This is a genomic window from Sungkyunkwania multivorans (assembly GCF_042675645.1).
In the GTDB taxonomy this organism is placed as follows: Bacteria; Bacteroidota; Bacteroidia; order Flavobacteriales; family Flavobacteriaceae; genus Sungkyunkwania; species Sungkyunkwania multivorans.
In genome coordinates this window covers 114,598-172,268 of the sequence record NZ_JBHTJH010000010.1, presented here as the reverse complement: position 1 = coordinate 172,268, position 57,671 = coordinate 114,598, and the positions used below count along the sequence as shown (strand labels likewise).

The window sequence follows — 57,671 nt, the reverse complement described above, 5'->3', positions numbered from 1 at the left end:
TTTAGATCTTTGATGGTCGCCAGAGGATCTGCACTACCAAAAACAAAACTTCCCGCGACCAGGACATCAGCACCAGCATTAACCAGTGCTTCGGCATTGTCGGCATTGACGCCACCATCTATCTCAATTTTTGTAGTGGCATTGTGCTTTACGATGATCTCTTTGAGCTTTGCAACTTTGTCATAGGTATTTTGAATGAATTTTTGCCCGCCAAACCCTGGGTTTACGCTCATGATACAAACCAGGTCGATATCTTTGATCACGTCTTCCAATAGCGACACATTGGTATGAGGATTTAAGGCAACACCCGCTTCCATCCCTGCGGCCTTGATCGTTTGCAGGGTTCTATGCAAATGCGTGCAGGCCTCGTAATGAACGGTGAGCACATTGGCTCCAAGATCGGCAAAGGTTTGAATATATCGATCGGGGTCTGCGATCATCAGGTGTACATCGATGGTCTTTTTGGCGTGTTTAGAAATGGCCTTTAAAACTGGCATCCCAAAGGAAATATTAGGCACGAAAACACCATCCATGATGTCGATATGAAACCAATCGGCCTCACTTTGATTTACCATTTCGATGTCGCGTTGAAGATTGGCGAAGTCTGCCGCCAGAATGGAAGGAGCAATCAATTTTGTCATTGTCGTTGTGTTGTTAAGCGACAAAAATACAGCAAATTTATGAGTTGCATTAGGCATTTTGAACCTACATTTCAATGGCTTGCGATCTTATGCCTTTTTGGTGATGGAAAATGTGAATGGAACTAAAGGGAGATTTCTGTCCCTAATCGCCGACAGGCGGGTTCACAGGAATGAAAGCAAAAGTTTCTATTAAAAAAGAACCCCGGTAATCAGCCGAGGTTCCATTCATCAATCAAAAAACGAACAGTTATGATAAACTGTTGTTGCTGTAATATTTTCTATGCACAATATACAAATTCGAAATGAATTTATATAAAATGCCGTGTGATTACCCTAAATAGGTCTTCAAGATCTTGCTTCGAGAGGTATGCTTTAATCTGCGAATCGCTTTCTCTTTTATTTGACGAACACGCTCGCGAGTAAGATCAAAAGTTTCTCCAATTTCCTCCAATGTCATTGGATGTTGATTGCCAAGACCAAAATACAGGCGGATCACATCAGCTTCTCTAGGAGTCAATGTTTCTAAAGCGCGCTCTATCTCTGTACGAAGTGATTCGTGTAACAGGTCCTTATCTGGGTTCGGTGATTCACCAGAACGCAATACGTCGTACAGGTTAGAATCCTCACCTTCTACCAATGGGGCATCCATCGATACGTGACGACCAGAATTCTTCATGGATTGTTTCACATCAGAAACGGTCATATCCAACTCTTTCGCGATCTCTTCGGCACTTGGTGTACGTTCGTGAGCTTGCTCTAGGAAGGCGAAGGTCTTGTTGATCTTATTGATAGAACCGATCTTGTTCAATGGTAGGCGAACGATACGAGACTGCTCAGCCAATGCTTGAAGGATCGATTGACGGATCCACCATACTGCGTACGAGATAAATTTGAAACCACGCGTTTCGTCAAAACGTTGTGCTGCTTTGATCAAACCTAAGTTTCCTTCGTTGATCAAATCGGGAAGTGTCAACCCTTGATTTTGATATTGCTTAGCAACAGATACCACAAAACGAAGGTTGGCCTTGGTCAATTTCTCCAATGCACGTTGGTCGCCAGCTTTGATCCGCTGCGCCAATTCCACCTCTTCATCGGCGGTGATCAGGTCAACTTTTCCAATTTCTTGCAAATATTTGTCTAGCGATGCAGTCTCCCTATTGGTTACCTGCTTCGTAATTTTTAGCTGTCTCATCTAATTTTTCTCCTGATTTTTGTTACGTGAATACTTTTTAATTCTCATAGCGTATGTGGTTATACGTATAAGTCGAAGAAAATGTTACAAGAAGTTCACTTTTTTATTTTTTTATATGGTCGGTCGGGTTTTGGATGTCGCATCAAATGACCCTAGATTTATTAAAATGATGTGCGGTTTTACTGCGCAAGGTTGATTTAGAATTCTTAAAACCTTATACTTGTTATTTGGTTGTGATTATTTTAGTACATCGGTGCAATAATAGAAGAGATGGTGATCGATAGATATAAGCGTTTTTCTTTGGTTGTCCCATCTAAGCGGTAAGAGCACTATTTATGATTAATTCTTAAGGATGACCTCTTTTTTTAATTTTCTTCTTATTGCAGGAGCCCTTCAGGGTTTTGTTTTTATCATAGCCACTTTCTTCTCTCGAAAAAAAGTTGAGAAGCCGATCATCTTCCTCAATTTGATCGTCTTGTTTTTATCGTTGAACAATCTACAGGCCTGGTTGATAGACAAAGGCCATATGGAATCGTTTTATTTTACCAAGCATTTGATGTTACCTTGGTACCTGCCGATCTTTCCACTTTTCCACGTGTTTGTGTTGTATTATTTTCAAATTGAAGAGAAGTTAAAGACGTACTTGAAGTTTTCCTTTGTGCTCTTTGGGGTAGAGATCATAATACATTCGGGCATCATCTGGTATATGTATCACTTTCAAGAGGATATCAACGATGCACATTTGATCAAAGCATACGACAGTTTCGAAGAGATGGTTAATTCGGTGTATTGCGTCTTTATTTTCGTCAATACCTTTTTGGTGCTCTTCAAACATGAAAAGCTTCACAAGTTCATATTGGGATATGATGATATTCTTTGGATCAAACGATTTATGAGCATTGGGGCGATCGTTGTTGCCTGCTGGTTAATTGCCATAGTGATCAACAACGCCACCGATTTTATTAAGTATCCTTATTCGTACTACCCAATGCGACTTACAAGTTCGATATTGCTATACTGGATATCCTATCAAGGGTTCTTTAGATATATGGTGGTAAGCGATCGCATATTACTACGAAAAAGCTTGGGGGAGACAGATGGGCCAAAACTGCGAGTCACCTCTAAAAAAGAAAGCGACGACATCATTCAGCGAACCTGTAAGAGTGATAAGCAAGAGCAAACCTTTCTTGCCATAAACATGCACGTGGTTAGCGAACAAAAGTATCTCGACCCCAATCTAAATCTTGAGTCATTGGCTGAAGAATTGAATATGAGTGCTGGACAGCTATCCGCGCATATCAATAGTTGCAGTTCCTATAACTTTTCGGACTATATCAATAATTTTCGAGTAGAGCAGGCCAAGCGTTTCTTGGGAGACGAAGAATTTGAACAATATACTATTGTCGCCATTGGATTGGAGTGTGGTTTCAACTCGAAATCCGCCTTTTACGCGGCTTTTAAGAAATTCACGGGTGAGACTCCTACGGATTACAGAAAGGCCCACACCTGAAAATGATGTCCTGATTCTTAGTCATATGAAGATTCAGGACATCCAAAACAACTGGGGAACTACTTTAGCGGGGTCTAATAAAATAAAATATTATGAAACCAACATTTAGATGTGTCATCCTAGGCACTATGTTCTTGCTCACGGCGCAAGCTTTTTCACAAGATATTTCATCAAATAATTCTCTTCAGTTTCGAGGGGTGAAAGTGGGGCTTGGTTTTTGGCAGGCACTTCTTAGCAGTGAAAGTGATGACAATCAAGCTGGGTTATTTTTTAATCCTGAATTCGAGGGAATCCATTTGAACGCTAGTGTAAGTGTGATACGCAATAAAGATATTTTTTCCCTATCCTATCTGTACGGTGAAGGTGACTGGAATGATCAAGGTTTTAAGGAGCTCTCAGTTTTATGGGGCAGGGAAGTAGGAACTGACAAGGTGAGTTTAGAGTATCAACTCGGTCTTGCCTATGTCGATATCCGAGAGCAAATACGCAAAGATGGTGAAAGCAGCTTTGACTTTACAAAGACCATTGGGCTACCTTTGAAGGCCAAGATTCATCTGATAAAGCTAAGAAAGCTCACTTTATTGGGAGTGGAAGGCGGATTTATATTTACACCCGAAAACATCTTTTTTAATGGAGGGATTTTCTTAGAGTATAATTTTCAACGTTCAAAGGGAAGACAGAAATAAATGTGGCCTCGATGGATAAACGCCTTATCCAGTATAGCAAAGAAACGCTCAATGAACCATTGAGCGTTTTGCTTTTCAAACGAAAATCTATCCGATGGAAGTTCATCATAGTTTAAAGAATTCATCTTTTTAAAAATCCTATTTTTATGGTGTAATAGCCAACTATGACCTCTTTCTTTAATTTTCTTTTGCTCGCTGGAGTTATACAAGGGTTTATATTTAATATTGCAACTTTTTTCTCCAAGAAGAAAGTTGATGTTACCATCGTTTATCTCAATTTTGTGGTCTTCTTCTTATCACTGAACAATCTTCAGGCTTGGTTGATCGAAAGCGGTCATATTTTTTCGTTTTTCTATTTGAAACATCTGCTTGTACCGTGGTACATGCTTATATTTCCTATGTTCTATGGTTTTTTGATCAATTATCTTAAGATTCAAGAGCGTTTTAACGACTTCATTAAAATTTCGTTGAGCATCTTCATCATAGAAATAATGGCCCGCACCGGTATCATTGTTTATTCCTACTATAATCAGGGTCAAAATACCAAGTATATAGCTATCTACAACAATATTGAGGAGATCGCAAATGCCGTGTATTGTATTTTCATTTTCGTGAAGGCCTTTATAATTCTTTTTAGGTACCAGCAGACCTACAAGTTTATATTGCAATACGATAATATTGCATGGATAAAACGCTTCATGTATTTGGGGTTGGTGGTGGTAGCTTTCTGGATAGGGGCCATTTTACTGAACAATTTTGTCAAGGCCATTCCTCAGCCATACACCTACTATCCATTACGACTTAGTAGTTCGATTTTGCTTTACTGGATTGGTTATCAGGGTTTCTTTCGATATCATATGGTCAAGGACAGAATCTCTTTACGAAGTCATTTGGCAGGTTTAAATGCAAATAATTCGAAAGAAGGGAAAAAAGATCTTACAGAAATGACAAGGTCAGCATCGAGTTCCGATAAAAGCCTGCTCTTCAAAAGAGTGGATGCGTATGTTTTGAATGAAAAGAGATATTTGGACCCATCTTTGAGTTTGGAGATGTTGGCCAACGAACTTAAGATAAGTGCCAGCAATCTGTCGCTACAGATAAATAGCCACAGCAACTATAACTTTTCAGACTATATAAATCACTACAGAGTGGAAAAGGCAAAAAGACTATTGGCCGATCTAGCGTTTGCTCAATACACGAATGTGGCCATCGGTCTTGAGTGTGGATTCAATTCACGATCAACCTTTTACGCCTCGTTTAAGAAATTTACTGGAGAAACTCCCTCTTCCTTTAGAGAAAAGCAGTCCTGAATATTCTTAAAGCGTCCAGATTTCAATAGATCGGATAATCTCGGACATTCCTTTCAAAGATATGAGGTAGCTTTAAATTGACTTTTTTGAGGTACATGCCCATAAAAGATCAACCAACCTATTGAATAACATAAACCAACCAATTATGAAAAAATTATTATCATTCAGCTTGCTGCTTTGCTGTTTCGCGATTTCATTTTCCCAAATAGAAATAGAGGATAGGTCGTTAGGCAATATCGACGAGATGATAGAGAATCTTGACAAGTCGCGTTTAAACTCTGGAATTCTATTGAATAGGTCCGGTAATTTTTCTAGTTTGGAAAGATTCAATTCGGAGATAAAGGATGACCCTGTCACTTATGATTATTTTAAACAGGCGCTATTGGATCTTCATATCGCCTCGAATAGGAGCCAATTTATTTCAGCCAAAATGTTGAAAGACGATCTGAGCAGAAACACATCTGCCGATGATATTGTTGACTTTGGAATCATTAGTGCCGACTATGAGGTACTGAATTATAACCCTGAAGACGAACAGGCAGGAGGACTCCGATTGAAGAAGGGTAAATTTGAACAATCTAAGGATAAGCCTCCGTTTTTAAGTCATACAAGCCTTATTGTTTCACCGTTAAAGGAAGCAGCTAAAGGGAGTGTGATAACCTTTCGTTTCTCAGCGAGATTTTGGTTCAATAATTCGATGAAAGAAGTCAAAAGCTTCTCGGCCGATTTTGGAGATGGTATTCCCCATAGCATCATTGAAAATGGTAAAATCGTTAAGAGTGAAGTCAAACAAAAGTATGATCAGACGGGCGAAAAAATTATTAGACTTTCGGCAATACTCTCTGATGGGTCTCAAAGACATTTCAATACAAAGATCTATGTGATTTCAGAAAGCGATGCGTCTCTAATGTCAGATTCCAGAGTCACAGGAAAAATTGAAAACGGATTCAAGGTCGCAGACCCTAACCAAGCTTTTCAAGGATATGAGGACTCCCAAGAAACCAATGCAATACGAGGAAGGATAGACTACAGAATTCATTTTAGAACCAACCAGGGCATTGATCCAAAATTGAGAAAGCCTGTCATTATCATCGACGGTTTCGATCCAGAAGACAAAAGGCGCATAGAGGATAGTGACTGTGAGAACGACCCGGATTGTGCCCAGCACTATGTAAATTGTGGGACGTATAGGCCCGAGCGCCACAGATCGATCAGAGAATTGATGCAGCCTACAGATGGAGGTCAAAATTTGATTCCGAGGTTGCGTGGACTTGGATATGATGTTGTGATAGTGAATCACCCAAAATATCAATCGGGAGGTAGAACTATCGATGGAGGAGCAGATTTTATAGAACGCAATGCGCTCGCACTTACAAGGCTTATTCGCGATTTAAATGTGCGTGTTCAGGCAAATGGCTATAATGAAGAGTTGGTCATCGTAGGGCCTAGCATGGGAGGGCAGATCTCTAGATATGCACTGGCATATATGGAAAAGAAATATCAACAAACCGGACAGTCCCAGTGGCAACACAAGACACGTTTATGGATAAGTGTGGACAGTCCTCATCTCGGAGCGAATATCCCATTAGGGCTACAGGCTGTCATCAATCAAATGTACAGCAGTGGGGTGGAAGCTGCCGAAGATTTTGTTGAGAAACAATTGGGGTCGCCTGCCGCCAAACAACAATTGATCGAGCAATATCACACCTTGCCCATAGGGCCTTTCAATACCCCGTTGCCCGTCGATACTCATTTAAATGCTCGTACGGTGTCCCAAGGATATTCGTATTCTAGAGGCGCGCCATCATTTATCAGGTTTTACAACAATCTCTTCAATAATGGCCTTAGCGGGTCCAAGGGATATCCGCAGAATTTAAGAAAGATAGCGTTGGTCAATGGGGCGATGAACAACTCGAAAAGATTTTCGAATCCATATACTGGTTATGTAAATGATAAATATGCTTATAATGGTGAAAAGACATTGGAGCTTAAAGCGTTTCAAAATCCTTTCAATACGCATATTGGAAGCATAGAAACTTACTTTTTACCCGGTACGGGGAATCGAAGTAAGATCTCCAGATTCAAAAAAGCGTTCAATGATAAAAGTATCTATATGACCAACAACAACTCTCGCGGAAATATGGACAATGTTTCTGGTGGATGGTTCAACGGGCAGGAGGAATTGCATTATGGCGCAGCATGTACATATCCGCCAAATGCGCAAGGAAGTTTTTGGACAAGCTTTTCGGATGCTTTTGATAATATTATCGAGGGAATCTTAACACTTCTAGGAGGGGCTGATTGGGAGACTAGAAAACTTAAAGAGACCCATTCTTTTATTTCATCATTTTCCGCAATAGGCCATTCGAGCCCGGATAGAAGTTGGGATCAGGCATTGAATAGAAATTTGGTCTGTAGTAATCTAACGCCATTTGATTCTTATTTTGGTCACGAAAAGAACACTCAGCACACTAGTTTTAATGCTCAGAGTGTCAACTGGTTATTGGCCGAGTTGGCAGGTAATGAACAAGAACCGTATTTTCCTGTAGACCCCAATGTTTTAGAGGGACCAGAATTATTATGTAGTTACAGCACCACGACCTACAGCGTTGATATGGGTACCAATGGTTGTGCATTGCCGGGAGCGGTCAGCTCTTGGAGAGCATCATATAACTTACAAGTTATCGGTTCAACTGGAAATTCTATCAGCGTAAAGCGACGTGCAACTGGTCATGGCGAGGGCTGGATCAAAGGTACTTTTTCTAATGGAGCGACTTTCACAAAGAAATTTTGGGTTGGCCATGCTACCGTGGATCAAATGGTATTTGAAAATGGATTCGATGGGGAATATTATTTTTGTACAAGTCATAATGGAAACAGGTATGAGTTTTTCCCAAAACTTCCCGATAGTAGATATCAGTTCAGGTTAAGAAAGTATCCAAATTTGAACGTGGTTTACACCTCCCCCTATTATAATGGGAATCTCGGAACTTTGAGTTATACTCCATCGCCAGGATGGTATCTTTTTGAAGTTAGAAGAACCAACTCTTGTGGCACTTCCCAATGGTATGGTGAGGAGGTTGAATTTGTTGATTGCTCTAATGGCAATGGTGGGGGCGAAGGTGAGGGGTCCGATACCGGCGAAATGAAGAGTGACATGAAAGAGTATTCGGTGCATCCAAATCCTAGTTCCGGACATTTCACTATAACTAAAAACAATGCGAAGGACACTGGTGACATTTCAACTTATGTTCTTTATGATATGTATCAAAAAGTAGTGCTAGAGGGAAGTGTTGAAAGTATGACCAATGTAAGGACGTCCAAGCTTGTCAAAGGAATATACATTCTAAAGATAGTCTCTGACCGTAGAGAAGAAACTCATAAAATTGTACTTAATTAAATATAGATAAGAGTTTCTTAAAAACTAAGGCGGGCGTTTGATTTTCAAACGCCCGCCTTTACAATTACAAGAAAGATCTAATCCTCCTTATTTTCTCCCTTTGGTCTGCGATCATCACGACGGTTGTCACGCCCGCGATTGTCACGTCCCTTATTGTCGCGTCCGCGATTATTGTCTCTGCGTGGTCTATCTTGATAGCCCTCAGGTTTTGGCAACAATGCCTTGCGCGATACCTTATCCTTGCGTGTCTTAGGGTCGATTCCGAAGTATTTCACCTCGAAGACATCACCCATATTCACCACATCGGTCACCTCGTTGGTCCGTTCCCATGCCAATTCGGAGATATGAAGCAACACTTCATTCCCAGGAGCTTGCGTATATTCTACGACCGCACCAAATTCAAGGATCTTGATCACCTTCACTTCGTACGTTTCACCGCGTTCTGGTTTGAATAGCAATGAATCGATCTTCGCCAATACCGCATCGATACCATCCTGACCGGTTCCTAAGATTTCCACAACACCTTCTTCGGTAACTGGGTCCTCATTGATAACGATCGTCGTCGCTGTTTCTTTCTGAAGTTCTTGAATGACCTTTCCACCAGGACCGATCAAGGCTCCAATGAACTCATTTGGAATACGACGGGTGATCATTTTAGGAGCGTGGCTCTTCACATCTTCGTTCGGCTCAGCAATGGTATCAGTTAGTTTCTCCAAAATATGAAGACGTCCATCTCTAGCCTGTTTAAGTGCATTCACAAGAATTTCGTACGACAATCCTTTTACCTTGATATCCATCTGACAAGCCGTAATACCATCGGCAGTACCAGTAACTTTAAAGTCCATATCGCCTAAGTGGTCCTCATCACCAAGAATATCAGAGAGTACTGCATATTTTCCAGACTCTGTATCAGAGATCAACCCCATGGCAATACCAGAAACAGGTTTTTTCAATTGTACACCGGCGTCCATCAACGCCATGGTACCAGAACAAACGGTCGCCATAGAAGAGGATCCGTTGCTTTCGAGTACCTCGGACACCACTCTTACGGTGTAAGGACAATCTTCAGGGACCATGCCTTTTAAAGCGCGTTGCGCTAAATTACCATGTCCTACTTCACGACGTGATGTTCCACGAATTGGTCGCGCTTCACCAGTAGAAAAAGGAGGGAAGTTATAGTGCAAGTAGAAACGCTCTTCACCTTCAAACGATGGCATATCTATTTGATTCGCCTCTCTCGAAGTTCCTAGGGTAACTGTAGCCAATGCTTGAGTTTCCCCACGGGTAAATATCGAAGAACCATGAGTGGATGGCAAATAATCTACCTCACACCAAATGGGTCTAATTTCGTCGGTTTTACGACCATCCAAACGCAAACCTTCATTCAATGTCAGATCACGAATCGCAGCTTTTTCGGCTTTTGCGTAATATTTGGAGACCAAACCTCCGATGTCTTCTAGTTCTTCTTCGGTAAAGGTGGCTAGGATCTCTTCTTTGATCTCAGCAAACGCCATACCGCGCTCTTTTTTTGAAGAACCTGCTTTGGCCACAGCATATACCTTGTCATATGCCATTTCATGAATCTTCTTTGCTAACTCCTCATCTTCTCTTTCACCTTCATACTCACGTACCTCTTTCTTGCCTACGGCTTCTGCTAATTTTACTTGAGCGGCACATTGTACCTTGATGGCTTCATGGGCAAACTTAATAGCTTCGGTCATTTCCTCCTCAGAGATCTCATTCATTTCCCCTTCTACCATCATCACTGAATCAGCAGAAGCACCGATCATCATATCGATATCGGATTCTTCTAATTGACTCCGTGTTGGGTTAATGATAAACTCCCCATTGATACGACCAACTCTTGCTTCAGAGATCGGGCACTCAAAAGGGAAATCTGACAATTGGATCGCAGCGGAAGCTGCCAATCCAGCCATCGCATCTGGCATCACATCATCATCATGAGACATTAACTGAATCATCACCTGTGTCTCTGAATGGTAATCTTTTGGAAATAATGGACGCAATACGCGATCCACTAAGCGCATCGTGAGTATTTCGCCATCACTCGGTCTCGCTTCTCTTTTAAAGAATCCACCAGGATAACGCCCGGCAGCAGCAAATTTTTCACGATAATCAACCGTTAAAGGTAAAAAATCGACATCTGATTGTTTGTAATTGGAAACTACTGTACATAATAACATACACTTTCCGGATTGCACCACAACACTACCATGAGCCTGTTTTGCTAATTTTCCAGTTTCGATAGAGATTTCTCTACCGTCACCTAGGTCTATGACCTCTCTAAAAACTTGTGGAATCATAAATTTCTTTTGATTAATTAAACAAAGGGCGTTGTGTTGTTGTGTGTAGTTGTTGTGTACCCAATGAAAAACTAATAAAATTGCTTTTTTTCATATGACCTGACCCTTGTCTTTGCATGAATCAGGTTCAATTTTTTTAGTGAAGGACTTCTGCTAGAACAATTCTATTCTAGTTGATGTCCTTAAAAAATCTATTTATAAAAATAAAAAAGGGGCGTGAAGCCCCTTAAAAAGTTATTTTCTTAATCCTAGTTCCTTAACAATTGCACGATATCTCTCAATATCTTTGTGCTTCAAGTAATCTAGTAAGCTACGACGCTTACCTACCATTTTTACTAGCGAGCGCTCGGTAGCGAAATCTTTGCGATTTCTTTTCAAGTGCTCGGTTAAGTGATTAATTCTGTGCGTAAACAACGCGATCTGACCTTCTGCCGACCCAGTGTCTTTCTCAGACTTCCCGTGCTTTTTGAAGATTCCCTCTTTAACTTCTTTAGTTAAATACATGCCAATATTATTTAAATGATTTTTATGTATCTGATAGGCTTTCTATCAAGGCGCAAATATAGAACTTTTTTTACAAAGGAAATTATTTTGAACATGGAGATTTTTTTTGAAACATTTTAAACCTTTTGTAACAATAGTTGTCATAGAACCATAACATTAAAAACCATGAGTTATGAAGACAAGTTTCAAAAAGCAAAGGTCTATTTTTTTGACTTTAATGGCCATCGTTGCACTTTATAGTTGTAGCAACGAAGAAGTGGCGATGGAAGATCCAACAGCGGCAACTTTGGATCAAGAGCTTACCGCACGTGATGCACAGATCGATATTGCTACCGATGAGGTGAACAGTATCGTAGAAACCGTGTATTTCAATGATGAATTAGAAAGTACCGATCCTGCTTCGAGATCGGGGATGTCTCCTTCTAATTTTCTTCCAGATTGCGTGACCATAACAACGGTGGTAACTGCTACCACTAGAGAAAAGACCATCGACTTCGGCGATGGGTGCGAATTGCCAAACGGTAATGTGCTTAGCGGAATCATTTATATGAGCTATGCAAAGGATATGGAGGCTGCGACCAAGACGATCAGTGTTTCTTTTGAAAATTTCTTTGTTAACGAGATCAATATCGCTGGAAGCATGAGCCGTTTGAGACAGCGTGCTAATGATGCCAATAATCCCCAGTCTACCATCAATGTAGATATCACAGTCACCTGGCCAGACCAGAGTTTTGCAAGTCGTTTGGGGACAAAGGTACGCGAATGGGTCGCGGGTGTAGGCAGCGGAACTTGGGGAGACAACGTTTATTTGATCACGGGTAGCTGGACCTCGACCTTTAGAAATGGAACCGTCCATTCGGGAGAGGTGGTCGAGCCATTGCGAAGAGAATTGGCTTGCTTGTTTCTTGTGAGTGGTACGATCGACCTTCAAAGAAACGATGCCACGGCTACCTTGGATTTTGGAGATGGCAGTTGCGATAACACGGCTAGCTTGACACTTTCCAATGGTGAGGTACTAGAGATCACGCTATGATAGAAGTGTAAACAAATGAAAAACGCCCTTCATTTTTTGAAGGGCGTTTTTTTATTATGCTCTCAATGGCCTATTTAAGATAAGATCGAGATAGAGATTTATTTTGTTCTTCAGATGCTTTCGGTGTGATATAAAATCCAAGAACCCATGTTCCAAGACAAATTCTGAAGTTTGGAAACCATCGGGCAGATCTTTACCTGTAGTGTCCTTTACAACACGAGGTCCCGCAAAGCCGATCAACGCTCCTGGCTCTGCGATATTGATATCGCCAAGCATGGCAAAAGAAGCTGTGGTGCCACCAGTGGTAGGATCGGTACACAAAGAGATATAAGGAATCTTAGCATCGGCAAGCTGCGCTAACTTGGCGGAGGTCTTGGCCAGCTGCATCAGCGATAAGGCAGCCTCCATCATACGAGCACCTCCAGATTTTGAGATGATCATAAAAGGCAACTTATTCTTCAAGGCATAATCGGCGGCACGGGAGATCTTTTCTCCAACCACCGAGCCCATCGATCCGCCAATAAAGGCAAAGTCCATCGCTGCGATCACAATTTTTTCGCCTTTAGAATTACCCACTGCCGTGCGAACAGCATCTTTCAGTCCTGTTTTTTCCTGTGCGGCCTTCAAGCGATCAGGATATTTCTTCGTATCCTCAAATTTCAAAGGGTCTTTTGAGCTTAGACCCTTATCCAATTCTTCAAATTCATTATTGTCAAATAGGATCTCGAAATATTCTTTGCTGCCTATTCTAACATGATAGTCATCCTCTGGGCTTACAAAATAGTTTTTGGCGAGTTCTTCAGAATCAACAATTTTTCCAGTAGGAGACTTGTACCACAGTCCTTTAGGAGTGTCTTTTTTCTCCTCGGTTGCCGTCTGAATGCCTTTTTCTTTTCTTTTGAACCAAGCCATATGATCTTCAATTAAGAACTAAAAGCAACTTTTAGCTCAGGGGTTTGTTATAAGGTGTTTACATTGTTCAAATCTTCAAAAGCTTGCTTTAGCCTTGCTCTGAAAGTATCTTCTCCCAAACGTAACCATTTGCGAGGGTCGTAATATTTCTTGTTGGGTTGGTCATCGCCTTCCGGATTTCCTATCTGTGAGCCAAGATAGGCTTCTTTCTCCTTCATGTAGTCCCTAATACCGGTCATAAAAGCATATTGAAGATCCGTATCAATATTCATTTTGATGACACCATAACCGATCGCCTCTCTGATCTCTTCAAGTGTAGAACCAGAGCCACCATGAAAGACAAAGTCGATGGTATTATGCGGAACGTTGTATTTTTTAGAGACGTATTCCTGTGAGTTTTTGAGAATTTTTGGAGTCAATTTTACGTTACCTGGCTTATACACGCCATGCACATTTCCGAAGGCAGCAGCGATAGTAAATTTTGGACTTACCTTCATCAATTCCTCGTAGGCATAGGCTACTTCCTCGGGTTGTGTGTATAATTTAGAATCATCTACATCGGTGTTATCTACGCCGTCCTCTTCGCCACCGGTAATTCCTAACTCTATTTCTAAGGTCATGCCCATCTTGCTCATGCGCTCAAGATATTCTTTGCAAATCGCGATGTTCTCTTCGATGGGTTCCTCAGAAAGGTCGATCATATGCGAGCTGAATAGCGGTTTTCCAGTTTCGGCAAAATGCTTTTCACTGGCCGCTAGCATACCATCGATCCATGGTAATAACTTTTTTGCACAATGGTCGGTATGAAGTATTACAGGCACGCCGTAGGCTTCTGCTAAAAGGTGCACATGCTTGGCCCCTGCCACGGCACCGGCAATGGCAGCCTTTTGTCCTTCATTGGAAAGTCCTTTTCCAGCGTTGAATTGTGCACCTCCATTCGAAAATTGAATGATCACCGGAGCATTTAACGCTGCCGCAGTTTCAAGAACACCATTGATGCTATTAGAGCCGATGACATTGACAGCAGGAAGAGCAAACCCTTTTTCTTTTGCTAATTTGAAGATCGCTTGTACTTCATCACCTGTGGCTACGCCTGGCTTAATGTTGTGATTCATAGTTTGAGTAGTTTCGTTGTTTGTTAGGCAACAAAAGTAATAAATTTATGATTGTTGGATAGCGTTTTGTTAAGTTGTTTATGAAGAGAACTTTGGGGTGGTCTTTACGGTCAAGAGAATTCTAAAAGGGATAGTTGATTCCAATATTTAGTGTGGAATTCCCAAAATTATAATCCCTAAACCATCGATTTCCAGACGGTAAGGCGGGGTCGTACGTCCTAAAGCCGAGATCGAATCTTAGAACAAAGAAGTCAACGTCGTATCGCAAACCGAAACCAGAGCCCAATGCGAGTTCATCCAAGTCAGGGAGACCGTCGAATTTGGAAGCGCTGTCTTCGACATTATCAAAGATATTCCAGATATTGCCAGCATCGGCAAATAATGCGCCTTTTAGATTTCCGGCGATATCGAATCGATATTCTAAGTTCATCGCCAATTTAAAATTGGCCTCGTTAAATTCATCGGGAGCACCGCTACTTCCGGGGCCAAGTGAATAGGGTTCCCAGCCGCGGTTATCATTAGAACCGCCGGCAAAGTAACTGCGATTGAAAGGAATACTGCTAGAGTTTCCGTAAGGGATCGCGATGCCTGCAAAGGATCTAAAAGCCAAAACCTGATCTTGAGACAAACGAAAATGCTTGATGTAATCTAACTCTGTCTTCACATATTGTGTAAAGGCCACATCAAAAATCTGTTTGTTGCCATCACGGTTCTCTTCAAATTTGAAGAGGTCCGAAGTTGCAGAAAGTAGGTTCCCTGCCAGTTCTAGCTTTGCTCTGAACTGTGAAAATTCTTTATCCAGTATGTTTTCTCTATTGTTTCGTATGAACGTATAATTGGACGCAAAAATGAGATTGTTCTCTGTCAATCGCGTCTTACGTTCGTCGATGACCCTGGCAACTTGAATGTCATCTGCGGTGAGCTCTGGATACACTCCATTGATGGCATCCTCCAAGAATGTATTCGCCTGACCGGGAATTTCTAGTCGTCCATCTGGGCCAAGGTCAATAGTGGTCAATACGGCCAGGTCGTTAAGTCGATCAAAAGAATTGAGGTAAATGTTAAAGTAGTTGTCAGGATTTTTATTGTTGATGAATTCTATATTGATCAATTCTAGATTGTTGTTGATCCATTTCGAAGGCGACCACTTATAGCTGAGAAGGCCTGTAAAGCTCTGTTTGTCAAGACCGATGTTTTCCTGAATGCTCGTTCCCAAAGCAATACTGGTAGTCGGCGACATATATTTTGGAATCAACTTCTCTGTATTGAAGGGAAAGAAGAAACGAGGAAAATTAAGTCGTATGTCACCTCCAACCTCTGATAGGTTAAAGAAACGGGAGTCGTCTGCAGCAACATTTCTAGACGAGCCCAATGTTCCACGTAGTGACACTTCCAAGGTTTCTGCACCTCTAAAGATATTTCTACTCACCATCGAAGTGATAAAGGATACTCCGATGTCTTGAATATTAGAATGGCTGAGGTCAAAATCAAAACCTAGAGAAAACCGTTTCCTAGGTGTCAAAAGAATATTCGCAATGAGCTCGTTGTTGGTGCTATCGGCGTACTGATAGTTGATATTTGGATATTTGAAAGTGCGAAGGTTACTAAATTGTTTATAGGTCAAACTTCGGTCAACGTCGCTATATACATCGCCAGGATTAATAAAGACGGCATCTGTAAGCGCTTTGGGTCTATAACGAAGCTTACCCTTGGAATAAATATTGAACTTGTTATAGGTGGTCGAGTCGGTAAAGCTGCCTTGTTCGTTGATGAACGAGTCGTCTGTGTATATATTTACTTCTTTTATCTTGTGAATGGTATAAGGTATTTCCTCAGTGCTTCCGTCCAAACTACGCTTTTGAATATTGCTGATGATCAAGTCTACAGGCATTTTGTTATTGCTCGCGGTAGAATCTATCTCATACCGAATAGAGCTTGGCTGAAAATTATAGACACCCGAATTCCTGAAAACGTTACTGAGCCTTCTACGCTCCCCCTCAAAATTTGACCAGTCAAATTGATCACCGGGACGCAGCAAAGTCCCTCTTTTTCGAGCCTTGTACAAGGAGTCTATTGCCGGGGACACGATCAAACTAGTAATGCTATCGATAAAATAAGGTTCGCCCGTAGTTATGTTGTAGTCGATACTTGCTCTTTGAGGCCGCTTACTGGGAATGATCTCATATTCAGCTTCCGCATTGAAGAAACCTCGGTTAAAATAATAAGCCTCGAGACGCTTCAAAGTCTTTTGCGCTTTGGCCTCATCGATAATGGTCGGGGCTTCGCCAATTTCTTTCAACCATTGGTGTTTGCCATAAAACCAAAATGACTTGCCCAATCTCTTCACCTGTTTTTCGGAAAGAAACTTGTTCCACCGTTCTTCGCGCTTCGGTTTCCTATGAAGCCATGCGGCAAAACTGGAATCTGGATTTGGTCTGGCCAAATTATAGAGATTCAACCTAAATGGATATCCTAGAATAGTGGTGTTGGGTTTTTGGGCGATTTGGCTCTTAACGGCTTCACTATTGATTCGTTCCCCATTTTCGAAAATACGATTTTTGGTGAGGAGGCGTTCGTCTTCTGCAACTCTTTTGACAGCGTTACAGGATACTAAAAGTGATAAAAGAATAAATAATGATATTTTTGTGAGCGGAGTCCTCAAATACTGTTAGGTTTAGATTTCAAAAATACAACTTCATTTTAATGGTGAGCAAAAACGAAATAAAGATTATAACAAGTCTCCAGCAAAAAAAGTACCGATCTTTACACGGTCTTTTCGTCGCCGAAGGTCCAAAGGTGATAACCGAACTCCTTCAGGCTAATTTTACACCAGAAAAAATATACGCTACAGCGACCGACTTGTTTGCAAACCATCTCGATCTACTGCAAATCATTACTGATACCCAATTAAAAAAGATCAGTAGCTTAAAAACGCCAAATAGATGCTTGGCATTGTTCCGAATACCAGAAATGATCCCACAGGAAGATGAGGGGCTTACTGTGGTGTTGGATGATGTCAGAGATCCAGGGAATCTCGGGACTATCATCCGATTATGCGATTGGTTTGGGGTGCATCAATTGGTCTGTTCAGTCAATACCGTAGATTGTTACAACCCCAAGGTAGTTCAAGCTACGATGGGTTCATTGGCGAGGGTTGCTGTGATCTACAGCGAGCTCTCGACTTATTTAGAGCGAACCAAGCGACCTGTTTTTGGGGCTTTCATGGATGGTGATAATGTTTATCGAACGACATTGCCGACAGCGGCAAATCTCGTTATGGGAAATGAAGCCAACGGGATCTCCACTAAAATTGCTGCGTTGATCGATAAACGCATCGCTATTCCTAGATTTGGATCTGTTCAGAAAACGGAAAGCCTCAATGTGGCAACCGCTACAGGGATTCTTCTAAGCGAGTTTCGAAGGTCTAATTAGCAACTATTCGAAGGTGAAGTTCACAAATATCCCTCTCGTGTATAGAGCGTCGATACCGCTGGTCCAAGGACTGTTAGGGTCGTTATCCCTAACCAATTCATCGTTAATTGCGAAAACACCACGGACCGATGGAGTGAACTTAAAGTAGTGTGTATAAAAATCGATGCCTATTCCGACTTCGTAGTAATAGGTGTTCTTTTTCATACGGAAGGTACCGCTATCATTGTCCTCGGGATTATCTTGATTACTAGAAAGATTGAGCGAGGTCGAAACCCCACCTACCAAAAAAGGTTTCCAGTTATAATATCGCTTTGCGCTGACCTTTAATAAAAGCGGAACGTGAATATAGGTTGATTTCACTTCGCGAATTTGATCTCTTTCACTTGAAAATAATGGGTTGAATGGAAATCCAATGGTCCTTGTAGTAAAATAGAGGCCAGGCTCTAGTCGCAAGTCAAAATGCTCGTGAAGTCGCACTTCTCCCACAAGTCCTACATTGAAACCTGAGGTCTTTGCGGTTTGAAAAGAATCTGTCGTGTTATTCTCTATCTTGAAATCATATTGATTGAACCCTAGAAAGTAACCCCAACTAAGCGGTTTCTTGTCGATATTCTCTAAATTGATGATGCGGTCCCTTCGTTGTGAAAAGGCCACTGTGCACATGGTAAATAGGAGGGCAAAAGCAAAAGTCTGTTTCATCTGTTCTTCTTTATTTTTTAGTTGTCAGATGGAATTCGACATTGAACATTATGTAGGATATTGACTTCATTGTTATGCTCATTTCATAATTATTTAGATGCGGTATAGATTGTGGCAACCCCAAAAGTTTGGGGCCTATTCTCAACATTAATAAACCCAATTTTTTGTAAAATATTGTTGAAACGTTCGCCATAAGGAAATGTTGCGGCAGATTCCGACAAATAACCATAGGCATCACGGTCCTTTGAGAACAATTTGCCGATAGCTGGTAGAATGAATTTGGTATAGAAAGCATACCCCTGTTTATAAGGGGTTTTAGTGGGGACCGAGGTTTCCAATACGATAAAGATACCTCCTGGATTAAGCACCCTATATATTTCTGACAATCCTTTTTCGAGCGTCTCAAAATTCCTGACGCCAAAGGCTACGGTGATTGCGTCAAAGCTATCGTCATCGAAAGGAAGTGCCTCACTATCGCCGATGATCATATCTACAAGGTCCGTAAGACCCTTTTCTTCTACCTTTTTTTTGCCAACTTTCAGCATTCCAGGAGAGATGTCGAGACCAACGATTTTCTCTGCTCCTGTTTTTGCTAGATTTATTGCTAAGTCGCCTGTGCCTGTAGCGATGTCCAATATCGTTTTTGGCCGGGTACGTTCTACAAGTTTCACCACTTTTTTTCGCCACTTAATGTCAATGCCAAAAGAAATAACTCTGTTAAGGCCGTCGTATTTGTCCGAAATAGTGTCGAACATCTTCTGCACCTGTTCTTTCTTGCCTAGCTCTGAATCCTTGTAGGGTGTAACTTGTTTGGGCATTATTTTTTCTTTTTTCGACAAACCTTTTTTGTATGGATGACGCTGCAAACTTACATAAGAAAGATGATTAATTGGCATGGGGAGTCGACGAAATAGAAATTTGGAAGCCTATTTTCGTGTGAAGCGCAATTTTGGCATGTATTAGCACTTCTTTCTGAAGATTCCTGAAAAATAAGATCTTTATATAGGACTTTGGTTTTTGCTGTATATTTGCACTGCGGTTTCTTAAACCATTTTATATGAAGATCATCATTGCGGGCGCCGGGGAGGTAGGCTTTCATCTTGCGAAACTTCTCTCTTTTGAGTCGCAAGATATTACCCTGATAGATACGGATAAGGAAAGCCTTGCCTATGCTGACACTCATTTGGACATTCGCGTATTAAAAGGAGATGCAACTTCAATTGCGGTGCTCAAAGATGCACGTGTCTCAACCAGTGAGCTCGTGATCGCAGTTACGGCCTCAGAAACGACGAACATTACCGTTTGCGCCTTGGCAAAACAATTAGGCGCACAACGTACCATAGCTAGAATTTCCAATACAGAATTCATTGATGCAAGTGTTGAGGTGGATTTCAGTGGATTTGGAATCGACGAGTTGATCTCGCCAGAAAAGTTGGCCGCGGAAGAAATCCAGCAATTACTGGATCGCTCGGCATTTAGCGACACCTACGAGTTCGAAGGAGGTGCCTTGACCATGGTGGGAACCACACTTTCTCGCACGGCTCCATTTGTTGGGAAGTCTGTAAAAGAAGCGGCGGCCATCTTTCCAGGGTTGCATTTTGTTCCGATAGCGATTCAGCGATTTGCCACTCAGTATACGTTGATTCCAAGAGGTGACACCTTGTTTAAAGAAGGTGATCAGGCCTATTTTATCACGTCGAGAGAAGGTGTTGAGGAATTATATAAACTTACAGGGAAGGAGAAAGAGGAGATTAAGAATGTCATGATCCTTGGCGGAAGTAAGATAGGATTTAAGGCTGCACGAGACCTTTGCTCCAACAAATTCAACGTGAAACTTATAGAAAAGGATAAGACCAAGGCCTTTGACCTTGCCGATGATCTGCCCAATGCCTTGGTGATCAATGGGGATGGTCGAAATGTAGAATTGCTCGAAGAGGAGGATATTGGAGAGATGGATGCCTTTATTTCTGTTACTGGCAATTCAGAGACCAACATTATGTCTTGCTTGGTTGCAAAATCAAAAAATGTGAAGAAGGCGATCGCCTTGGTCGAGAATATGGATTATTTTCAATTGTCACACTCCATAGGAATCGATACGTTGATCAACAAGAAATTATTGGCGGCCAATAATATCTTCAGATATATAAGAAAAGGAGAGGTAGTAGACCTTACGAAGCTGAACAATATGAATGCGGAAATACTTGAATTTATTGTAAAGCCGAATTCTAAAGTTACCGATAAGATCATAAGAGACCTCGAATTTCCCCGTTCGGCCATCATCGGTGGTGTTATCCGCAACGATGAGGGTTTGATAGCGCTCGGCGACTTCGAGATCCGAGAAGGGGATAGGGTTTTGGTGTGTTGTTTGCCCAGATCGATAAAGAAGGTAGAAAAGCTATTCTTATAAGCAGTTGCTATTGCCATGAAAAAGTTAAATCACAAAATTATTTTTCACTTCATGGGGCTGCTTTTGTTATGCAATGGCGGTTTTATGTTGTTGGCGGCACTCGTTAGCGGACTATATGAAGATAATGTCACCGTTGAGATCTCGCTGGCGGGCTTCGTTACGCTTTTAGTGGGAGGGCTGTTGATGTTTACCACCAAGGACCATCAAAAGGAAATCAAAAAACGAGAAGGATACGTCATCGTCACCTTCGGTTGGTTGTTTATGTCCCTTTCGGGAACACTACCATATATTTTTTCTGGGGCAATGGGCACCTTTACAGATGCCTTTTTCGAAACGATGTCCGGGTACACTACGACAGGGGCAACCATATTGACAGATATCGAAAGCTTACCAAAAGGAATATTATTTTGGCGAAGTATGACCCATTGGATAGGTGGGATGGGAATCATTGTGCTTGCCATCGCAATTCTTCCATTATTGGGTATCGGAGGAATGCAACTTTTTGCTGCCGAGGCACCAGGACCAAGTGCCGATAAATTACACCCGAGGATCACAGATACTGCTAAAAGACTTTGGTTGATATATTTTGGCTATACCATGGCCGAGACGGTCTTGCTAAAGCTAGCTGGGATGAGTTTCTTCGATGCCATAAACCATGCGCTCTGCACCTTATCTACAGGCGGTTTTTCTACTAAGAATGCCAGTATTGCACACTGGAACGGTCAGCCGTTGATACAATATATTATCATTGTATTCATGTTTCTGGCTGGAAGTAACTTTGTACTGAGCTATTTTGCTTTCAAGGGAAGGTTCCAAAAGATACTTCAAGATGAAGAGTTCAAATTCTATGCTCTAGGGATCCTTACTTTTACGGTCGTTGCCACGCTCATCATTTTCTTTCAGGCAGATATATCAAAATCTAGTGTGAACCATCCTATGGTACTGGGTGAAGCAGAGAGTTCTTTCAGACATGCGCTTTTTCAAGTGATAGCGGTAGTCACGACCACGGGTTTTGTCACTGCAGACTTTACCATGTGGACTCCTTTTCTCACTGTGATGTTCTTTGGACTGATGTTTATGGGCGGATCGGCTGGCAGTACCGCTGGCGGAGTAAAAGTGGTAAGGCACCTGATGATGATAAAGAACGGGCTGTTAGAATTTAAGAGAACGCTTCATCCAAGCGCAATAATTCCTGTTAGGTATAATAATAAAACGGTCACAGAGCATATCGTTTATAACATTTTGGGATTCTTTATCCTGTACATGCTTGCCTTCATTATCGGAGCCTTAGTCCTTGGTGCTTTAGGGTTGGACTTTGAGTCTGCAGTAGGAACCGCCGCGTCTTCACTTGGGAATGTCGGTCCTGCGTTGGGGGATCTTGGGCCAGTAGATAATTATAGCATATTGCCTACCAAAGCAAAATGGTGGTGTACATTCCTAATGTTGTTAGGGAGGTTAGAATTATTCACTGTACTTATTTTGCTCACCCCTTTCTTCTGGAAAAAAATGTAAGAAATAACTTGCAATTTTCACTATTTGAAGTGAGACAAAAAATACCTATTTAAGCGATTGACTGGCTTGCTTTTTTATAGGACTTTTAAGCCATATAAATTATCTATTTGTATGGCCATGTTCAAATATTCTAGAGCAGCAGAAATTCTATGGCTGTTGTTTGTTTTTTTATTGACCACCATCATCGTAGTTTGGCTAGGACTTAGTTTCGATAAAAAGGCGGGTTCGCAGTTATTCGGATTATCGATACCGGTGTGCGTCTTTGTCTTCTTTTCGTTAAATACCTTCGTGTTCTTTGGAGTAAAAGAGTTCTTTAGAAAATATACGCAGCGTTTGCCTAATGTCATCATCATCGTCAGCGGTATCTTGGTAGTATGTTCGCTGGTCTATCTCAACATGATCTAGTCCGATATCACGGTCAAACTAAAAGAGCATCATTTGGATCCAAATAATGCTCTTTCGTTATAAAGTATGAATCAGTATTTTATTGTAAGGCGCTCTTTATTCGTTCGATTGCCTCTTGCAGCTCCGCTACCGAAGCAGCATACGATATACGAATACAATTGGGTTGGCCAAATGCATCGCCTGTAACCGTTGCAACATGGGCCTCTTCCAATAGATACATCGCAAAGTCTGAAGCATTCTCAATGGTAGTGTTTCCAAGGGTCCTTCCGAAATAACTGGAGACATCTGGAAAGATATAAAAGGCGCCATCTGGTACATTCAAAGTGAGGCCCTCTATTTCGCTCAGTAAATTCAGTACCATATCCCTACGTTCCTTGAATTCGTCCACCATATATTTGATCTTGCTTACCGGAGCGTCAAGAGCTGCGATCGTTGCACGCTGCGCGATACAATTGGCGCCGCTGGTGATCTGTCCTTGCATTTTGGTACAAGCCTTCGCGATCCAAGCGGGAGCACCGATATAGCCAATTCGCCATCCTGTCATTGCAAATGCCTTGGCCACTCCATTCACCGTGATGGTCCGGTCATACATTTCTTCGATGGCAGCAAAACTAAAAGGTGTTTTGCCGTAATTGATATGTTCATATATTTCATCCGAAAGGATAAAGATGTCCGGATATTTTTCAAGCACTTTTGCCAATGCCCGATACTCTTCTTCAGAATAAATGGTGCCGCTAGGATTGTTGGGCGAATTAAAGAAGATCATCTTGGTCTTTGGGGTGATGGCCGCTTCGAGTTGTTGAGGAGTGATCTTAAAATCACTCTTGATATCTGAAGGAATTTCTTTGTAAGTCGCTTCACATAATATAGCGATGGCCGAATAGCTTACCCAGTAAGGTGCTGGAAGCAATACTTCATCTCCTGGATTCAGCAATACCTGCGCGACATTTGCAATGGATTGTTTGGCCCCCGTAGACACAACTACCTGATCGGGCCGGTATGTTAATCCGTTATCTCTTTTGAATTTCCTGCAGATAGCCTCTTTCAGGTCTGCATAACCATCAACTGGTGTGTACGAATTATAATTGTCATTGATGGCCTGTATTGCGGCCTCCTTGACAAAATCGGGCGTGTTAAAGTCGGGCTCGCCTAGGCTTAATCCAATGATGTCTTTTCCCTCTCCTCTTAATTCTCTGGCTTTTGCGGCCATTGCCAACGTTTGCGAAACCGGCAAACTGTTGATACGGTCCGATAGTGGGTTCATTTGTTAATTTAGTTGCTTGATTGTTGTTTGGTTAATTAGAAAGCTGGTTTGGCTCCCATTGACTTGAGATATCTAAAATGCGAGGCAATTGCCATTCTTGTGCTTTTGTATTCGTTATAAGGTAGTTGAAATTCCTTTGCTGTCTCCTTAACTATTTGAGCGATCTTCGGATAATGAATATGGCTGATATTTGGAAACATATGATGCTCTATCTGAAAATTGAGACCGCCAGTGAACCAATTTACAATTCGGTTCTTTGTCGAGAAATTCACTGTTGTGAAAAGCTGATGAATGGCCCAAGTATTTTTCATACTGCCATCTTTTTCAGGCAAAGGCATCTCGGTATCCTCTACAACGTGTGCCAATTGGAAGACAATGCTAAGGATAAGCCCTGCGGTATAATGCATTACGAAGAAACCGATAAGCACTTTCCACCAAGCAATGTCTGATATAAGGATGGGTAGCAATATCCAAATGCTTGCGTAAATAAGCTTGGTGATTATCAAAAGACTCCACTGGCCAGCAGGATTTGGGAATTTCCCATATGAAAGCTTTTGCTTCATATAACGCTTCATCTGTATAAAATCGGTGGTGATCGCCCAATTGATGGTTAGTAGCCCATACAGGAATACCGAATAGTAATGCTGAAAACGATGGAAACGATGCCATTTGGCATGTTTTGAGAACCTCATGATCCGCCCCGCTTCTAGATCTTCATCATGGCCGTGTATATTCGTATAGGTATGATGCAACACATTGTGCTGTACTTTCCAATTGTAAACATTGCCAGCAAGAATATAGATGCTGCTGCCCATAAGCGTATTCACCCATTTCTTGGAGGAGTAAGAGCCATGATTACCATCATGCATTACATTCATCCCCACACCTGCCATGCCCACTCCGATGACCACAGTTAATAGTAACTGTACCCAATGGTTCATGTCCAGTGTTAAAATTAGGAAATACGGCGTGAGAAAAATGGAGAACATGACAATGGTCTTTAAATGGAGTTTCCAATTTCCAGTTCTCTTGATCTTATTTTCGTTAAAATATTCATTGACCCGCTTGTTCAATGTTTTAAAAAAGCGCTTTGAGTCGGTTCGGGAGAACCTTAATTGTGGGGTATTCATAGTTTCCTTTTCATTAATGAACGACAGGTTGCGTTAATTTTGTACACCTACCGTGCTTTTTTTCAAAAATAACCAAAAATAAGTTGTGGCTACCCATCAAGGAGATGAAAAAAATCTTAATCAAAAGCCTATTTTTGTTAAAAATTTGGCAAGAGATGGAGATCATCGAAAAATACTTCCCGGAAATAACCGAAAAACAGCGACAACAATTTGGGATGTTACAAGCGCTTTATGAGGATTGGAATGCAAAGATCAACGTAATTTCAAGGAAGGATCTAGATGAATTATATCTCAGGCATGTGTTACACTCATTGGGGATAGCCAAGGTGCTCACCTTTAAACCAGGTGCAGCTATTTTGGACGTCGGAACAGGAGGCGGATTCCCAGGAATTCCCTTGGCGATTCTTTTTCCGGAGACAACATTTTATCTCGTCGATTCTATCGGGAAAAAGATCAAGGTGGTCAAAGCGATCTCCGAAGCCATTGGCTTGGATAATGTGGAAGCGCATCAACTTAGGGCCGAGAATGTGCAAGGTGCGTTCGACTTTGTGATAAGCAGGGCCGTGACCAAGATGCCCGATTTTGTAAAATGGATAAAGGGAAAAGTACATAATGATCAAAAACACTCCTTGGCGAACGGTGTTCTCTATCTCAAAGGAGGAGACCTCTCAGAGGAACTTAGCACCTATGAAAAGGCAACTCTCTATCCGTTGTCGCATCACTTCGAAGAGGCCTTTTTTGAAACCAAAAAAGTGGTTCATCTTCCAATTAAAAAAAGGGCTGGTAAAAATACTTGAACCTATCAGAGTCGTAACAAACTTTGATGGGTGTTCTTGCATTTAAGACAATATAGTCTTACCGAATGACTAAATTTTTGAAATAGGTGTGTCCTGGCTGTAGATTTCTTCTGACCAATGGACTCTTCAATAGCTCTCATCTTTGCTTTCACCCGTTCTTTTTTCGTTCTCAAGTAAGGGAATTCGAGGTCTGCAATGTCTTTTTTCTGTAGTGTTCTCATAATTTGAGGGGGTCTTTAATAACGCTAATGTAACAATTAATTAACAATAAAGCAATTATCACGTAACATTAATTTAACATTGGAATTATTCACATATTTAAAAACCGCTATCATACACCTTGATAGCGGCCTCCATATATATTCTTGTAGATGTTTGGGAGAGGGATGTGATCGAATTATTTCACCACAATTTTCTTCATCGTACTACCTGCTTCGGTGGTCAATTTCAGTAAATAAATTCCAGATGCGGTATTTAATGGTATGATATTTCTAACTGCTGGATCATCTATGGTGTTTTTTTGAATCTCTTTTCCCATAACGTCATAGATATTAACAGACAATTGTTCGAAGGTCTTGCCGGATAAAATCACCAATTGCTCTTTGATAGGGTTATTTTCAACAATTAAGAGATCGTCCAAAATAAAGGTTTCATTACTTAATAAGGAAGGTGCGATTTCCGATAGGGCAAAATTCGCATGATCTTCAGTGACCAATACATGTTCCTCGTTTGTAGGAGGCATATACCAGGCATCAAATATGGTCTCGTTTGCCGTATCTCCATTATTTGGGTTGGGTGTTGCATACCAATCTGGTTGATTGGTAAGTGCCATTCCGCTTGTGGTTGGTATAAAAGAAAAGAAGTCTGTTTGAAGTGCATCGAAAAATGCGGTGATCAATGGGTCGGTACCTCCAAAACTGTCGGCAAGCGCGGTCATATTGAACAACCCTCCAGGAGCGGCATCCACACCATCGGTAGCGGCCGGTGATTCTGAATCGGCATCAGCTCTTAGGTCACAGAAGCACAAGAAAGGCGCATCTATAAACAAGTCGCTGACCTCTAGCGTCTGGCTAGCGCTAGGAGTAAATCTTGCGATAAGAGTGGCGTCGGTAGAAGGACCAACATCCTCGATCGTTGTATTTAACACCTCTCTACCCGGAACTATGTCAACGCCCATCTTGTCTTGAAACGCAGCACTTAGACCACTACCATTGATCATTGATATATTCCTTGTATTCTCTGGAAAACCAGAAGTAGTGAGCGCATTGACAGCATTGAAAAAGGTGATGAAATACGGATGCGGTTCGGGCAGTAACTTGGCAGGGTCGAAATCTACATCACTCCCAGCCAGTAAATGAGCTTCCAAATGATCGACCAACAATTGTCTGGAGGCGGGTGATTTTATAAGACTATCGATCAGCGGCTGCAAGATAACAATACTCTGATCACCCCCAAGTCCACCTAGGTCCAAACCGAAAGCCAGGTAATTGAACAGGTGTTGAAAACCGATAGGTAAATTAGAACCTAAATGCGGGGCGTCGAACGACAACCACAAACGGGAGTCATGGTCCATGGTCATATTCTCCATATAGTTCAACGCATAGCGAGAGATAAGTCCGCCCATACTAGGACCGATGATCACGTTTTCTTCGGTTCCTACTTTCTGTGCGTTGATCGTATTTAATAGTTCGATAAAGATCATCGCATTGCGCTCCATAAAGTCTGCGCCTCCATCTACCAGCACGCTGCCCGCAGGATAATCATTCTCGTCTATGATCATATCACCGTTGGTGTCAGTGACATTATCGATATTCAGCAAAGAATTATCGGCAAGTCTCAAATACTGAGGGAGATTAAGGATCACCAGATCAAAGCCCCCATTGTTCCTAGCTATATCGGCGAGATTTTGGGTGGCTCCGCCACTATCGGTATAACTAAATAGGTCATAGACGTCGGCAACGGTTCTCGTATCACCAGGATCATAGCCATCGATGACCAACACGGGTTTGTCCAAAACACCATCTGCTCCTAGAAAGATCTCATATTCTCCCAAGCCGGCGAAATTGACCGCTCCAGAATAAGCGGAAAGATCGGCTACCCCTGTGGATATGATATCCTGTGGCGCTCTGCCAAAAAGTTGCATCGTATCATGCCTAGAATGACTGATGTTGAGCGTTGCAGAACTACTAAATTCCTCTCCGTTCTCAAAAAGCAATTTGAAGGTCAATTCCTTTTTTCCCTTCGATACATAATGCACATCGATAGGAGTATCAAAACGAATATCTATAAAACCTTGACCATTATCGAAATCGGCTGAGATACTTGAAAGTTGCTTATCTGTTGTATTGACGAAAAAGGAGCTTTTAAAATAAAAACTAGTTTGTAGCCCTCGTTTGTTCACCGTTAAAGGAACGATGATCGTTTTTTGGTGTTTCTCAAAAATCGGTTCTTCGCTCGTTCTTATCGCATTTCCAGCTTCATCAATAATGACACGATTCTCTGAGAAAGCTTCATTGCTTATAGTTTCGAAGGCCGAATGAAGCCCGGCGATCATCACTGTTTCGTTGTTGGTGTTTAACCTTGACGCTGACACTATAGCTTCCAATTGTTCAAATCTATTTTGCGAATCGGCGATCGAAAGTTCTTTATAAGATTGTTGAAAGCTGAACATTCCATAGTGATCATGGTCCGCCTTCAGTACAGAAAATGGAGCCACATTCTTCAATAAAATAGTCGTTTCTAGGTCAGACTTATCTAATTGATCATAACTGACTTGTGCAGTGGTAGTGACAGAAAAAATTCCGATCAGGAAAAATAGGAGGTAATGTTGTTTCATGATGGATTGATATAGGTTGGTTTATACTCAAATATACAGTTTTAAGGTTGTTTCTATGCATAGCTTATCGGTCAATGGCAATTTTTGGAGACAAAATGCAAAAAAAAAGGCTGCCGATTCGGTAGCCTTTTTATAAAATTTATAAGGGCGCTAACCCAAAAAAGGATATCTATAGTCAGATGGAGATACAAAGGTTTCTTTTATCAATCGCGGGGACACCCAACGTAACAGATTTTGTGCAGAACCAGCCTTGTCGTTGGTTCCTGAAGCTCTGGCGCCTCCAAATGGTTGTTGACCCACCACGGCTCCTGTAGGCTTATCATTGATGTAAAAGTTGCCGGCGGCATTTTCTAAAGCCTTTGTAGCTTCGTCAATGGCATATCGGTCGGTGGAAATAACAGCACCCGTCAAGGCATATTCCGAGGTTTCATCGACCAATTTCAAGGTTTCGGACCATTTGGCATCTTCATATATATATACAGTGACCACAGGACCAAATAGCTCGGTTTCCATGGTCTCATATTGAGGATTGGTCGTCAAGATCACGGTCGGTTCGATAAAGTAGCCCTTAGATTTATCGTACCCTCCTCCTGCAAAGATCTCTGCGTCCTTGTCCGCCTTGGCCTTGTCGATGTAACTGGCTAGTTTATCAAAAGATCCTTCGTGAATCACCGCAGTGATAAAGTTGCTCATATCGGCAGGGGATCCAGGCTTGTTGAAGGATTTGATATCTTCTTTCACAAAACTCAAAATATCGTTGGCCAATGATTTTGGTAAGTATACCCGAGATGCAGCACTACATTTCTGGCCTTGAAATTCAAAGGCTCCTCTTGTTATGGCGGTGGCCACTTGTTTTGTATTGGCGCTTGGATGGGCAATGATAAAATCTTTACCTCCAGTTTCACCAACGATACGAGGATAGGTTTTATAACGATGGATATTTTCACCGATCTTCTTCCAAATTCCCTTAAAGACGTCGGTAGAGCCTGTGAAGTGAATCCCAGCAAAATCTGGACTTGCAAGTACAGTATCGGTGATCATCACCGGGTCGCCATAGATCATATTGATAACACCGTCTGGTAGCCCAGCTTCTTTAAATACATCCATGATGACTTTAGCTGAAAAAACTTGACTGTCACTTGGCTTCCAAACAACTACATTTCCCATCATGGCTGCACTCGCTGGTAAATTTCCGGCGATGGCTGTGAAGTTAAATGGGGTGATGGCATAGACGAATCCCTCCAACGGACGATACTCCACACGATTCCATATCCCTTCGGCAGAATCGGGTTGCTCGTTGTAGATCTGTGACATATATTCCACATTGAAACGTAAAAAATCGATCAATTCACAAGCTGCATCAATTTCGGCTTGGTGGATGGTCTTTGATTGAGCGATCATGGTGGCAGCATTGATCTTTGCACGGTATGGGCCTGCAAGCAATTCTGCCGCTCTCAAAAATATAGCTGCGCGCTGTTCCCATGTCAATTCGGCCCATTTTTTTCTGGCATCTAAGGCAGTCGAGATCGCTTTTTCGGCATGACTTTTATCGCCAATATGGTAGTGTCCAACTTTGTGTTGGTGATCATGCGGTGGTGACATGCTACGGGTATTTCCTGTACGAATCTCTTCCCCATTGATGTACATTGGCACGTCCTCGTTGCCATTAAAGTAGTGCTCGTATTGTTTTAGAACTTCTTCTCTTTCAGTGGACCCCGGGGCATACGACTTTACAACTTCGTTTACCGCAATTGGGACTTGAAAAAACCCTTTTCCCATGATGATGATTTTATTAGAATTTTAGTGATTTGTTTAAAGAGCCTCAAAGGTAATGATTTTGAAAGGCTTTTTTTTAAGGATTTCATAAAAAGAGCAGTGGCATTTATGATTATTTTGTAAGTTGAAGCCTTATTTGCAGACTTACAACGCCATGTGTACAGTAACATTTATTCCAACCAAGAAGAACGACTTTATCTTAACCTCAAATAGAGATGAATCACCCATGCGCACCAGTCTGCCGCCCGACTTTTATAAGATCGAGGATGTGGAGGTGCTTTTCCCTAAGGATGAACTCTCTGGTGGAAGTTGGATAGGCATTACAGAATTAAATCGAATGGTCTGCTTGCTCAATGGTGCTAATAAAGATCACAAAAGAAAACTCCCTTACCGCATGAGCCGAGGAGAAGTGGTGAAGTCGGCGTTGACCTCAAACGATATTGAGCGTCATCTAGAAGATCTTGACCTTTCAGGGATCGAGCCTTTTACGTTGATCGTTCTAGATTGGAATAAAGAATTGACGCTATCAGAATTGGTTTGGGATGCGAATCATCGCCATCTGTCGCGATTACCTTTGTCGCCTCGAATATGGAGTTCTTCCACGCTCTATACGGATGAAATGAAGGTTATGCGGAAGCAGTGGTTCGAAGCGTTCAAATTTAAGAATATCCTCAGTGCAGAGAATATATGGCGCTTTCATCATGAGGCAGGGATAGGGGACAAGAATACGGATGTGGTTTTGGATAGAGGCTTTGTGAAGACGACGAGTATCACTCAAGTAGAGAAGAAAGATCGGGCTGTGCAGATGACATTTGAAGATGTTAGGACGAATGCTATCACATCAAAGACCTTTGAATTGGAGAACGTTTGAGATATACAGGCAAAATAATCATCTTGGCGTATCCAGATACCTATGTAAGGATCTCGGATGATTGGATATGTAAGATATTGCCTTATGTTGGTATTGGAACTAGACAGTATCTTAAAGCGGGTCATGCTGCGCTGGTCCTTATCGAAAATGCTACGGGTCTTGCCAAATATTATGACTTTGGTCGATATATCACCCCAAATGGGAAGGGCAGAGTCCGAAGTGCCGTGACCGATATAGAGCTTCAATTACCATTTTCCGCGACCATCGACAGGTCCCATCGGCTTTCCAACCTTGAGCAATTTTTACTTTGGCTGGAGGCCAATCCTAAAAAGACACATGGCGATGGCCGTTTGATAGCTTCCGTTTGCGAATTCATCGACCATGAAAAGGCAGAGAAGTTCATCTTGGAATTGCAAGGTCGTGGAAGTGTTCGATATTCTGCATTTAAGGACGGGAGCAATTGTTCACGTTTTGTGACCGACACGATTCTACAGGCTACAGACAATTCGAGAATTATATCGGCCTTGAAAAGAAATAAGCGCTTTACTCCCAGTACCGTCGGTAATGTTGAAAAGGCGGCCACGGGGCAGATATTTATGGTTCAAAATGGGCAAATAGAATATTACAATGGAAGTGCATTCAAAGAGAACATAACCAATTATTTTCATAGAAGACCAAACAGGCGGGTACAAATTAGACCGATATGGACAGCAGATAAAAGGCCCAAATTACATTTCCTATCGGGAATCGGAAGCAGCGCCTATTTTTCAGTAGAATTGCTTGAAGAAGACCATGGAATTTTTAGTATCAAGCGTTATGACGAGGAGAGGATACAGGATTTTGAAGGTTGTTTTAAGGTGGATGACAACTCATTTAATATTCATGCCTCTCATCAATTTGTGTATGATAGCAACTGTCAATATTGTCATATCGAGCAAAATAATAAAGTTTACCGATTTGATAAAATTGAAGAAAATACAAGCAAGATGGCTAGTTTAAAGCGAAGGGTGCGTTTAGCCTAAAGACCGGAATGTATACTTGAAAATTTCGGGTAGTGGTAAAATTTACCATGTCATAGTAACCGCACATGGCACCGATGGGTGATGTAAGCAAACAACCCGAATTGTAGGTGTGAGATTCTCCAGGTCTTAGGACGGGTTTTTTACCGATGACGCCTTCACCATCGACGACTTCCGTATTATTCAATGCGTCGAATACTTTCCAATGGCGCGCAGTTAGTTGCACCGAATCCTTGCTCTGGTTTTCAATGGTGATCTGGTAGCCAAAAGCATAATGGAGCTTATAGTTTTTGAAGAAAGTGCCTTCAAAACTGGTCTCTACAGAGATCTTTATGCCTTTTGTAACCTGTTGGATCATCTTCGGATGCGTGAGAAACTTTGGTTTATACTGCTTCGCAGCTGCCGTTATTGGTTGCAGCTAGTTCAAAAATACGAATTTAACCACAGCTACTGCACAAAATTCGACCAACTGCGCCTTAAGAGTGGAAAAAATCGTTTTACCACTCAAAAAGATCGTTAATTGGTTAGTGTCGAGGAGTTTCCACTGCCAATTCCAATGAGTGTATCATATAGTGCACCAAACTTTCTGAAATAAACCAGAACAAGATAGTTATTCTCTGTAGGTAAAAAATTTCCGCAGATCGCATTCTCGTCAATGGTACCCTTCTTGTCTACAACAACATATTTATAATTATAGAATCCTTGTTTTAATAGGAGTTTAGCGTGATAAAGTCCTGTTTCATCATCATATTCCATTCTCGTACTATCGTCAACAGCATAATTATTGAATTTCCCATAGATATGAACACTCTTGGAATTCGGGACTTTTGGGTAATCTAAGGAGAAATAGATAAACGCATAGTCAGCTTCGATAAACGGGTCTCTATTAAGAACCGTGATCAAAAAATCGCCATTGATATCTGGAAAATAGGTATATGGTTCATCTTTTCTGCTTTCGTTGGTGTACAGGTAGTTGTGATATATCGCGTCGATCTTCACGCTAGCTATGTTTACTGTAGCGCCTCTTATGTCCTTGTTCTCAAAATTGAAAAATTCGTTACCTGCCCAAAAACTTGAGGCCTTATCGTACCGATATGTCAATTGATTGCCTAAGACAAATTGAGGTTTCAGGTCCGTGATGGCCGAGTCCCAATGATAATTCTTGAGCACGGCGACCTTTACCTCTTGATTTGGATTTCGCAATTGAAGATCACCAGCATTGATTATGAATTGCACAGATTGCTTCTCGTTAAAGACACTTAGGTCTCTTGGTCTGGCAATAGATACACCTACAGTGGCTAAATCTTCATAAACGACAAATCGGCGGGAGAACATCAGCTCCTGTTGATTGTCAAAAACTTTTAATATATAGTTGCCGGAAAGCAAGATGCCAGTTTGGTTATTTGGTATTTGTAAACGAAAATTGGAGTACGGCTGTAGGGTGTTGAACGAATTTTGGTAGTTCAATATTCTTACATTGTCCACACCTCTTAGGTATTGTTGCTTCACAAGGTTGGATGGGGTCCAATCGTAATTGCAATGTGTAAGGGTGTAATAGTAATCTGGTTCGGTCGCAGTAAGGTCGTCAAAATTCAGCGTGACAGGCTCTCCAAGCTTGATAATTGGAAATTGATCTCCTTCTAGCGGACCTTTAAAAACAATGCTTTTAATATATTCAGGAGGATTTACCTCATGCTGAACTTGTGCAAATAAGATGAAGCTTACGAGGAAGAAAAACAGAAAATGTTGAACGTTTTTTCGCATTTCGGTTGATATAAGTGACAAACACTAAACAAAATGTATGCCTTTTTTATTGTGTGATCTCAAAACTATGGAAAATAAGGGTTCGAAACCTTATTTAGAATGATTATTAATAATTTTTCATCGTTGAAACACCTTTTACAAACGTACTTTAATTAGTAAATTTGCACGAATTTTTTGTTAATCAAAAGTCTATTATATATGTCAAGCGACATTAGAATTAAGAAAGGCTTAAATGTTAACTTGGTTGGTGAGGCAGAGAAAGTGACTTCAAAAGCTGTCCCAAGCAATGTATACGGCATCAAGCTTTCTAACTTTCACGGCGTCACTCCTAAGATGCTGGTCAAAGTGGGCGCAGAGGTAAAAGCTGGGGAACCACTCTTCTTTAACAAGGCTAACGAATCCATGAAATTTGTATCTCCCGTAAGTGGAGAGTTGGTGGAGATAGAACGAGGAGAGCGACGAAGAATCCTTACGCTGAAGATCTTAGCCGACAAAGAGCAAGAATATCTTGATCATGGTAGTTTTGATACTTCTAAGGCTGATGCGGATGAGGTCAAACAACATTTGCTAAAAGCAGGTCTCTGGCCTTTTATTAAACAACGTCCGTACGACGTGATCGCCGACCCTAATAAGTCACCCAAAGCGATATTCGTTTCTGGTTATGCGACTGCACCTTTGGCAGCGAACTATGAATACGTCTTGGGGGGAAAGGAAAAAGAGATGCAAGCGGCAATCGATGCATTGGTGAAACTCACCCAAGGTGGTATCCATGTGTCAATTCCTAAAAAGAAAGATTCTCCACTTGCAGCTTTAACGGGAGTCTCGTTGTATAGTGTTTCTGGGCCGCACCCGGCGGGCAATGTTGGAACACTCATCAACAAGATCGACCCGGTAAATAAGGGCGAGGTGGTATGGACATTGACACCACATGACTTAATCGTAATTGGCGAGCTGCTCCTTACAGGGAAATTCAACGCTGAGCGCACGGTCGCTCTGGCCGGGTCGTCTGTAAAATCTCCAAAATATTATTCTACCAAGATCGGAGCAGAGGTTTCTACCTTTTTGTACGATGCGGGAGTGAAAGAAAAGAATATTCGTGTGATCAGTGGCAATGTGCTAACAGGAGACAAAGTAAATCCTGATGGCTATTTAGGATATTATGATAATACAGTGACAGTGATCCCAGAAGGAAATGATTATGAATTCTTCGGTTGGAATAAACCTGTTTTTGATAAAATATCGACCTCTAGAGCCCTCACATTCTCGTGGCTGTTTCCCAATAAAAAATATGACCTCGACACCAACACTAATGGGGAACATCGAGGTTTCGTGGTCACAGGAAGTTACGAGGAAGTATTTCCCTTAGATATTTATCCATTACAGATCCTTAAAGCGTGCTTAGTGGAGGACTTGGACGAAATGGAACAGCTCGGGATGTATGAAGTGGCACCAGAAGATTTTGCGTTAACAGAGTTTATCTGTGTATCAAAGCAACCTCATCAGCAGATCATCAGAGACGGTTTGGACTTAATGTTAAAAGAAATAGGATAATCCATGGGCTTAAAAAGTAAACTACATAATCTAAAGGAAAAGTACAGCGGCAGCAAATGGGCGCCAGCGTTTAATGCTATTCATACGTTTTTGTACTTACCAAATGAAACAACGCATTCCGGTGCGCACGTCAGAGCGGCGGACGACCTGAAGCGAACTATGAATATCGTCATATTGGCGATGGTTCCCTGTTTGATCTTTGGGATGTTCAATGCTGGATATCAGCACTATTTGGCATTAGGCGAAATCGAAAAAGCCTCCAATGGCTTCTTCAGCTCGGTTTTTTGGAGCTTCGATAACTTGGTCATCGGCTTGTGGAAAGTATTGCCGCTGGTAGCGGTTTCCTATGGTGTCGGATTGGCCATCGAATTTATGTTCGCTGTCATCAAAAAGCACGAAGTAGAAGAGGGCTATTTGGTAACAGGGATGTTAGTGCCATTGATCGTTCCTATCGACATCCCATTGTGGATGCTAGCGGTAGCAGTTGCCTTTGGGGTTGTCATCGGAAAAGAGGTTTTTGGTGGAACTGGAATGAACATCTTGAATATTGCGTTGACCATCAGAGCCTTTTTATTCTTTGCTTATCCAACTTGGATGAGTGGAGACAAGGTATGGGTACACGGTGCAGTAGAACGCGATAGAATGATCGCTAACGGTGCCGAATTAGATGCCATATCAGGCGAAACCATCTTAGGCGCGTACGCTCAAAACAAAACTATAGACTTCGATTACATGGACATGTTCCTTGGGTTCATCCCGGGTTCGGTGGGGGAGACCTCTAAACTGCTGATCATTTTTGGTGCACTATTTTTGATATTCACCAAAGTTGGAAGTTGGAGGATCATCTTCAGTGTACTCGTCGGTGCCTTGACGATGGGACTTATATTCAACGGAGTTGTTGATGCAGGTTGGATAACCGAGAGCAGTAAGTTCTATGGCTTGATGGGCGTGCCTTTCTGGCAGCACCTCATAATAGGCAGTATCCTTTTCGGAGCCGTGTACATGGCTACCGATCCCGTAACCGCCTCGCAGACCAATAAGGGAAAATGGATCTATGGATTCTTGATTGGATTTATTTCCATATTGATCAGGGTTTTCAACCCGGCATATCCAGAAGGTGTCTTTTTGGCCATCTTGTTGATGAATGTGTTCGCGCCAACCATCGATCACTATGTGATACAAGCTAACGTCAAGAAAAGAATGAAGCGTTTAAAACTAAAAACGGCATAATCATGGCTTTGAATACAGATAAAAATTCATATACCGTAATATTCGCCATCGCAATGGTGGTTGTTGTGGGAGCCATTTTGGCTTCGATGGCTGGTGGGCTCAAACCCATGATCAAGGAAAATGAGCGTCTAGAAAAGCAACAGAATATCCTGTATGCTATGGGCGTCAATGATAATGGGGATGATAAAGGGGCGATCAACTTTGTTCCTACAGAAGAAGTTGCAGAAGTATTTGCAAAGTACATCACGAAGCAATTGGTAATTGTAAATGGGGAGGTCGTTCATGCGGTAGAAGGGGACGAGATCGTTAAGAACAGTGAAGAAGATGGCCTCAAAGGATTAAAGGACATTTACTTGATAGATATAAAGAAAGAGGCCGATAAGGCAAAAGACCCTTCCTATTCTAGAAAACTGCCGTTATTCGTTGGTGAAAAGGACGGTAAGACCTTGTACGTGGTACCGATGCGTGGTAAAGGACTCTGGGATGCCATTTGGGGGTATGCAGCTTTGGATAAGGACATGGTCGTTCAAGGAGTGTTTTTTGACCACAAGGGAGAAACACCGGGTCTTGGAGCAAACATCAAGGCACGTTTCTTTATGGATGACTTTAAAGGGGAGGCGCTTTATGCAGGCAATGCCTTTAATGGTATTACAGTAGCCAAAGGTAATGCTGATCCTTTGAATAAGATAAAAGATGACAATGAGGTAGATGCCTTAGCAGGTGCAACTATAACAGGAGATGGTGTAACTGCGATGATCAAAAAAGATCTTTCCATGTACCTATCTTACTTTGAAAACTTAAAATAAATTTAAATGGCAGAAGTAGCAGAACAAGAAGAAGTAAAAGTTGTCGCACCTAGCGAGCCGCTTTTTTCGAAGAAAAATAGAAAATTAGTTACCGATCCATTAACAGATAATAACCCGATCACCATTCAAGTATTGGGAATTTGTTCGGCATTGGCAATTACTGCTGAATTGAAGGCATCTATCGTAATGACCATCTCGGTACTGTTCGTAATGGGCGTCGGTAACGTGGTGATCTCGCTGATGCGAAACATTATTCCTTCAAAGATTCGGATCATCGTGCAGTTGGTCGTCGTGGCAACCCTAGTGATCATTGTAGATCAAGTGCTGAAGGCCTTCGCCTACGAACTGAGTAAAACACTTTCGGTTTTTGTCGGGTTGATCATTACCAACTGTATCATTATGGGACGTTTTGAAGCATTCGCATTAGGAAACGGACCTTGGAAATCATTCCTCGATGGTATTGGGAATGCTTTGGGATATGGAGTTATCCTCATCATCGTTGGTGTGTTCAGAGAGCTTTTAGGTTCAGGTACCTTATTAGGAATCAATGTCCTCGGTGATCCTATTGCAAAAACAGGACTTTATGCGATTGGGTATGAAAACAATGGTTTTATGTTGTTGTCTCCAATGGCCTTGATCACTGTTGGAATCATCATTTGGGTGCAGCGTAGTAGAAATAGAGCATTAATCGAAGAGAATTAAATTAGTCAACAGTATGCAGTCGCAGTAGGCAGTACTAACTGTTAACTGCTACAGCAAACTGAAAACTTAAAGAAAATATGGAACATATAGAATTATTTTTCAAATCGATCTTTATAGACAATATGGTATTTGCCACCTTCTTAGGAATGTGCTCATATCTGGCGGTCTCTAAGAAAGTTTCAACGGCGGTTGGTCTTGGTGCTGCTGTAATTTTTGTAATGGCCATCACCGTACCATTAAACTGGCTGTTAGACCAATATATTCTGAAAGAAGGTGCCTTAGCTTGGTTGGGAGCAGAATATGCGAGTTATGATCTTAGCTTCCTATCATTCATCATGTTTATCGCTACCATTGCGACCATGGTACAGTTGGTAGAGATCGTCGTGGAGAAGTTCTCGCCTGCACTTTATAATTCACTTGGGATCTTTCTTCCATTGATAGCAGTGAACTGCGCTATTCTTGGAGGGTCGCTATTTATGCAATCCAGAGAAATTGCAAGCTTCGGGCTAGCATTGAATTACGGAGTGAGTTCGGGAATCGGATGGTTCTTGGCCATTTTGGCCATTGCCGCTATCCGTGAAAAGATTCGCTATTCCAATGTTCCTGCTCCACTGCGTGGATTAGGGATCACCTTTATCATCACAGGTCTTATGGCTATTGGATTTATGTCCTTTGGTGGAATGTTGACCGGAGGTGATGATGCCCCAAAAAAAGAGAAAGAGACCGCACAGACAGAGCAAGTTGTTCCAGCGGAGGAGAATGCATTAGTGGAAAATACGAAAGAAATAAACGAGTAATATGGAATTAGGACCAATCATAGCAACGATAGTAGCTTTCCTACTGATCACTTTAGCGTTAGTGGGTCTTTTATTGTTTGTAAAACAAAAATTGTCACCTTCAGGACCGGTAAAAATTACCATCAATGGTGAAAAGGAAATAGAAGTTCCTTCTGGGAGCTCATTATTGGCGACCTTAGGAGGACAAAAGATTTTCTTACCATCTGCATGTGGTGGTGGTGGAACCTGTATCCAATGCGAATGTCATGTACTTGAAGGAGGAGGAGAGGCTTTGCCTACAGAGACACCTCACTTTACGCGAAAGGAATTACAACATGGTGCGCGTCTAGCTTGCCAAGTTAAGGTCAAGCAAGACATGGATATCACCATTCCAGAAGAGGTATTTGGTATCAAAAAATGGGAGGCGACCGTTGTCCGTAATTACAACGTGGCATCGTTCATCAAAGAATTTGTGGTAGAGATCCCAGAAGATATGAATTATAAGGCAGGAGGGTATATTCAAATTGAAATCCCACCTTGCGAGATCAAATATTCTGATATGGATATCACCGCGCATCCTGAGGAGCACGAGACCCCAGATAAATTTCAGGTCGAGTGGGATAAATTCGGGCTTTGGCCGTTGGTGATGAAGAATACCGAAACGGTAGAGCGTGCCTACTCTATGGCTTCTTATCCCGCAGAAGGAAGGGAGATCATGCTTAATGTGCGTATCGCAACCCCACCGTGGGATCGTTCAAAAAATGGTTGGATGGATGTAAATCCAGGCATCGCCTCATCCTACATCTTTTCTAGAAAACCGGGAGATAAGGTGACCATATCAGGTCCTTATGGTGAGTTCTTCATCAATGAATCCGATGCGGAAATGCTCTATGTAGGAGGTGGTGCAGGGATGGCCCCAATGCGAAGCCATTTGTATCATCTTTTTAAAACCTTGAAAACAGGCAGAAAAGTAACATACTGGTATGGGGGTCGTTCAAAAAGAGAGTTGTTCTATCTAGATCACTTCTATCAATTGGAGAAAGATTTTCCTAATTTCAGTTTCTACTTGGCACTCTCAGAACCGCTTCCCGAAGATAATTGGAAAGTGAAAGAGGACCTCGATGCGGAAGGAGATGGGTTTGTTGGGTTTGTGCACCAATGTGTGATAGATCATTATTTGAGTAAGCACGAAGCTCCAGAAGATATCGAACTCTATTTTTGTGGCCCTCCTTTGATGAACAAAGCCGTGCAACGAATGGGTGAAGACTTTGGTATTCCTGACGAGAACATCAGATTTGATGATTTTGGAGGATAACCCAAATAGTTATAATGAAGAAACCGATGCGAGGCATCGGTTTTTTTATGCTGTGAATTTTGACAACAACATGAGGTTTTTTAATCTTTAATTTTTACACTTTGTCTATTTTGTTTTCAAATTGATCGGGTGACCTATAGCTTTACGATGCTATTGATCGATAATTAGAAGAATCGGTCTTCAAGCAAAAGGTATTTCGATACTTTTCACAAAGAATAGCAGATTTGTTTTTCTAAATTGGTGACCATATATTTCAAATTGTATCTTTACGCGTTATCAAATGTGTAGATGATTTATGCTCAGTGAACGGGAAATACATTATTTGGCCATGAACTTGGTTGGGAAAGAATTGGAGAAAGAAGGGTTTGAGTTTCTTTCCGTAAATAGTAAATTGAAAAAGAACCCTCAATTTGTTTGCCTTAGGGAAAAGAAGCTTCATTTCGTTCTAGTACGAGCTATTTTACATCCTAACGACCCAAATGATTATGACGTTGTCTTTATGCAAACAATGAAAGAGCACGCAGAAAAATTTGAAGCTAAAATGTATTATGCGGGCGTCGGCCTAGTGAATGCCAATGACAAGACAAGGCCTTTAGTTAATGGCGAACCTTATATTATTGATTATAATGGACTTAAAGAGATCGTTTGATTTTTTTGGTTTCTTGCTGGCCTGTGTGGTTATTTTCGCCTGTAAAGAGAAGACCAACCAGATCACAATAAAACAAAACCAAGGTTATGCCATTGGAACTAGCTATAATGTCCAATATGAAGTGGACAGTGACGACACTGACTATCAACAACAGATCGATAGTGTTTTTCAAATTCTCAACAGGTCGCTATCCACATACATCCCTACATCAGATATTAGCAAAATAAATAAAGGCGACACCACGGTGGTGGTAGATGAGATCTTCCGAGAAGTTTTTCTTTCCAGCAAAAAGATATGGGCTGAGACCGACGGAATTTTCGATCCTACAGTAGGCGCATTGGTAAATGCATGGGGTTTTGGCCCGGAAAAGCCGTTAAAACAACTTTCAAAGCAAAAAATAGATAGCATCTTAGAATTCACCGGTTTGGACAAAGTTCGTCTCAATATGGATGGCACTGTGGTTAAAAAACATCCTAACCTGTATATCGATTTTAACGCCTTAGGGAAGGGGTATGCCATCGATCTCATAGGCAGGGTGCTCGACAAACGAAATGTTAAAAATTATCTGATCGAGGTTGGAGGCGAGGTACTGGCAAAGGGCGTTAAACCTACTACCAAGAAGCCTTGGGTCGTTGGAATAGACAGCCCATTTCAGGTAACAGAAGAACGTATTATCCTTAAAGCTATCAAAATTTCAGATGCTGCGATGGCGACATCCGGAAATTATAGAAAATTTCGTGTGGATCCGCAAACGGGCGAACGCTACGTGCATACCATCAACCCTAAAACGGGTTATTCCGCCAAGTCAAATGTCTTGAGCGTGTCTGTCCTTGCAAAAACATGTATGGAAGCAGATGCCTATGCCACCGCTTTTATGGCGATGCCATTCGAAAAGACGAAATCCTTGCTGTCGGCTTCAAAAGATCTAGATGCGCTGATCATGTATCTTGATGACGAGGATATCCTTCAGTATCACATTACTGATGGCTTTCAAGAAAAGTTATTGGACTAGACTAGAAGCAACCCTTATTCCAACACAAGCGCCTCACGTCTAAATGCGACCTCTTCATCGCTAGTGATGCCCAAGGCTTCATAGATGTAAGCAAATGTAGATAGCAGTTCTGGTTTTCCATCGACTATGGCAACATTATGTTCGAAATGAGCACTTGGCTTTCCATCCGCTGTTAGGATGGTCCATCCGTCTCTTAGTTGTTTAATGCGGTGTGTTCCCATATTGATCATCGGTTCGATGGCGACTACCATTCCTTCTACAAACTTCTTGCCACGACCGCGCTTTCCATAGTTGGGCATTTCCGGATCTTCATGCATTTTTCTGCCCAGACCATGTCCTACCAATTCCCTAACAACACCATAGCCATGACTCTCGGTGTACTGCTGTATGGCGTAACCGACATCTCCAACTCTCTTGCCAATTCGGAACTCGCTGATCCCAATGTATAAAGATTCTTTTGTAACCTGAAGTAACTTTTTAACTTCTGAGGTCACCTCACCAACTTCGAAAGTATAGGCATGATCGCCATAAAAGCCGTTTTTATAGGCACCACAATCAATAGAGATGATATCACCCTCTTGAAGCGGCTTATCATTGGGGATGCCGTGGACAACTTGCGCATTGGGGCTCATGCAAAGGCTATTTGGAAAATCATAGAGCCCAAGGAAAGCTGGTTCTGCTCCATGATCGCGGATAAAGGTTTCTGCAAGAGCGTCTAATTGAAGGGTAGTTACACCAGGCCTAACTTCTTTGGCCAGCATTCCCAAGGTTTTGGATACGATCAATGCGCTGTGGCGCATCAATTCTATTTCCTCTTTGGTCTTAATGTGTATCATCACTTATTTCTTTAAGAATGAAAAGATCCCCTTTTTCTTTTTTTCATCCGAGCTCATTTTGGGAGCTGACTCTTTTGTCAACCCTTGGTATATCTGTCCCCAACCTGGAAACCCACCATAATTCCGGTCATCGATAAAGATATCTGCATTGATCTTACGGCTTTGCCCTTCCATAATTTCGCCTTCATAGCTGCAGTTGATGGCATAAAACTCAACCCCATTCTTTTTGCAAAAATCAACCGCCTCGTCCAATTTTTTTCCTGCGCGATAGGTCCATAAAATAAGACGATGACCGTCATCCTGTAATCGCTTTAAAGTCTCAAAGGCAAATAGCTTGGCTTCTCCGATCGAAGGATAGGCATCTTCCACAATAGTGCCGTCAAAATCTACGGCAATAATCAAGGATTCATGTTGCATGGCGTAAAAGTAGCTATATTTTTTGAGATGTAATCGTTCGCATCATGTCTTCAGAAAACGTTTTTTTATCATCCCTCCTTGGGTATCAAAAATACTATTCATCACCACAAAGGCCTTGGGGTCCAATTTGGCGATCTCCGTGGTCAATTTTCGGATCTCTAAACGGGTGATCACAGTAAATAGCACCTGAATATCCCTTTGCTCACCTTTTTTACCGTAGCCGCCTTGGCCATTGTAGATCGTAAGGCCTCTGCCCATCTTATCGATGATCAAAGAACGGATGTCTTCATGAAATTCTGAAATGATGGTCACCCCGGTATATTCTTCGATACCATCAACAACAAAATCGAGTGTCTTTGAGGCTGCAAGGTAGGTCAACATCGAATAGAGTGCTTGTTCTATCGATAAGAGGTAGGCCGCCGCTCCAAAAATTATAACGTTGATAATGATGATGATGTCGCCGATCTTCAGTTTCAATTTCCGACTTAGAAATATTGCCAGCACCTCAGTTCCATCCAGAACACCACCTCCACGAATAGAGAGCCCTATTCCCGCACCCAAAAAGAATCCTCCAAAGACTGCGACCAAGAGCTTATCATTTGTTAGCTCTGGGAAATCAATGAATGCCAGGACCAAGGCCAATCCAAAAATGGCCAGTGTGGCCTTTATGGCAAACTGTTTTCCGATAACGCGATAGCCAAGTAGCATGAAAGGAAAGTTCACTACGATTATCAACAACCAAAGCGGCCAACCGCTAGACTCTGCGATAAGTAATGAGATTCCGGTGACCCCACCATCGATGAAAAGGTTTGGAAGTAAGAAGCTTTCTAAGCCAAATGCTGCAGCGAAAATTCCGCAGACAATCAAGAAAATGTCCTTTGCCAGATTCAATCTGGTCAACTTGGTAATACGTCGTTGGTTCTGATCTAATGTTTTCTCCATCTACAGATTTTCAGGATTGATAGCAAGACTATTGAAGAGCGCCACTTTGGCCATGAAGTATTTGTTCATGGTGCCCACTTGTTTAAGTTTCATATCAATGAGTTTAAGTTCGCGCGAATTGATCAGAAAAAGGGAGCTCTCACCAAAGCTGAATTTGCGCTCCTCTGCGCGAAGCATCGTTTCATAATTGGACACCATGTCGACGATCAATGTATTTTGCCTTTCAAGGGAGCTGATCTCTTGATAAATTGCAGATGTTTTGTTCTTAATGGCCAGCTCGGTAGAAAGTATTTCAAAATCGGTATCACGGATCTTGAATTTGGCCAATTTGAGATCTCCTCTTTCCTTTCTGAGAAAGAGCGGAAATCTAAACGTTATACCTCCTTTATAGTTTTCTGTTTGGAAAGTGTTGAGCCTATCGGCAGATTCGGTCAAAAAGTTATATTCGACATCCAGCTTTGGCAATAGATTTCTGACCTTTAATCTCCTTTCTACCTCCAGACGCTGCAACTTAAAATTCAAGGATCGGATCTTTGGGTGGTCTTCGATTTCAAATTGTTCGAAAACGGCTCCTTCAATACTTAGCGTTTCATCGATCTCATCGACGATCATCGTATTGGGAACTACATTTGGTTGTAGCTCAACCGGGATGTTATCATTTAGCCATAAGAAATTGGACAGCTCTAAAGATGCCTTCATATATCTCACTTTAGCCTGCTCTAAATTCAAGGCTCTGTCCTGTACCACGATCTTTGCCTCTACGCTATCTATAGAGGCCTTGTCGCCCGCAAGGACACTGCTTTTTATACCTTGAAATCTGGTTTCGGCGTTGGACAAAAACGATTCATAGATCTTGGTCTCGTTGTAGGTCCTTAGCCATGTCAAATAGGCATTGGAGGCTTCAAACAATATCTCATTGACAAGAATGTCTCTATCCGCTTTGGTCTGTTCTCTAAAAAGTTTTGCCTTTTTCAGAGTCGCAACTCTGTCATTGATAAGAATTCCAAATGCATCCAATGAAATTCCCGCGTTATATAGTCCGTCAGTTGGAACATTGGCTTCGGGATTGAGAAATACACCTTCGTTTTGTTCGAAACCGGCTTTGAATTCCAGACCGAACCAGGTAGGCACTTTAAAAGTGGCATTCAACTTATCATAGTATTCAGACCCTTTAAAGTTTTTCTTATCATAATCTGCTTCAATTTTCGGGTCGAACGCTCCTCTGGCCTTCATAAGATTGGCCTGCCCCAAGCCTATGGTCAATTCGGCCTGCTTGGCAATAGGATGGTACTTCTTTACATAGCCCAAATACTCATTAAAGCTAAGCACATTATTGTCTTGTGCCAACCCTGATCTTGAAATAAGAAACAAAATGATTACAACGGCCGTTCTCATTATTTCTTTGCGGTTTTAGTGGTAGAGGCATTATCGGGGTTATAAAAATCAGGAGGGAAACCATTAAGCTTTCGCCATAGCTCGTACCATATCGGTACGTCGTTGAGTAAAGCAAAGGTATTGACGCCAGTGCCTATACGCAAAGCGTCAGGCCAAGGCTCCTCTTCGGGGTCTGGGGAAACGAGGACCCTATACCTACCATTATCGCTGATAAAGGTCTCAACGGCCACTACTTTTCCACCATAAGTTCCAGTGCTTGCATTGGGCCAACCACTAAAGATGATGGCTGGCCACCCATCGAATCGCAAACGGACCGATTCACCAATATTTATCAATGGGAGATCTATGGGCTCTATAAAGGTCTCAACGGCCATATCATAATTTGAAGGCATGATATTGATAAGTTGCTCACCCTCTTTAAAGGTTTCACCAACACCAGCTTTGATAGCCTTATTTAGATAACCGCTCTGTGGTGCTCTAATATAGTACATGCCCGTACGAATACTATAATTGGTGTAATCGTTTTCAAGTTTTGTCACTTGTGCTTCAGTATCGAACTGATTCGATTGTGCTGTGAATTTGTCGCTCTGTGCTTTAGAGATCTTATTTGCATATTCATTATGGATCCTGCTTAGTTCGACTTGGGCATTGATAACCTCATTCTTAGAGGCCAATAGTTTATTCTCTTGCGAGATGAGCTTAGCTTGCGTTTCCTGTAATTTAAGACGTTTTTCTTCCACATCGGTAACAGCTTTCAGTCCTTCGCTCTCCAATTGAGTGGTTCGGTCGAACTGACGCTGTGCGATCTTAATGTTCGTTTTGGCAGCCTCTAGGTCGATGGAGTCGCTTTGAACCTTAAGCTTCGACTGTAATAGCTTGTTTTTGGCTTGTTGGATCTTAAGCTGCCGCTCATTTGCCAATGCCTGTACCTGATTGTTCAGCGCTTTTACTTTTTCTTTATACGATGTAACGGCTGAGGATTTTGCTACGATCTGCTGATTGGTTCTTGACAATAGATCAGGGTCAAAATATTCATTCTTTACCTCCGAAATACGCAAAATGGTATCTCCTTTCGCAACAGAATCGCCTTCTCTCACATACCACTCTTCTATTTTACCAGGAATCGGAGATTGAATGGTCTGCGGACGCTGTTCGGGAGTCAGTGTTGTTAAATAACCTCTACCAGTGATATTTTGAGTCCATGGTAAAAAAAGCGAAACAAAGGCGGTTACCCCAAACACCTTGAGAAAACGATTGAAGTGTTTGTAATGCTTTTTATTGTAGACCTTTGTAATAGCCTTATAGTTAGAAAGGTCAATTTTTTTATTGAGTTTATTTGGAGAAATATTTAGCATTTCGGTTATCTTTCGTTGATGATTCTACCTTCCTCTATCGTTATGATCCTTCCACAGCGTTTTGCCCATTGTTGATTTTGACTTACAACGACCAGCGCCCAAGGATTTTCTGGAGCTGTTAAGAAATCCATAACTCTTAAGGCCTCTTGTTCTTCAAACTGGTCCAATGGATCTTTAAGGATCAACAGTCTTGGTCTACGGACGATACTTCTAGCAAGGACGATCTTTTTAGAGATCGTGTATGGAATTTGTTTTCCTTCTGGATATAAGATGGTTTGTAATCCCTCGTCTTGTTCCTTAACAAATTTGGTAAGCCCTGTTTTTTCTAATGCCCAGTACACATCTTCGCGTGGGACGTTCTTATCACCAAAGGTGATATTATCGAGGATAGATCCTTCAAAAGGAGATTCTTCCGTGAGCGATTGCCCCACATGAGAACGGTAGTAGTTAAGGTTTATACCTTTGAGCGAAACATCATTGACATAGATATTGCCTCCGGTCGGTTCTAGGATTCCTGCAATAAGTCTTAACAATGTTGTTTTGCCAGAGCTATTAGGTCCTTGAATAAGAATGGTACAGCTTGGGGTAATGGTCAGACTAAGATTTTGAATGATCTTCTTAGAACTTTCAGGGACGTGATACGTGATGTCATCCAGTTCTACTACAAATCCTTCGTTTTCCTTGAATGGTTTTTCACCCTCTTGAGGTTCTAGATCTTTATCTACCACTTGACCCAATTTTTCTAGCGAGGTCAGTACATCATAGAAGGATTCTAGCCCTGTGATAAGTTTTTCCACAGATGAAAGTACCAAAAGTATGATGATCTCTGCGGCGACAAATTGGCCAATGTTCATTTCCTCTTGAAGTACCAGTAGACCGCCAATGACCAATAATCCGGCCGTAACGAGCACTTTAAAACCGATCATTTGAATGAATTGAAGCACCAATACTTTGAAATGGCTTTCTCGTGAAGACAAATAATCGAACACTAACTGGTCGTTTTTCGTCAATGCATGTGAGGTCCTTCCAGAAAGTTTAAAGCTTACGATAGAACGAGCGATCTCTTGTAACCAATGGGCCACCTTGTATTTATTCTTTGATTCGTTAAGGCTGGTTTCCATCCCTCTCTGAGCAGTATATTTAAACACGACGTATATCAATATCAGCAACAGTAGCCCATATATGATGAAGAAAGGATGGTAAAAGGACAGCAGTAATAGTCCAAAGATTATCTGCAGTAGGGCCGCAGGAAAGTCGATCAGTATCTTCGACAACCCTTTTTGAATGGTAAGCGTATCAAAGAAGCGATTGGCCAACTCCGGCGGATAATAGTTGCGAAGTTCGCTCATTTTGATCTTAGGAAATCGATAGGCAAACTCAAAAGAGGAACGTGTGAAGATCTTTTGTTGAATGTTTTCGATGATGCGCATCTGCATCAATTGCAGGCTCCCAACAAAGGCCACGCCCAATGTTACTATAACGACCAAGATGATCCATGAGGTGCTTATCTGCGCTCCTTGGATCAGGTTGATAATGGCCTGTATACCCAGTGGTAATGATAGATTCACTAGCCCAGCAAAAGCTGCGTAGTAAAAAACTTGAAAAATATCTCTTCGGTCTAGTGCTAAAAGACCTATGAATCGCTGCCAAGCGGTGAGTATAGTTTTAGACATGATGGTTGGTTAAAACATTTTGGACTAGGTTCGAAAAATAATCGGATGGTGTAATGCTGCCATTGCAATCCGTGATCGACTGGAAATGGTCTTTGATGAAATGTTGATGCAAGGCACCTTCTAAAATGGTACTGGCCAGACAGGCGGGATAAGGATATGATGGATTTACATCCTCTATCATTTCTCGAAGTCGATTGACCAGGCGCTTGTAAATAGAAAAGTATCCTTCTTTGTTTTCGATGTCTACCTCTTTTGTCAAGAAGGATTTAGAATATTCATTGATAATTATATTATTGAGCACTTTTTCATTGATATGCGAAAATGATCCGTCCAACTCGGGAGCACTGGTTACAATATCAATGGCAACCTGTAATTTGATCTTGGCATTGGAAATACTATTGGTAGCAAATACCAACCGATACTCTAACCACCCCCAATACCAGGATGCCAGATAGAGGAGTAATTTATGCTTGTTCTCAAAATAACGGTAAATAGAACTTTCATTAGAACCAATTTTTTCTCCGAGTTTCTTGAAAGTAAACCTGTCAAAACCGATTTCATCGATCAATAGGATGCTATGTTCTATGATCTTTTTACCAAGGTCGGAAGATTCCGGGTCCTTGATATAGATCTTGTCATTGATGACAACCTTTATATTATGAAGTAGTCGTTCCATTTCAAAATATTTGCACACAAAAATAATAGTATTACTATCATATATTAAAAGTTTAACTTTTGATTAACAAATACAAAAAAACCTTCAACAAAATGAAGGTTTTATAAATTATTATTTATCAAAGTAGTAGTCTATTCTGCATAGGTGTGCTTGTATTCCTCGCCTTTGAGAATGGCTAGCATATCTTTTTCTAAAGTTTCTATGGGTGCCTCTACTATTCTATTCAATTCTTCACCGTCTTTATAGAAAATAAAGGTGGGAACATTGGTAATATTCAACCCTTCTTCGAAATTTGCGATGGTGGTCTTATCTTCTGTCATGGCGATAAGTGTTAATTTGCTTTCGTCAAATCCCACTTTGTCCATGATCTTAAAGAAGGCTGGGACTTGCATCTGGCTATCACTGCACCAAGTACCCATAAAGACTTTTATCTCTACGTCTTTTAAGAATTCTGATAAGGCAGAGGCCGTAGTCTCATCCAAAGGATGCAACTCATAATTATCATTGAACCATGCTTCTCCGTATGGGGAAGCTTCTATGTTCTTTCTTTCATATTTTCCTACAATAATTTGGAGTTCTTCTTGGGTCGTGTCACTTTTAGTATCGACAATTTTCTCTTCTGTTGAAGTGTTTTTCTCCTTGTTTTCTTCCTTTTTTTCACCGCAAGCGAAAAAGCTAATCGCCAGCATGAGTAATACTATTTTTTTCATCTGTTTGTGATTTTCAATTCAAATGATTGCATCGGAATTCGTTAGTTTATACTAGCGATCTTTGTGTCATCAATGCCGGTTGTTCAATGCCCATCAGTTTCAAGGTGGTCGGAGCGACGTCCCCCAAGATACCATCTTTAATTTCGGTGATATCAGGATCTACCAAGATCACAGGGACTGGATTCGTTGTATGGGCTGTGTTAGGCGTTCCATCGGCATTGATCATCGTGTCACAATTGCCATGGTCTGCGATGATAATGCTGGTGTAGCCATTCTCTAAAGCAGCAGTGACAACATCGTTGGTGCATTGATCAACCACTTCGCACGCTTTTATTGCGGCTTCCATAACACCCGTATGTCCAACCATATCTGGATTTGCAAAATTTAGACAGACATAATCGACTTCTCCCTTTCTTAATTCAGGGATAATGGCGTCCCTGATCTCATAGGCGCTCATTTCTGGTTTGAGGTCGTATGTAGCGACCTTCGGAGAAGGGCAGAGGATACGTTCTTCTCCTTCGAAAGGCTCTTCACGTCCGCCGTTATAAAAGAAGGTGACGTGTGGATATTTCTCAGTTTCTGCTATTCTGATCTGTTTCTTGCCCGCACGCGCCAAAACCTCACCTAAGGTATCTTCTATATTGTCTTTATCATATACAACTTCAATGCCTTCGAAAGTGTCATCATAGTTGGTCATGGTCACGTAATGCAACTTCAACTTGTGCATATTTTGTTCGTGAAAGTCTTCCTGTGAAAGCACTTGGGTCAGTTGTCTTCCACGGTCGGTACGGAAGTTGAAAAATATTACGACATCATCGTCTTTAATGGTGGCTATAGGTTTTTGACGATCATCTACAATTAGGATCGGTTTGATAAACTCGTCTGTGATACCGTCTTGGTAGCTCTCCTGAATGGCCATGGTGGCGTTATCTGCGGCCTTTCCTACGCCATTTACAAGTAGGTCATAAGCAAGTTTCACGCGTTCCCACCGTTTATCTCTATCCATTGCATAATAACGTCCAACGATAGAGGCCAATCGGCCTCCTTTTTGTTCTAGATATTTCTCAATATCAGCGACGAAGTTGATACCGGATTTTGGGTCTACATCCCTACCATCCGTAAATGCATGGAGAAAGACCTGGTCCAGACCTTCGGCATGGGTAGCATTAAGCAGCCCCTTTATATGATTGATATGCGAATGCACACCGCCATCTGAGAGCAGTCCAAGCAGATGAATTGCTTTTTTATTATCCTTGGCATACTTGAATGCTTCTTTCAGTGTTTTCTCATCTTTCAAGGTATCATTTTCTACGGCTAGATTGATCTTGGCGAGATCCTGATAAACGATGCGTCCAGCCCCAAGATTCATGTGTCCTACTTCGCTATTGCCCATCTGACCCTCTGGGAGGCCAACATTCATTCCATCTGTGCGCAAGGTCGCGTTCGGATATTTGGTGTATAGGGAGTCTATAAAGGGTGTATTTGCCTGTGCGATGGCAGAAACATCTGGATTGGGAGATTTTCCCCAGCCATCTAATATCAAAAGAATTACCTTTTTGTTCATTTCGTGTTTTTAAAACTGCTTTTTTCTACATCAAAGATAGCTAGATTGTAAAAGAAATGAACCGATGAAAATCACAAAAATTGCTTGATTTGAATGAGGATTACGCATTTGACCGCATAAAACATCGTCTGGCGAGAGAATAAGATGCTATCCATTGTATTGGCAATTTATACAAAACGTTAACGCCACCTTAACAGAAAACGCGATAGGACGTTAAACTTAGGTTAAGCTGTCAAAATTTTGAAACAAACACCTAGGTTGTAGCGTCTTTTATACATAGTACAATCATTAATCTTTAAACGAACTAATTATGAAAAAACTTGTAGTAATGCTCGTAGCTTTCGCTGCGTTCACCACCGTCGGTATGTATGCAAACGATACCACTAGCGACATTGAGACAAACGCTGCCATTTTTGCTCCTAAGGTAAATTCATTCTGTATGGCCATTGCCAAAGGAGATGTAGCAACAGTAAAAAAGATGATCGAACTTGGCGAAGATGTGAATCGACGCTCAAATGGGATGACTCCCTCAATGTATGCGGCGAGGTATAATCACGTCGATATCTTAGAATTGCTTATCGCAAACGGCGCCAATCTGAAAACAAAATGTTCTCGAGGACATACAGCGTTGAAGTATGCGCAGCTTTCCAATGCCGAAAATGCTGCTGAGGTGATAAAAAAGGAGCTGGCCAAAAAGAAGAAAAGATAGGAATAAATTTTCCTATAAAGAAAGCCCATTGCTATTCGCGCAATGGGCTTTTTTGTGTCCATTTAAGATTTGCTCGCATTCTTAAGTGATGCGAGGAAGGTGCTCATATAACAAGTGCTTAGTCCTATTGGAAAGCAAATCCAGTGAGCAATCTATAAATAAAGGCATAGATGACTACTCCTATCAAGATGAAGCAGAACCAGCTAAAGGCCTTTAAGAAAGTTGCCGTGAGGTCATTTCCTAGATTTTTGAAAGCGCTTGTGTAAATCTTTTTAAATTGTAAAAATATCGTCATACTACAGTGGTTTTGGTTAAAGTGTAACTAAAAATTAAGTAAATAGCTGTAGGACAATGTGTAGATAAGAATATTGGGCAAATTCTTCTTGTATTACAAAATTAGTGTAATGTGATTGTAAATCACGTATAAGATGGATGAATGACCAAAATTCTAGATGAATGACCTACAAGGTCACTAGATTTAGTGAGCCAAAAAAAGGAGAACAACGTGTAAAATTATGAAGTGCGCTTCTTTCTTTTATATTTCTCAATGGCTTCTTTGATCTTTTGAATCCTATTGTCGGGGTCTGGATGCGAACTTTGAAATTCAGGCACTCGATTTGGCCCAGCGGCAGCCTTTAAAATTTCCATTACGCCGATCATCTCCTCAGGATTGTACCCAGCGCGAATCATAAACAATACTCCGAGTTCATCGCTTTCTAATTCATCGCCGCGCCCGTTTTTAAGCAGCACATTCTGACCAACACTATTCACGATATTACCCGCATCGGCACCGACAGATGCACCCATCGAAATGGTCTTCCAGAAGTTGCTTTCTGCGATACGTTCGGCTGAATGTCTTCCTAGAACATGACCGATCTCATGTCCTAGAACACCTGCCAATTGGTCTTCATTCTCTAACTGAGAGAACAAGGCGTAGGTAATGAAGATCTGTCCTCCTGGCAATGCAAAAGCATTGATGGTACGATCATCGGCCAAAAGATGAAACTCATATTTATAAGGGGTGTCTCGTGCGATGCTGTTTTCGACCAACTTTTTGCCAACCGCATCTACAAAAGCCTGATAGCGTGCATTGGGGTGTTGCCCGCCATGCTGTTGTATCATTTGGGGTGCGCTGCTCAGACCAATGACGATCTCATCTTTTGTGGTCATGTCGATGTTCTGAACACGACCCGTATATGGGTTTTCCTGTTGATTGTTACATTTCTTAAAGAAAGCAAAAGCGACGATCGCCAAGCCCAAAAGGATTCTTATCTTCCAACTTCCTCTTCTCATGATCTTTGATTTGTTTGCTGTTTCATAAAATTACGAAAATTATTGAAGCGTCATGTTTAGCGTTACTCGTCATTATCACCTTTTCGATGTTTGACGAAATACCCTTTTAAGACGCATCGCCGATCGTTTTTAAGAGTTCGTTGTCAACGGCTTCAATAGAAGTGTTCACTTCAGATCATAGCAAGGCCGGATTGATGTCTAAGATATTCTCTGCGATATATCTGCTGATGAATTCTTCTGTAAAATGGTCACTTCCCATCAGTTTTTCTTTTTGAAGCATCGACTTGAGATCTAACTTCGTATATGCTTTTAGCATAGGTATCGAGATGGGGGCGTAGCTGTAATGCCAAGGTTCGTATTTAAAGCCTTTACGATTTGCGACATCGGTATACACAAGTTTAAAACCGAAACTTTCGGCATAGGTGTTCATCCATTCTTTCAATTTGCAATATGGTCCGTTTCCATGGAATTTTTTAGCAACCAATACATCTCCATTTTCACCACCATTCGCATCTATGATGTCTATATCTGTCCCCCAATGATGTCGAGAAGTACCTGGGATGGTCGAGTATTCTACTATTTTTTCGATTGCCTGTGCTGGGTTGAGGCCTTGCTGCGTAAATCGGTTGTATTTGCGCTCCCATATATTGTTTTGATGCGTATAACTGCGATAACTTGAAACGACCTTGATACTGATTCCTTCCTTCGCGGCGTCATGTTTCATTCTAACGAAAGCTTCATAGGCTTCCTTTTGAAGTGAGAACCCCTCTCCATAAAGGTCTGGATCTCCTTTGCCGATCAAAATATCACTAGGAAAATCTTGGGTGTTGAATGCCATCATAGGTATTGTTGCAAAAGTCGCTGCGGCTGTAGCTGTGGTTCGTATAAAGTGACGCCTATTCACGTTTAAGAGTTTGAAGAATTGATTGGAAAGGTACATAATATACCCTAGAAACACCATTTGCTGGCTGATTCATTACGCTTTTAAGTGCGTCCATCGATAAGGCATCATAGTGATCCCTTATTTCGCTTTTCTCACTTGTAAAGAACAGATATTTGCCATCACTTGTTACAAAAGGACAATAATCGAGTTGTGGTGAATTTATCATTTCTCCCAAATTGATTCCTTCTTGCCAAATTCCATCTTTAAAAAAACTGATATAGAGATCACCTTTTCCGAATCCTCCTTGTCGTCCATAGGCTCCGTAAATGGCATAGGAGCCATCTGGTGAGACAAAGGCATTATACTCGTAGTGATGTGTGTTAAGTTTTCCACCTACACTTTGGGCTGTTTGGTAGTCGCCATCTTCAAATTTGCTAACATAAATATCCTCCTTACCCTTTGTATCCATTCTAGTGGCGGTAAAATACAGTCTTCCATCCAATGTTACCGAAGGATAGTATTCGTTGTCGTTGCTGTTGATATTTTCATTCAGTCGAATGGGTTCGGTCCATTGGTCGGCCAATTTTTTAGTCACAAAAATGTCATAGTCCTTTTTTGGCTCATCGCCTTTGGCAGGTCTTCTTGAGGCGAAAAAAAGTTGACTGCCATCTGAAGAGAATGCAGGTTCGATATCGTGATAGCTGCCCGAAAAACTTGCCACCTCAAAGGGTTGCCATGCTCCATCTATTTTTTTGCTGGTCAAAATGGTTCGAAACGCATATTTTGGTCCGTCCAAGGTAAAGAAGATCTCATTGTAATTGGGAGAGATCGCCATGTCCCGGATATTTATGTTCTTGAAATCTGGCAGATCGACGAAAACTTTAGGTATTTCAAAATTTTCATCAAATGTAATTTTCGGTGCTTGTGCCTGTAATATTGATGACGTACAGAAGGCCAGTAGGATTATTTTTTTCATGTTATATTTTTTTGGTCATCTGAAAGTGGGGGCCGAAAATAGGGACTTCGAATTCTTTGCTGCAAATAACATAGTCGAGACGTTTGTAAAAGGCAGTGGCATTTTTTCGCGCGTTCAACCAAATCCTGGTGACGCCTCTCTTATTTAACACTGTTTCGCCATGAGACACTAAATGTTCTCCGATTCTTTTGTTCCTATACGCTTCTAAAACGGCCATTCCTCTCAGTTGAAATTGCAGTGTTTCTTTAAATAAAGGATGTGAATTTTCAGTGAATGTTACAACACCAACGAGATCATTCTTAAAATACATGCCCATGTGAAGCGTGGATATGTCCCTGTCTTCATCAAATTTGCATGCTTCTATCGGCTTTCCTTTTCGCAGTACAGGATGCCTAACCTTATATGCCTCTTGCGCGTCGATCTCTTTTAAGGAATAATGGGGGTTGGTGATGTGATAGAGTTTTGCAGGCTTACCGTCGTAAACGAAATCTTTGACGAATGATAGGCCAGCCTTTTGGGCTACCCTATGAGATGCTTTATTTGCTACATGAACATGTGCGTAAATAACTTTTAGCCTTAGTTTCTCAAAGCCATATTTTATGGCTGCTTTGGCCGCTTCGGTAGCATATCCCTTACCCCAATATTTTTGATATAAACGATAACCGACCTCAACAATTCTTTCCTCTTTATGATATTTTAGCCCACACCAACCCAAAAAGGTATCATCCTCGTTATGGATCATCGCCCATCTTCCCATATTGTGTTTGGTATAGAAATCATAGTCCTGAATAAAATGCGCCGCTGCTTCTTCACTCCTAAACGGCTCATCACCGGTATAATGAAGGACTTCCGGGTCGCTATTCATCTTATAAAGATGAAATGCATCGTCCATGACGAATTCGCGCAAATAGAGACGGTCGGTTTTGATGATCTTTTTCATTGGATGAGCAAAAGATTACCATAAAAATACAAATCTCATCATGTTCTTTCTTCAACGGTAGCTGTTTGCTGAAGTTTTTAAAAAAGTTGTAAATTTAATTTTGAAATAAAAGGAAGGTTGATTTATATTTGCCGACCGAAATGCGGGAGTAGCTCAGTTGGTACCCGCCCGTACCGAACGGTACGTTCGGGCGGGGAGCGTCAGAAGCTCGAGAGCATATGTCAATAGAAGAGATATTGACAAAGAAGATTGAAATGTATGCGGGAGTAGCTCAGTTGGTAGAGCGTCAGCCTTCCAAGCTGAATGTCGCCGGTTCGAACCCGGTCTCCCGCTCACAGGCCTCGTCACAAAGACGGGGCTTTTTGCTTTTGGTCAAGTCCTGTTCCATGATTGCAGCTGCTAGCTTCAAAGGTGCAGGGTCGCCCGCTATATTGGCCTTGTCAGAAAGGCGTTTTTTTATTCAAAGGAGATAAGCTCCCCACTTTCTATCTCATAGGGCGGGATATCTTGTTCGAAAATTCGGGCACGAAGATTTCCTTTCAACATAATTTCATCCCCTTTTACTGCAAGCCAACTTCCTTCGCGGAGTCCGACGACAGGAAGATTGTTGAACTTGTGAAATTCCTTTATACGCGTTTCTCTGGTTTCGCCCATATGCTTGCTATTGGGGTCTGGGTCCAAATAATGAGGGTTTATATTAAAAGGAATCACTCCTAAGGTTT

General features: G+C 41.6%; 52 protein-coding genes and 1 tRNA gene (2 of these 53 only partly in view). 22 read left to right on the top strand and 31 right to left on the bottom strand.

Translation table 11 applies throughout. The features are described from left to right. Together rpe and ACFQ1M_RS10920 are read right to left on the bottom strand one after the other, a co-directional pair. On the bottom strand, window positions 1-641 hold the 5' portion of the coding sequence (gene rpe / locus ACFQ1M_RS10925; RefSeq protein WP_386408106.1) for a ribulose-phosphate 3-epimerase. It extends 16 nt beyond the left edge of the window; 641 of the gene's 657 nt are visible here — the first part of the coding sequence; the start codon lies at window positions 639-641; its stop codon lies beyond the left edge, outside the window. Between the two features lie 328 nt (window positions 642-969). Further along, window positions 970-1,833, bottom strand: a complete 864-nt coding sequence (locus ACFQ1M_RS10920; RefSeq protein ID WP_386408102.1) for a sigma-70 family RNA polymerase sigma factor — start codon at window positions 1,831-1,833, stop codon at window positions 970-972. A 352-nt stretch (window positions 1,834-2,185) separates the two neighbouring features. On the opposite strand from ACFQ1M_RS10920, the gene ACFQ1M_RS10915 reads away from it, so the two are divergent. The 4 genes from ACFQ1M_RS10915 (at window position 2,186) to ACFQ1M_RS10900 (ending at window position 8,739) form a co-directional block, all read left to right on the top strand. Continuing rightward, on the top strand, window positions 2,186-3,343 hold the full coding sequence (locus tag ACFQ1M_RS10915) for a helix-turn-helix domain-containing protein (RefSeq protein ID WP_386408100.1): 1,158 nt from the start codon (window positions 2,186-2,188) through the stop codon (window positions 3,341-3,343). A gap of 92 nt (window positions 3,344-3,435) precedes the next feature. Beyond that, window positions 3,436-4,029, top strand: coding sequence for a hypothetical protein (locus ACFQ1M_RS10910; RefSeq protein WP_386408098.1), 594 nt, complete (start codon window positions 3,436-3,438; stop codon window positions 4,027-4,029). Between the two features lie 164 nt (window positions 4,030-4,193). Then, window positions 4,194-5,339, top strand: a complete 1,146-nt coding sequence (locus ACFQ1M_RS10905) for a helix-turn-helix domain-containing protein (RefSeq protein ID WP_386408096.1) — start codon at window positions 4,194-4,196, stop codon at window positions 5,337-5,339. A gap of 145 nt (window positions 5,340-5,484) precedes the next feature. After that, entirely contained in the window at window positions 5,485-8,739 is a 3,255-nt protein-coding gene (locus tag ACFQ1M_RS10900) for a T9SS type A sorting domain-containing protein (protein WP_386408095.1), read from the top strand. 77 nt (window positions 8,740-8,816) lie between these two features. On the opposite strand, the gene ACFQ1M_RS10895 is transcribed toward ACFQ1M_RS10900, so the two are convergent. Both ACFQ1M_RS10895 and rpsO read right to left on the bottom strand, forming a co-directional pair. Further along, window positions 8,817-11,063 carry a polyribonucleotide nucleotidyltransferase gene (locus tag ACFQ1M_RS10895; RefSeq protein WP_386408093.1) on the bottom strand — a complete coding sequence of 749 codons (2,247 nt, stop codon included), beginning with the start codon at window positions 11,061-11,063 and terminating at the stop codon, window positions 8,817-8,819. 234 nt (window positions 11,064-11,297) lie between these two features. Beyond that, window positions 11,298-11,567: a 30S ribosomal protein S15 gene (gene rpsO / locus ACFQ1M_RS10890; RefSeq protein ID WP_386408091.1), complete on the bottom strand. Its 270-nt coding sequence runs from the start codon at window positions 11,565-11,567 to the stop codon at window positions 11,298-11,300. 172 nt (window positions 11,568-11,739) lie between these two features. On the opposite strand from rpsO, the gene ACFQ1M_RS10885 reads away from it, so the two are divergent. After that, the gene (locus ACFQ1M_RS10885) at window positions 11,740-12,600 is read left to right on the top strand and encodes a hypothetical protein (protein WP_386408089.1); all 861 of its coding nucleotides are present in this window, start codon (window positions 11,740-11,742) and stop codon (window positions 12,598-12,600) included. 54 nt (window positions 12,601-12,654) lie between these two features. Here the strand turns inward: ACFQ1M_RS10885 and accD are convergent, their stop codons facing one another. The 3 genes from accD to tamL form a co-directional block, all read right to left on the bottom strand. Continuing rightward, complete coding sequence (gene accD, locus ACFQ1M_RS10880; protein WP_386408087.1) at window positions 12,655-13,512, bottom strand: acetyl-CoA carboxylase, carboxyltransferase subunit beta; 858 nt, start codon at window positions 13,510-13,512, stop codon at window positions 12,655-12,657. Between the two features lie 47 nt (window positions 13,513-13,559). Next, entirely contained in the window at window positions 13,560-14,627 is a 1,068-nt protein-coding gene (gene fbaA / locus ACFQ1M_RS10875; RefSeq protein ID WP_386408085.1) for a class II fructose-bisphosphate aldolase, read from the bottom strand. A 121-nt stretch (window positions 14,628-14,748) separates the two neighbouring features. Next, the gene (gene tamL, locus ACFQ1M_RS10870) at window positions 14,749-17,289 is read right to left on the bottom strand and encodes a translocation and assembly module lipoprotein TamL (protein ID WP_386408083.1); all 2,541 of its coding nucleotides are present in this window, start codon (window positions 17,287-17,289) and stop codon (window positions 14,749-14,751) included. A 41-nt stretch (window positions 17,290-17,330) separates the two neighbouring features. On the opposite strand from tamL, the gene ACFQ1M_RS10865 reads away from it, so the two are divergent. Beyond that, the gene (locus ACFQ1M_RS10865; protein WP_386408082.1) at window positions 17,331-18,059 is read left to right on the top strand and encodes a TrmH family RNA methyltransferase; all 729 of its coding nucleotides are present in this window, start codon (window positions 17,331-17,333) and stop codon (window positions 18,057-18,059) included. Between the two features lie 3 nt (window positions 18,060-18,062). On the opposite strand, the gene porT is transcribed toward ACFQ1M_RS10865, so the two are convergent. Then, on the bottom strand, window positions 18,063-18,758 hold the full coding sequence (gene porT / locus ACFQ1M_RS10860; RefSeq protein ID WP_386408080.1) for a type IX secretion/gliding motility protein PorT/SprT: 696 nt from the start codon (window positions 18,756-18,758) through the stop codon (window positions 18,063-18,065). An 89-nt stretch (window positions 18,759-18,847) separates the two neighbouring features. Next, window positions 18,848-19,576, bottom strand: a complete 729-nt coding sequence (gene ubiE, locus ACFQ1M_RS10855) for a bifunctional demethylmenaquinone methyltransferase/2-methoxy-6-polyprenyl-1,4-benzoquinol methylase UbiE (protein ID WP_386408078.1) — start codon at window positions 19,574-19,576, stop codon at window positions 18,848-18,850. Between the two features lie 239 nt (window positions 19,577-19,815). Here ubiE and trkA point away from each other — a divergent pair, with 239 nt between their 5' ends. The 3 genes from trkA (at window position 19,816) to ACFQ1M_RS10840 (ending at window position 23,082) form a co-directional block, all read left to right on the top strand. Further along, window positions 19,816-21,165, top strand: coding sequence for a Trk system potassium transporter TrkA (gene trkA, locus ACFQ1M_RS10850; protein ID WP_386408076.1), 1,350 nt, complete (start codon window positions 19,816-19,818; stop codon window positions 21,163-21,165). A gap of 15 nt (window positions 21,166-21,180) precedes the next feature. Then, window positions 21,181-22,677: a TrkH family potassium uptake protein gene (locus tag ACFQ1M_RS10845; RefSeq protein WP_386408074.1), complete on the top strand. Its 1,497-nt coding sequence runs from the start codon at window positions 21,181-21,183 to the stop codon at window positions 22,675-22,677. Window positions 22,678-22,788: 111 nt separating this feature from the next. Further along, window positions 22,789-23,082: a hypothetical protein gene (locus ACFQ1M_RS10840; protein ID WP_386408072.1), complete on the top strand. Its 294-nt coding sequence runs from the start codon at window positions 22,789-22,791 to the stop codon at window positions 23,080-23,082. Window positions 23,083-23,161: 79 nt separating this feature from the next. Here ACFQ1M_RS10840 and ACFQ1M_RS10835 read toward each other — a convergent pair whose 3' ends face one another. Together ACFQ1M_RS10835 and ACFQ1M_RS10830 are read right to left on the bottom strand one after the other, a co-directional pair. After that, window positions 23,162-24,346 carry a pyridoxal phosphate-dependent aminotransferase gene (locus tag ACFQ1M_RS10835; protein WP_386408070.1) on the bottom strand — a complete coding sequence of 395 codons (1,185 nt, stop codon included), beginning with the start codon at window positions 24,344-24,346 and terminating at the stop codon, window positions 23,162-23,164. A gap of 35 nt (window positions 24,347-24,381) precedes the next feature. Continuing rightward, window positions 24,382-25,476, bottom strand: a complete 1,095-nt coding sequence (locus ACFQ1M_RS10830; RefSeq protein WP_386408068.1) for a fatty acid desaturase family protein — start codon at window positions 25,474-25,476, stop codon at window positions 24,382-24,384. Between the two features lie 155 nt (window positions 25,477-25,631). On the opposite strand from ACFQ1M_RS10830, the gene rsmG reads away from it, so the two are divergent. Then, the gene (gene rsmG / locus ACFQ1M_RS10825) at window positions 25,632-26,273 is read left to right on the top strand and encodes a 16S rRNA (guanine(527)-N(7))-methyltransferase RsmG (protein ID WP_386408327.1); all 642 of its coding nucleotides are present in this window, start codon (window positions 25,632-25,634) and stop codon (window positions 26,271-26,273) included. 5 nt (window positions 26,274-26,278) lie between these two features. On the opposite strand, the gene ACFQ1M_RS10820 is transcribed toward rsmG, so the two are convergent. The 3 genes from ACFQ1M_RS10820 to pruA form a co-directional block, all read right to left on the bottom strand. After that, on the bottom strand, window positions 26,279-26,494 hold the full coding sequence (locus tag ACFQ1M_RS10820; protein WP_386408066.1) for a hypothetical protein: 216 nt from the start codon (window positions 26,492-26,494) through the stop codon (window positions 26,279-26,281). 176 nt (window positions 26,495-26,670) lie between these two features. Then, window positions 26,671-29,109, bottom strand: a complete 2,439-nt coding sequence (locus ACFQ1M_RS10815; RefSeq protein WP_386408064.1) for a T9SS type A sorting domain-containing protein — start codon at window positions 29,107-29,109, stop codon at window positions 26,671-26,673. 150 nt (window positions 29,110-29,259) lie between these two features. Further along, a complete protein-coding gene (gene pruA / locus ACFQ1M_RS10810; protein WP_386408062.1) occupies window positions 29,260-30,888 on the bottom strand; it encodes an L-glutamate gamma-semialdehyde dehydrogenase in 1,629 nt (542 codons plus the stop codon). A gap of 151 nt (window positions 30,889-31,039) precedes the next feature. Here pruA and ACFQ1M_RS10805 point away from each other — a divergent pair, with 151 nt between their 5' ends. Continuing rightward, window positions 31,040-31,756 (top strand): NRDE family protein, encoded by a 717-nt coding sequence (locus ACFQ1M_RS10805; protein WP_386408060.1) that lies wholly within the window; start codon window positions 31,040-31,042, stop codon window positions 31,754-31,756. A gap of 23 nt (window positions 31,757-31,779) precedes the next feature. After that, window positions 31,780-32,778, top strand: coding sequence for a DUF6695 family protein (locus ACFQ1M_RS10800; protein WP_449343014.1), 999 nt, complete (start codon window positions 31,780-31,782; stop codon window positions 32,776-32,778). On the opposite strand, the gene apaG is transcribed toward ACFQ1M_RS10800, so the two are convergent. Continuing rightward, window positions 32,747-33,133, bottom strand: a complete 387-nt coding sequence (apaG, locus tag ACFQ1M_RS10795; RefSeq protein WP_386408056.1) for a Co2+/Mg2+ efflux protein ApaG — start codon at window positions 33,131-33,133, stop codon at window positions 32,747-32,749. The two genes, ACFQ1M_RS10800 and apaG, sit on opposite strands and share 32 nt — an antisense overlap. Before the next feature lie 158 nt (window positions 33,134-33,291). Continuing rightward, the gene (locus ACFQ1M_RS10790) at window positions 33,292-34,539 is read right to left on the bottom strand and encodes a type IX secretion system plug protein (RefSeq protein WP_386408054.1); all 1,248 of its coding nucleotides are present in this window, start codon (window positions 34,537-34,539) and stop codon (window positions 33,292-33,294) included. 198 nt (window positions 34,540-34,737) lie between these two features. Here ACFQ1M_RS10790 and ACFQ1M_RS10785 point away from each other — a divergent pair, with 198 nt between their 5' ends. The 8 genes from ACFQ1M_RS10785 (at window position 34,738) to ACFQ1M_RS10750 (ending at window position 42,580) form a co-directional block, all read left to right on the top strand. Then, window positions 34,738-36,090, top strand: coding sequence for a Na(+)-translocating NADH-quinone reductase subunit A (locus ACFQ1M_RS10785; RefSeq protein ID WP_386408052.1), 1,353 nt, complete (start codon window positions 34,738-34,740; stop codon window positions 36,088-36,090). A gap of 3 nt (window positions 36,091-36,093) precedes the next feature. After that, window positions 36,094-37,320, top strand: coding sequence for an NADH:ubiquinone reductase (Na(+)-transporting) subunit B (locus tag ACFQ1M_RS10780; RefSeq protein ID WP_386408050.1), 1,227 nt, complete (start codon window positions 36,094-36,096; stop codon window positions 37,318-37,320). 2 nt (window positions 37,321-37,322) lie between these two features. Beyond that, entirely contained in the window at window positions 37,323-38,126 is an 804-nt protein-coding gene (locus ACFQ1M_RS10775; protein WP_386408048.1) for a Na(+)-translocating NADH-quinone reductase subunit C, read from the top strand. 6 nt (window positions 38,127-38,132) lie between these two features. Further along, on the top strand, window positions 38,133-38,828 hold the full coding sequence (locus tag ACFQ1M_RS10770; protein ID WP_386408046.1) for an NADH:ubiquinone reductase (Na(+)-transporting) subunit D: 696 nt from the start codon (window positions 38,133-38,135) through the stop codon (window positions 38,826-38,828). Window positions 38,829-38,905: 77 nt separating this feature from the next. After that, window positions 38,906-39,625, top strand: a complete 720-nt coding sequence (gene nqrE, locus ACFQ1M_RS10765) for an NADH:ubiquinone reductase (Na(+)-transporting) subunit E (protein ID WP_386408045.1) — start codon at window positions 38,906-38,908, stop codon at window positions 39,623-39,625. Window position 39,626: 1 nt separating this feature from the next. Then, window positions 39,627-40,919 (top strand): NADH:ubiquinone reductase (Na(+)-transporting) subunit F, encoded by a 1,293-nt coding sequence (gene nqrF / locus ACFQ1M_RS10760; RefSeq protein ID WP_386408043.1) that lies wholly within the window; start codon window positions 39,627-39,629, stop codon window positions 40,917-40,919. 295 nt (window positions 40,920-41,214) lie between these two features. Next, entirely contained in the window at window positions 41,215-41,568 is a 354-nt protein-coding gene (locus ACFQ1M_RS10755; protein ID WP_386408041.1) for a Na(+)-translocating NADH-quinone reductase subunit F, read from the top strand. Then, on the top strand, window positions 41,546-42,580 hold the full coding sequence (locus tag ACFQ1M_RS10750; RefSeq protein ID WP_386408039.1) for an FAD:protein FMN transferase: 1,035 nt from the start codon (window positions 41,546-41,548) through the stop codon (window positions 42,578-42,580). Before ACFQ1M_RS10755 ends, ACFQ1M_RS10750 begins: the two co-directional genes overlap by 23 nt. Window positions 42,581-42,594: 14 nt before the next feature. On the opposite strand, the gene map is transcribed toward ACFQ1M_RS10750, so the two are convergent. The 9 genes from map to gpmI form a co-directional block, all read right to left on the bottom strand. Further along, window positions 42,595-43,416, bottom strand: a complete 822-nt coding sequence (gene map / locus ACFQ1M_RS10745; RefSeq protein ID WP_386408037.1) for a type I methionyl aminopeptidase — start codon at window positions 43,414-43,416, stop codon at window positions 42,595-42,597. Window positions 43,417-43,419: 3 nt separating this feature from the next. Then, window positions 43,420-43,833 carry a BT0820 family HAD-type phosphatase gene (locus ACFQ1M_RS10740; protein ID WP_386408035.1) on the bottom strand — a complete coding sequence of 138 codons (414 nt, stop codon included), beginning with the start codon at window positions 43,831-43,833 and terminating at the stop codon, window positions 43,420-43,422. Window positions 43,834-43,875: 42 nt separating this feature from the next. Continuing rightward, the gene (locus ACFQ1M_RS10735) at window positions 43,876-44,775 is read right to left on the bottom strand and encodes a YitT family protein (RefSeq protein ID WP_386408033.1); all 900 of its coding nucleotides are present in this window, start codon (window positions 44,773-44,775) and stop codon (window positions 43,876-43,878) included. Further along, window positions 44,776-46,170 (bottom strand): TolC family protein, encoded by a 1,395-nt coding sequence (locus tag ACFQ1M_RS10730; protein ID WP_386408031.1) that lies wholly within the window; start codon window positions 46,168-46,170, stop codon window positions 44,776-44,778. Beyond that, window positions 46,170-47,525 carry an HlyD family secretion protein gene (locus tag ACFQ1M_RS10725; RefSeq protein WP_386408029.1) on the bottom strand — a complete coding sequence of 452 codons (1,356 nt, stop codon included), beginning with the start codon at window positions 47,523-47,525 and terminating at the stop codon, window positions 46,170-46,172. The genes ACFQ1M_RS10730 and ACFQ1M_RS10725 overlap by 1 nt, the downstream gene beginning before the upstream one ends. A gap of 5 nt (window positions 47,526-47,530) precedes the next feature. Next, complete coding sequence (locus ACFQ1M_RS10720) at window positions 47,531-49,198, bottom strand: peptidase domain-containing ABC transporter (RefSeq protein WP_386408027.1); 1,668 nt, start codon at window positions 49,196-49,198, stop codon at window positions 47,531-47,533. Further along, window positions 49,191-49,874, bottom strand: coding sequence for a TetR/AcrR family transcriptional regulator (locus ACFQ1M_RS10715; RefSeq protein WP_386408025.1), 684 nt, complete (start codon window positions 49,872-49,874; stop codon window positions 49,191-49,193). Before ACFQ1M_RS10715 ends, ACFQ1M_RS10720 begins: the two co-directional genes overlap by 8 nt. 131 nt (window positions 49,875-50,005) lie before the next feature. Then, complete coding sequence (locus tag ACFQ1M_RS10710; protein WP_386408023.1) at window positions 50,006-50,584, bottom strand: thioredoxin family protein; 579 nt, start codon at window positions 50,582-50,584, stop codon at window positions 50,006-50,008. A gap of 46 nt (window positions 50,585-50,630) precedes the next feature. Next, a complete protein-coding gene (gpmI, locus tag ACFQ1M_RS10705) occupies window positions 50,631-52,148 on the bottom strand; it encodes a 2,3-bisphosphoglycerate-independent phosphoglycerate mutase (protein ID WP_386408021.1) in 1,518 nt (505 codons plus the stop codon). A gap of 310 nt (window positions 52,149-52,458) precedes the next feature. On the opposite strand from gpmI, the gene ACFQ1M_RS10700 reads away from it, so the two are divergent. Further along, window positions 52,459-52,857 (top strand): ankyrin repeat domain-containing protein, encoded by a 399-nt coding sequence (locus ACFQ1M_RS10700; protein ID WP_386408019.1) that lies wholly within the window; start codon window positions 52,459-52,461, stop codon window positions 52,855-52,857. 124 nt (window positions 52,858-52,981) lie between these two features. On the opposite strand, the gene ACFQ1M_RS10695 is transcribed toward ACFQ1M_RS10700, so the two are convergent. The 5 genes from ACFQ1M_RS10695 to ACFQ1M_RS10675 form a co-directional block, all read right to left on the bottom strand. Further along, window positions 52,982-53,152: a DUF6747 family protein gene (locus ACFQ1M_RS10695; RefSeq protein ID WP_386408017.1), complete on the bottom strand. Its 171-nt coding sequence runs from the start codon at window positions 53,150-53,152 to the stop codon at window positions 52,982-52,984. 218 nt (window positions 53,153-53,370) lie between these two features. Next, window positions 53,371-54,150 (bottom strand): M48 family metalloprotease, encoded by a 780-nt coding sequence (locus ACFQ1M_RS10690; protein ID WP_386408015.1) that lies wholly within the window; start codon window positions 54,148-54,150, stop codon window positions 53,371-53,373. 175 nt (window positions 54,151-54,325) lie between these two features. Beyond that, on the bottom strand, window positions 54,326-55,054 hold the full coding sequence (locus ACFQ1M_RS10685; protein WP_386408013.1) for a M15 family metallopeptidase: 729 nt from the start codon (window positions 55,052-55,054) through the stop codon (window positions 54,326-54,328). Beyond that, complete coding sequence (locus tag ACFQ1M_RS10680; RefSeq protein ID WP_386408011.1) at window positions 55,047-56,009, bottom strand: hypothetical protein; 963 nt, start codon at window positions 56,007-56,009, stop codon at window positions 55,047-55,049. The genes ACFQ1M_RS10685 and ACFQ1M_RS10680 overlap by 8 nt, the downstream gene beginning before the upstream one ends. A gap of 1 nt (window position 56,010) precedes the next feature. Then, window positions 56,011-56,949: a GNAT family N-acetyltransferase gene (locus ACFQ1M_RS10675; protein ID WP_386408009.1), complete on the bottom strand. Its 939-nt coding sequence runs from the start codon at window positions 56,947-56,949 to the stop codon at window positions 56,011-56,013. Between the two features lie 260 nt (window positions 56,950-57,209). On the opposite strand from ACFQ1M_RS10675, the gene ACFQ1M_RS10670 reads away from it, so the two are divergent. After that, a tRNA-Gly gene (locus ACFQ1M_RS10670) sits at window positions 57,210-57,282 on the top strand. Window positions 57,283-57,405: 123 nt separating this feature from the next. On the opposite strand, the gene pepE is transcribed toward ACFQ1M_RS10670, so the two are convergent. Continuing rightward, on the bottom strand, window positions 57,406-57,671 hold the end of the coding sequence (pepE, locus tag ACFQ1M_RS10665; RefSeq protein WP_386408007.1) for a dipeptidase PepE. The gene runs 439 nt beyond the window's last position; 266 of the gene's 705 nt are visible here — the last part of the coding sequence; its start codon lies beyond the right edge, outside the window; its stop codon occupies window positions 57,406-57,408.

Excerpts from the sequence above, each read along its gene's own strand:
- ACFQ1M_RS10710 (WP_386408023.1), bottom strand. The coding sequence starts at position 50,584 with ATGAAAAAAATAGTATTACTCATGCTGGCGATTAGCTTTTTCGCTTGC.
- accD (WP_386408087.1), bottom strand. The coding sequence starts at position 13,512 with ATGGCTTGGTTCAAAAGAAAAGAAAAAGGCATTCAGACGGCAACCGAG.
- map (WP_386408037.1), bottom strand. The coding sequence starts at position 43,416 with ATGATACACATTAAGACCAAAGAGGAAATAGAATTGATGCGCCACAGC.
- rpsO (WP_386408091.1), bottom strand. The coding sequence starts at position 11,567 with ATGTATTTAACTAAAGAAGTTAAAGAGGGAATCTTCAAAAAGCACGGG.
- ACFQ1M_RS10755 (WP_386408041.1), top strand. The coding sequence starts at position 41,215 with ATGCTCAGTGAACGGGAAATACATTATTTGGCCATGAACTTGGTTGGG.
- ACFQ1M_RS10865 (WP_386408082.1), top strand. The coding sequence starts at position 17,331 with ATGGTGAGCAAAAACGAAATAAAGATTATAACAAGTCTCCAGCAAAAA.
- apaG (WP_386408056.1), bottom strand. The coding sequence starts at position 33,133 with ATGATCCAACAGGTTACAAAAGGCATAAAGATCTCTGTAGAGACCAGT.
- ACFQ1M_RS10730 (WP_386408031.1), bottom strand. The coding sequence starts at position 46,170 with ATGAGAACGGCCGTTGTAATCATTTTGTTTCTTATTTCAAGATCAGGG.
- ACFQ1M_RS10740 (WP_386408035.1), bottom strand. The coding sequence starts at position 43,833 with ATGCAACATGAATCCTTGATTATTGCCGTAGATTTTGACGGCACTATT.
- nqrF (WP_386408043.1), top strand. The coding sequence starts at position 39,627 with ATGGAATTAGGACCAATCATAGCAACGATAGTAGCTTTCCTACTGATC.
- pruA (WP_386408062.1), bottom strand. The coding sequence starts at position 30,888 with ATGGGAAAAGGGTTTTTTCAAGTCCCAATTGCGGTAAACGAAGTTGTA.
- ACFQ1M_RS10840 (WP_386408072.1), top strand. The coding sequence starts at position 22,789 with ATGGCCATGTTCAAATATTCTAGAGCAGCAGAAATTCTATGGCTGTTG.
- ACFQ1M_RS10715 (WP_386408025.1), bottom strand. The coding sequence starts at position 49,874 with ATGGAACGACTACTTCATAATATAAAGGTTGTCATCAATGACAAGATC.
- ACFQ1M_RS10785 (WP_386408052.1), top strand. The coding sequence starts at position 34,738 with ATGTCAAGCGACATTAGAATTAAGAAAGGCTTAAATGTTAACTTGGTT.
- ACFQ1M_RS10835 (WP_386408070.1), bottom strand. The coding sequence starts at position 24,346 with ATGAACCCACTATCGGACCGTATCAACAGTTTGCCGGTTTCGCAAACG.
- ACFQ1M_RS10845 (WP_386408074.1), top strand. The coding sequence starts at position 21,181 with ATGAAAAAGTTAAATCACAAAATTATTTTTCACTTCATGGGGCTGCTT.
- ACFQ1M_RS10750 (WP_386408039.1), top strand. The coding sequence starts at position 41,546 with ATGGACTTAAAGAGATCGTTTGATTTTTTTGGTTTCTTGCTGGCCTGT.
- ACFQ1M_RS10805 (WP_386408060.1), top strand. The coding sequence starts at position 31,040 with ATGTGTACAGTAACATTTATTCCAACCAAGAAGAACGACTTTATCTTA.
- ACFQ1M_RS10695 (WP_386408017.1), bottom strand. The coding sequence starts at position 53,152 with ATGACGATATTTTTACAATTTAAAAAGATTTACACAAGCGCTTTCAAA.
- ACFQ1M_RS10735 (WP_386408033.1), bottom strand. The coding sequence starts at position 44,775 with ATGGAGAAAACATTAGATCAGAACCAACGACGTATTACCAAGTTGACC.
- ACFQ1M_RS10820 (WP_386408066.1), bottom strand. The coding sequence starts at position 26,494 with ATGAGAACACTACAGAAAAAAGACATTGCAGACCTCGAATTCCCTTAC.
- trkA (WP_386408076.1), top strand. The coding sequence starts at position 19,816 with ATGAAGATCATCATTGCGGGCGCCGGGGAGGTAGGCTTTCATCTTGCG.
- ACFQ1M_RS10920 (WP_386408102.1), bottom strand. The coding sequence starts at position 1,833 with ATGAGACAGCTAAAAATTACGAAGCAGGTAACCAATAGGGAGACTGCA.
- gpmI (WP_386408021.1), bottom strand. The coding sequence starts at position 52,148 with ATGAACAAAAAGGTAATTCTTTTGATATTAGATGGCTGGGGAAAATCT.
- ACFQ1M_RS10815 (WP_386408064.1), bottom strand. The coding sequence starts at position 29,109 with ATGAAACAACATTACCTCCTATTTTTCCTGATCGGAATTTTTTCTGTC.
- ACFQ1M_RS10885 (WP_386408089.1), top strand. The coding sequence starts at position 11,740 with ATGAAGACAAGTTTCAAAAAGCAAAGGTCTATTTTTTTGACTTTAATG.
- fbaA (WP_386408085.1), bottom strand. The coding sequence starts at position 14,627 with ATGAATCACAACATTAAGCCAGGCGTAGCCACAGGTGATGAAGTACAA.
- ACFQ1M_RS10770 (WP_386408046.1), top strand. The coding sequence starts at position 38,133 with ATGGCAGAAGTAGCAGAACAAGAAGAAGTAAAAGTTGTCGCACCTAGC.
- ACFQ1M_RS10675 (WP_386408009.1), bottom strand. The coding sequence starts at position 56,949 with ATGAAAAAGATCATCAAAACCGACCGTCTCTATTTGCGCGAATTCGTC.
- ACFQ1M_RS10900 (WP_386408095.1), top strand. The coding sequence starts at position 5,485 with ATGAAAAAATTATTATCATTCAGCTTGCTGCTTTGCTGTTTCGCGATT.
- ACFQ1M_RS10680 (WP_386408011.1), bottom strand. The coding sequence starts at position 56,009 with ATGAAAAAAATAATCCTACTGGCCTTCTGTACGTCATCAATATTACAG.
- ACFQ1M_RS10700 (WP_386408019.1), top strand. The coding sequence starts at position 52,459 with ATGAAAAAACTTGTAGTAATGCTCGTAGCTTTCGCTGCGTTCACCACC.
- ACFQ1M_RS10780 (WP_386408050.1), top strand. The coding sequence starts at position 36,094 with ATGGGCTTAAAAAGTAAACTACATAATCTAAAGGAAAAGTACAGCGGC.
- ACFQ1M_RS10905 (WP_386408096.1), top strand. The coding sequence starts at position 4,194 with ATGACCTCTTTCTTTAATTTTCTTTTGCTCGCTGGAGTTATACAAGGG.
- ACFQ1M_RS10915 (WP_386408100.1), top strand. The coding sequence starts at position 2,186 with ATGACCTCTTTTTTTAATTTTCTTCTTATTGCAGGAGCCCTTCAGGGT.
- ubiE (WP_386408078.1), bottom strand. The coding sequence starts at position 19,576 with ATGCCCAAACAAGTTACACCCTACAAGGATTCAGAGCTAGGCAAGAAA.
- rsmG (WP_386408327.1), top strand. The coding sequence starts at position 25,632 with ATGGAGATCATCGAAAAATACTTCCCGGAAATAACCGAAAAACAGCGA.
- ACFQ1M_RS10690 (WP_386408015.1), bottom strand. The coding sequence starts at position 54,150 with ATGAGAAGAGGAAGTTGGAAGATAAGAATCCTTTTGGGCTTGGCGATC.
- ACFQ1M_RS10720 (WP_386408027.1), bottom strand. The coding sequence starts at position 49,198 with ATGTCTAAAACTATACTCACCGCTTGGCAGCGATTCATAGGTCTTTTA.
- ACFQ1M_RS10910 (WP_386408098.1), top strand. The coding sequence starts at position 3,436 with ATGAAACCAACATTTAGATGTGTCATCCTAGGCACTATGTTCTTGCTC.
- ACFQ1M_RS10790 (WP_386408054.1), bottom strand. The coding sequence starts at position 34,539 with ATGCGAAAAAACGTTCAACATTTTCTGTTTTTCTTCCTCGTAAGCTTC.
- ACFQ1M_RS10775 (WP_386408048.1), top strand. The coding sequence starts at position 37,323 with ATGGCTTTGAATACAGATAAAAATTCATATACCGTAATATTCGCCATC.
- porT (WP_386408080.1), bottom strand. The coding sequence starts at position 18,758 with ATGAAACAGACTTTTGCTTTTGCCCTCCTATTTACCATGTGCACAGTG.
- ACFQ1M_RS10725 (WP_386408029.1), bottom strand. The coding sequence starts at position 47,525 with ATGCTAAATATTTCTCCAAATAAACTCAATAAAAAAATTGACCTTTCT.
- ACFQ1M_RS10830 (WP_386408068.1), bottom strand. The coding sequence starts at position 25,476 with ATGAATACCCCACAATTAAGGTTCTCCCGAACCGACTCAAAGCGCTTT.
- ACFQ1M_RS10895 (WP_386408093.1), bottom strand. The coding sequence starts at position 11,063 with ATGATTCCACAAGTTTTTAGAGAGGTCATAGACCTAGGTGACGGTAGA.
- nqrE (WP_386408045.1), top strand. The coding sequence starts at position 38,906 with ATGGAACATATAGAATTATTTTTCAAATCGATCTTTATAGACAATATG.